We start from the raw sequence: 49,474 nt of genomic DNA, 5'->3' as shown, positions 1-49,474 counted from the left end.
GGCTTCGGCTGACTTCTGATGGTTCAGCGATTCTTTGGGGAATCGGTTACCGCATGTGTACGGCTTGTCCATCAGACCTCCCCGGGTAAAAGCATAAACTTCCTTTCCATATCCCCGCCTCATTTACTGCCTGCCCCTTTGGTCGTTGGGGTTTCGTCTTGTTATGCAGACTCACCCCAGACAGACAGCCTTTTATGAGATTTGTGTTCCTCGGGGCGGAAATTTGTCTCCGGCTTCCTTCAGATTTCAGGTCACCCTGGACACCCTTGCCTTTGACTAACGGCTACAACGACCTTCGCCGCTCGGGACTTGAACCCTAGAGTTTACACCCGTGCCGGGCACACATAAAAAAGCACAACCACAGTCGAACTGGGGTTGTGCTTCCTTTTTATACTCGTACTTTTTTTAATTGCTCCAGTACTTCCGAAGGCTCAGCACGATCTTTGTAATCTTCTTTGGTATATTCATAAACAATGGTTCCATCCTGGTCAATTACATAGGTTGCGGAAACAGGAAGTGTCCATGTTTCATCACCGTTATGCTCGTCCACTCGCAGCCCTTTTTCTTTGTAGACGTCAACAAGATAATCCGGCAGCTGATAAACGAGGTTATACTGATTGGCGGTTTCATTTCCAACATCACTTACTACATGGAACTGGAGGTCATTTTTTTCAGTGGTGGATAAAGAATGATCAGGCTCTTCAGGACTGATCGCAATTAGTTCGCCCCCACTGTCGTGAATGTCATCAAGAATCTCCTGATATGCCCGGAGTTCCATATTACAATAAGGACACCAGCCTCCACGGTAAAACGTCAATATGACAGGTCCTTCTTCCAGCTGTTTATATAATTCTATTGAATTTCCATTCGCATCAGGAAGCTTGAAATTAGGAGCTTTTTCACCTTCGGATAGACCCTTACCATCCGATGAATGCTCCAGTTCTTGAATGGCCTGCTTCATCTTATCTTGCACATCTTCAGGAGCCGTCGCTTTGAATTTCTCAATGTATTCGTTGTAGCGCTCTTTCATTTCTGCCTTCACAGGAAAAACTCCTTTATGATTAGATTCACGTCGATTTTAGCCTAGTTGATTACTTGGTTAAAGCCATCTGCTCATTCCTTCTTGTTAAAAGTAAGGCAATACCTACAGCGAGTCCTCCTGCGATCAGCTTGCCCACAATAACAGGAACAATCATATCTTTTTCAATACCTGCTACAAAAGCAAAGTGACTCCCCAGTACAAAAGCTCCACTTACCGCAAAAGCCGAATTCACTATTTTCCCCCGGCTATCCATGTGCTTCATCATAGCGAGCATGGGTAAATGATGGGCAAGGGAAGCCAGGAGGCCGGTCATAGCGGAAGCATTTAAGCCAATCTTCCGGCTCAGCCGATTCCATACCTTTTCCCCTTTTTGATTCAAAAAAGCGATTAAAGGATAAGCTCCTGCAAGGGTAACGGTAATCCTCCCTACAATAGAGACCCCTTCAGAAAGCGGGGCCATGCCTGAAATGAGGGTGAATTCCGTGAGCGTTTCAATCGTAATAGCTGCAAGCCCGGTAATAATTAAGATCTCGACTCCTTTTCCAAACCAGGCAAATACACGTATAGCCCCATTCGTAAACAACCATAAACCCAGCCCAATGAGAACAGAAAGAAGAAGCGCAGGCAATAAGTTCTGCAGCATCCATAACCATTCGTATCCTGCAATCGCTCCGCCCGCCAGACAGCCGATCGGGATTGTCACTATGCCGATGAGGATCCCTTTTGCGAAATAAGGACGGTCTTCTTTTTGAATGACGGTAAGGGCAACCGGTATAGTAAAGACGAGCGTCGGCCCCATCATAGTTCCTAAAAATGCCCATGAAAACACGGCCGCTTCATCTGTTAATGCTAAAGCTTCGGCCAGGGAATAAGCTCCCATATCAATCGCTAAAATCATAGAAGCAAACATGGAGGGATCAGCACCCATTCCTTTAAAGACTGGACCAATAACCGGTGCAGCGACTTCTGACAAGACAGGAGCAAGCGAAATGATTCCTACCATGGATAAGGCTAGCGGCCCCATCATCATAAAGGCATCATAGAAATGCTTGCCTAAAGACAAACGCTGATTAAGTACATAGTAATCCAGGGCCCCTGCCACCATAAACAAACACATAATGATTAATATAGATTCATTTATCCATAACAAATCCGCTCCCCCCTTCACAAAACTTACCTCTCACTCTTTTCGCTCTGTTCAAAGGTTTTCCCTTCCTGATTCTGTTCGTAACTTCGCAGCTCTAAAAATAAAAAAGCACTCAGAGTAAAAACTCTGAGCGCCTTACAAGAATCAGCGATTTTAGCCGATTCCACATGCTACTGAACCATTCTTCTGCAAATACTTCTGATGATGTTCTTCCGCTTCATAGAAAGTGGTGGTCTTAACAACCTCTGTTACAATCGGGCGCTTGAAGGTGCCTTTCTCATCCCACTCTTTAATTTTTTCTTCAGCAATATATTTTTGACTGGGATCATTGTAAAAAATCGCCGAGCGATACTGGTGGCCGATATCGGCACCTTGACGATTTTTTGATGTTGGATCGTGCGTTTCAAAAAAGATATTTACGAGTTCAGAGTAAGTAATGACAGTTGGATCATACTCTACTTTCACAGCTTCTGCGTGACCTGTTTTACCCGTTTTCACCTGTTCATAAGAAGGGTTCTCCAGATTCCCGCCAATATAACCTACTCGCGTAGATGTAATGCCTTCAAATTTTTCAAAGAATGCTTCTACTCCCCAGAAACACCCTGCTCCAAAAATTGCCTTCGCCATATCTCATCTTTCCTTTCCTTTTTAACGCAACTTCTATCGAGAGCCTTCACGGGTATATGACAACGTAAAGACCCCTTTTCTTATCCAAGAAAAGGGGTCGTATTATAGTCCGTACGATCCTCTCATCTCTTAGGATGTCACCATCCTACAGGAATTGGCACCGTTCTCGTCAATCTTTAGATTGATTCGATGGTTGCCGGGCATCAAAGGGCCAGTCCCTCCGCCTCTCTGGATAAGAAGTTTCCGTTATTTATTTTTAAGTTATTTCATATCTTACAACGTTTTAGCAGTGAAGTAAAGGATGATGCTTGAATTTTTTTTGAAAAAACATATTCAGCTCCCGGTCTTTTACTCTATTCAAATTATCATGAGAAAATGCCAGTCTATATTTAACTCTCCATCATTTAACAAACCCTTATTTGCCGCGCTCGCCTGAAGTATTGATCTCTTCAAACGGCTGGACGATGACAAAGCCGTCTCCATTGAATTCCATTTGGATCGATTCTCCACTTCCCCGTCCAATGAGAGTTTTAAAGCTGATATCTGTACGAAATTCCGGCTTCAAATGTCCCGACCAGGCGACCGTAGCATTTGGATCGGTAATTACTGGCTGCCCCGGGCGCACCATAATGGTAAGGGGTTCGTAATGAGAAGTGATCGCTACTTTACCTCTTCCCTGCAGTTTGACGTTGAACAAACCACCCGACATCATTCCGGCAACTTTTTTCATCAGTTGGATATCCCAGTCTACGCCTGGCTCAAAAGCAAGAAGATCGTTTCCGTTCACTGTAATCTCTTCATTATCCAGTTCCAGAATAGTGATTTTTTTGCCTTGATCAGCTAAGTATAGACTACCGCGACCGGTAGCTTTCATTAGAGAGCTTCCTTCTCCACTCATGGCCTTTTTCACGAAACGGCCTACACCGTGCTCAAGGAATCCTTCTCTTTCAAATTTAATCTGTCCATTGTACGAGATCATGGATCCTGCTTTCGCCCACACCTGGTCAGTCAAGTTCACTTCCAGGATCCGCGGGGTTTCCAACTCGAAGTATTCATTCTCTGCGTCATCCTGCTTCGTTTCTCTTATAAATTGTTCAATAGAATATTTGCTCATTCTTCTCTCCCCTTTAATCGAAAAGTTAGTTCCTAACTAGGATATTCGCTCTATTCCTATGGTACTCCTTCTTAACATCAGGGAATTTTGCTGAACTGAGGATTAAAGAGAGTCTGGAATCTACGAGTTCTTGTACCACCTAAAGTCTCTGTTGATTATTATAGATTCGCTCCCATTACTTGAAGACTCAGTTTCGAGATATTTAGGCTGAGAGGACAGTCCTTCGGGGGATGATTTCGCTTTCCGGCCCTGCACGACGCAGGGTCGTTCGACGTTGCCACAGGAGGTGGCTATCTTAGTCGAACATCCCTTATGTTAAGCTTCCTCAGGCTTCGCCTTCCGGGATCTTACCGATCATGTTCATCCCACAGGAGTCTACATCACCCCCCCTACGGACCTTGCCGAATCAGAAGCTCGAAATCCACCAAAAATGCCTGCTAAAATTAACTGGAGAGCGAAAGAGTATCTAACTTATTTAAGTATGCAATCCCTGATATATAAGGGGTTAAGGCTGATCCAGACCGATTACCTCTCTTATAGAAGGGTCCGTTCACTCCTCAATCATAGGATGGCGGAGGGAACGATGAGACTCCCGCGAGAGAAGGAGCTAGGCGAGACACCGCATGGAGTGTTAACGACTGAGGAGGCTCATGATAAAAAGGAGGATCGACTAAAATCGCCACGTCCTGTGGCAACGTCGATCGTCCCTTCGTCATGTAGGGCCGCAGGAAAGCGAGTTGTTTTCGTAGCCAGCCCCTCTCTATATGAGCAATGGGCCCAAGATATCTCGAAACTGAGTCTTCAACTAACCGGCCCTTTTGTTTAGTAATCCGCTTTATTCAACCCAAGAATAAGGCGCCGTATATGAGTGACCCAAGGATTACAAAGGCGGGGTGGAGTTTTACTTTTTCAAGTAACAAGAAACTGGCGATGATCAGGATCGTCGTTTGCAGGAGTCCTGCAGCTTCATAGGAATTCCAAAAAAACTGATAAGCCATAATCCCAAGAAGCACGGCAATTGCCGGACGGATTAAATTGGTCATCCGCTTGACCCTTGGAGAATCCTTAAATTTATATAACACGCTAAGCAGGACAATCATTAAAATAAGCGATGGAGCGACGGTTGCAAAGACACCGACGACAGCACCCAGGACACCCGCCTGCTGATACCCGATAAACCCGGCCATCTTCGTTGCAATAGGTCCGGGCAGTGCGTTTGCCATAGCAAGCATTTCACTGAATTCCGTCACACTCATCCATCCAAATCGTCCCACAACCTCATTTTCTACCAAAGGGATGGAAGCAGGACCTCCACCATAACCGATAATTCCAGGTATAAAAAAAGCAACAAATAGTTTCCAAAAGATCATGATGACTGCTCCTGACTTTTAAGATTAGACTTATCTTTAGCTTTAACAGGTTTAAGCAAAGCGTACAGTAATAACGCAAAGATAAGCAGGCCAGGGTGAATGCCGATCCATTCAATCAATAAAAGAGAACCCGCCCCGAGAGATAACGAGACGACCCAGCCCAGATTCACCTGAGCCTTTTTTAGAAAATCATAAGTCAGCTTGGCAAGCATAACCCCTACCACTGGGACAACAGCCTGTGTCATACCATTAACCCAGGCCTGATCGCGAAAACTGTTTAAGGAAGTAATCAGCACAATCATGATGACAATCGTAGGCAGAATGGTTGCTAATACAGCATTCAACATCCCTATGACCCCTGAAACTCGATAACCTATGTACCCTGCCATTTTTGTAGCAATGGGGCCTGGCAGTGAATTCCCTAATGCCAGCACATCGCCAAATTCATCGTCCGTGAGCCATTCGTATTTATCCACCACTTCCTTGTGGACCAGTGGAATGGAAGAAGGTCCTCCTCCATAACCGAGCATTCCCACACGAAAAAAGGCTATAAAGAGATTCCATTGCTGCATTCCTTCTCCTCTCCTTCCAATCCGACTCTCCTCTTCATTCAGTAAGCGGAGATCGTACCATCTGTTCTCGACTCAGTGCCGCCATATAAAACTCCTGTTTCCGGATCACGCCATATAATCTGGCCTCTCCCGAAAGCACCTGTTTCCAGCTGAACGCTGATTTCGTGGCCGCGGCGTGCCAGGGCTTCCGCGACATGCTTAGGGAAGTTCGGTTCTACCCATACCGTTTTACCTTTCATCCACTGCCAGCGTGGAGCATCAAGCACTGACTGCGGGTTTAAATGAAAATCAACCGTGTTCATAACGACCTGGACGTGACCCTGGGGCTGCATAAATCCGCCCATGACGCCAAATGGTCCGACAGGCTGATCCCCCTTCGTTAAAAAGCCAGGGATAATGGTATGATACGATCTCTTATTCCCTTCCAGAGAGTTTGCGTGCCCTTGTTCCATGGTGAAGTTATGACCACGGTTCTGAAGAGCCACGCCAGTTCCAGGCACCACTAATCCAGAACCGAATCCCATGTAGTTGCTTTGAATAAACGATACCATGTTACCTTCCCCGTCCGCGGCAGCCAGATACACGGTTCCGCCTTTCGGGGGTACGCCCGCTTCCGGCTCGCCAGCCTCTTCTGTAATAGAAGATCTGCGTGCCGCTGAATAATCTTCATCTAATAAATCATTGATTCCTACTTCCATAGAGGGGGCATCGGCGATGTACTTTTCTCCGTCTGCAAAAGCGAGTTTCATAGCTTCTATTTGCTTATGATATGTAGAATCACTTTCTTTTTCAAGTATGTCAAACCCTTTTAACATGTTCAAAGCGGAAAGCGCCACAAGTCCCTGCCCGTTCGGAGGGATTTCCCACACGTTATAACCACGGTAATTTACTGAAATTGGGTCTACCCATTCCGGTTGATAGCTGGCCAAGTCTTCTTTAGAGATAAAACCGCCGTACTGTTTAGAGAAAGCATCGATTCGATCGGCTGTTTCTCCATTATAAAAGTCTTCCGCATGGGTTTCAGCTATCTTTCTCAGTGTATGCGCATGACCTTCTGATTTCCAGATTTCACCGATTTCAGGTGCTTTGCCACCCGGAGCAAAAGTATCGAACCAGTGAGTAAACTCTTCTCCTTTTAAGGTCTCACGGAATTTCTTAGCAGCCATCCCCCAGAACTTCCCTAGTACAGGAGAAATCGGATAGCCTTCTTCCGCATATTGAATAGCTGGAGCGAATAAATCTTTAAATGGAAGCTTGCCAAAACGGCGGGATAGTTCAGCCCACGCACCGGGTGCCCCAGGAACAGTAACAGGCTCAAAGCCAAACTTCGGAATCTCTTCGTACCCTCGATTTCTTATTTCTTCCGTAGATATAGAAGCAGGTGAATGGCCACTGCCATTCAGTCCGTAAAGTTTATTTTCTGTCCATACAAGGGCAAAAGCGTCTGAACCGATTCCGTTTGAGGTAGGTTCAACGACCGTTAAAACTGCGGCGGTTGCTATGGCTGCGTCTATCGCATTTCCTCCTTTTTGCAGTATGGACAGCCCGGCTTGAGACGCTAGCGGCTGTGAGGTCGCAACCATTCCGTTTTTCGCAATGGTCGAGTTTCTTGCGTTTTCATAGGGGTGATAGAGATAGTCTAAGTGCTGCATTTAATCGTGCTCCTTTCAATAATAATGGAAAATACGTTAGACTTCGTGACAAGCGACAAAATGGTCTGGTTGAACTTCTCTCCATTCTGGTACTTCTACCCGACAGCGCTCATGTGCAAGTGGGCAGCGTGTATGAAAAGGACATCCACTTGGATAATTCGCCGGGTTAGGTAAATCTCCTTGTAGCTTTATCCTTTCCTTTTTTCTACCAGGTACAGGTCTCGGAATAGCTGAAAGAAGAGCTTGAGTATAAGGGTGTAAAGGGTTCGCAAATAGCTCTTCAGCTGGGGCAAGCTCCATTGTTGCTCCTAAATACATCACCAGTACTCGGTCACAAATATGGCGAACCACACCTAAGTCATGAGAGATAAATAAGTAAGTTAACTGATGAGAATGTTGCAGTTCTTTCAGAAGTTTAATAATTTGCGCCTGTACAGAAACGTCTAACGCAGAAACTGCTTCGTCACAGACGATTAGAGAAGGATTAAGGGAAACCGCCCGGGCAATTCCTATCCTTTGTCTTTGACCTCCACTAAATTCGTGAGGGTATCGTTCTGCATGTTCTTCTTTTAGCCCTACTTCCTTCAGCAGGTCTTTCACACGTTGAACTCTTTCCGCTTTGCTAAGTTTTGTGTGAATAATAAAAGCTTCTTCCAATGCCTCCCCTACTCTTTGACGAGGATTGAGAGAAGCATAGGGATCTTGAAAAATCATCTGCATCTCTTTTTTATATTTTTTCAACTGGCGATCTGAAAGACCTCCTATTTCTTCTCCACGAAACTTGATTGATCCTTCTGTTAAAGTATCCAAACCAAGCACTGTCCGGCCGAAAGTAGACTTTCCGCAACCCGATTCTCCTACAACGCCTAATGTCTCTCCCTCACGCACGTCTACAGAAACATTTTCAACAGCCTGAACATTTCCAACGGTTTTTTTCAAGAAACTGCTCTTCACTGGAAAATATTTTTTCACGTGACTAACTTCAAGAATAGGCTCTGTCTTTAGGCTCACTGGAGATCCCCTCCTCTTGTAACCAGCATTTTGAATACTGTTGTTGTGACACTTTGAACTGCGGCGGATCTTTCTCCACACATTTCTCCATAGCAAATGGGCATCTAGGGTGGAAACGACATCCATGAATGGTCTCGTTTAAATTGGGAAGAGAACCAGGAATCGCCTCTAATTTATGATCAGTATCATCCACATTAGGTACCGATGCAAGCAGCCCCTTCGTATAGGGATGTTTAGGACTCGAGAATATTTCATCTACTGTCCCTGTTTCTACTACATTACCGGCATACATCACCATCACTCGATCGGCTACCTCAGCCACGACCCCCATATCATGGGTAACCATTACTACACCCATCCCAAGATCCGTTTTTAAATCATCAATTAGATCAAGAATCTGTGCTTGAATAGTAACATCCAAGGCTGTAGTAGGTTCATCAGCAATTAATAAAGAAGGATTACAGGCTAGAGCTATCGCTATCAGTACACGCTGCCTCATGCCTCCGCTTAGTTCATGAGGAAACTGCTTTAACTTTTTTTCGGGGTCTGGTATACCTACCTGCTTCAACAGATCAATAGATTTGCTTCTCATTTCCTTATTACTCATTCGCCTATGAGTTTTTAAAGGCTCCATTAATTGGTAACCTATCGTAAATACAGGATTTAAAGCAGTCATAGGCTCCTGAAAAATCATCGAAATATCATTTCCACGAAGTTTTCTTAATTCCTTTTCTTTTTTCGTAGTTAATTCTTCACCCTGAAATTTAATAGATCCTTCGGAGATTTCTCCATTATTCGGAAGTAATCCTATGACTGATAAAGTGGTAATACTTTTTCCACATCCAGATTCTCCTACTATACAGAGAGTTTCACCCTCATTTACAGAAAAAGAAACCCCCCGGACAGCAGGAAGTTTACCTCCTGTTGTCCGGAATGAAGTTATTAAATCATTAACTTGTAAAAGTTGTTCCATTTGCACCCCTACTCTCTATGGACATTGTAAAGCGACCATTGACCCGTTGGATCTAGTTGAAGACCTTTTACCGATTGATCATATGCTGCTGTTACTACTCCATGATGCATAGGAATCCATATGCCGTCTTTTATAGCCAGCATGTTCGCTTCATGAAGCTTTTGTTTTCGTTCTTCTTGGTCTACCGTAGTACGAGAGGCCTCTACCAGCTTATCAAACTCACTATTGTTATAACCCATACGGTTAGAAGATCCAATATTATTAGAATGAAGGTTTGGATAAAGCAATTCACTTCCATCAGCTGTACTGTTTGACCAACCAAGGAAAGTCATTTCGAAATTACCCTCCGTTGTAGTATCCAAAAATGTGCCCCATTCCATTGTTTCAATTTCTGCATTGATTCCTACGTTGGTTAACTGAGCTTGTACAATTTCAGCCATCTTCATATAACTATCTCTGTTAGCTGCAAGCAGTGTGAGTTCTTGACCTTTGAACCCATTTTCTTCAATAATCTGCTTCGCCTTTTCAGGATCATAACTATATCCTGCATCTTTAGCTTCTTCGTTGTAACCAAACACTTTCGGCCCAATGATACTCTCATTCTTAACTCCAAGACCATTTAATTGGTTCACATAAGCTTCTCTGTCAATTGCATGAGATACTGCTTTTCTAAATTCTGGATTATTAAATGGTTCTTTATTCATATTAAAACCTAAGTAATAAACAGGCGTTCCTTCTCTTTGTTCAACATCCACATTCTCCATTGACTCAAGACGCGGCAGCTGTTCAGTCGGGATAGCATCTACAAACTGGACTTCACCCGTCTGGAGCATGGATACAGCAGTAGAATACTCTGGAACCACTTTCATTGTCACAGTATTTAGCTGAGGAGATTCTTTCCAATAATCTTCATTCTTCTTTAGAGTGACGTGATCACCTTGCTCCCATTCTTCAAAAACGAATGGACCTGTTCCTACTGGGTTTTGATTCAAGTCTCCCGATTCATCCGCTTCAGGACTTACAATGGAAGCATTTGTATGGGACAAAGCAGCTAGCAACGGACCATATGGTTCCTTTGTTTTTATAACTACTGTGTACTCATCTTGAACTTCTATGGAGTCAACGGGCTCTAAAAGTGAAGCTCTCGGTGCAGCACGCTCTTCACTTTTAAATTGATCAAAGGTATATTTCACGGCCTCTGCATTAAATGGAGTGCCATCATGAAACTTTATGTCTTCCTTTAGTTTAATCACCCATGTTTTATCATCTGGATTCTCATAAGATTCCGCTAAATGAGGTTTTATTTCCATTGTTTCTGGATCTCTTATAAACAGTGTTTCATAGACTTGTTCAATCATTGCTGAAGATACCGAGTCATTTGTATCAATCGGTGATAAACCTACTACATCAGAGGTAGTAGCATAAGTAAGTTCTTGCGCTGCTTCAGAGTCCCCTCCATTTTCAGCCCCCTCATTATTCGATGCAGAACTACTGCACCCTGCTAATACTATAACGATTAATAAAAATAAAGTTCCCCATTTAATACTGATATTCTTCATATAATAACCTCCCATTATTAATTTTCTAACTCCATGTTTGGGTCTAGAGCATCTCGCAACCCGTCTCCTACCACATTAAATGCAAAAACCACTAACATAATAGCTATGCCTGGTATGACCGTTAAGTGAGGAGAGGTAAACATGAAATCCTGTCCAGTAGCAATCATAGCTCCCCATTCGGGTGTTGGAGGCTGAGCCCCTAAACCTAGGAAGCTTAATGCAGCAGTGGATAGAATAGCTGTTGCCATCCTCATAGTTGCAAATACGATAATAGGAGCCATACAGTTAGGTAAAATATGCTTAATTAAAATTCTGGTATTACTCGCTCCTATTGATCTCATAGCTAAGATGTACTCCTGTTTTTTAACCGACAAAACACTGCCGCGTACAATCCTTGCACAGGTAGGAATGGACCATATACTGATCGCAATGACTACGTTTACTAAGCTTGTCCCAAGCATCGCTATGATCAGCATAGCTAGCAAGATTCCAGGAAACGCAAATAGCAAATCAACGAGCCTCATAATAACTCCGTCAAGCTTTCTGTAGTAGCCTGACAACAAACCTAGAGCAATTCCGCCTATTAATCCGAGAGAGACAGAAGCAATCCCCACAAGAAGAGAAATCCTGGCACCAAATACAAGCCTTGACCACACATCCCTTCCATAATTATCTGTCCCCAGCCAATGCCCTTCTGCCCCAACGCCAAGCTCCGCGTTAATTAGATCCTGTTGAACAGGATCATAGCTTGCAAACCAGGGAGCGAAGGCGGCTAAAATAAACTGAATAAATATGACAATTAATCCGAAAACGGCTAACTTGTTCTTTAATAAACGTTTTATAGTCTTAACGAAAACCTTTTCTTTTTTTTGATGTTTTGGTTTTGTGCTTATTCTTTCTTCCGCTATGGATTCCGAACTTGCCATAATCTTCACCCCCCTACTCGTAACTTATTCTTGGATCAACAAATGCGTAGACGATATCGACCACTAAGTTAACTACTACAAATAAAGTAGCTACTAATAAAACAGTGCCCTGCACAACTGGAAAATCCCTTGCAGCAATAGCATCGATCATAAGTCTGCCTACTCCATTTATAGCAAAGACCTGTTCAGTAATAATCGTTCCACCTAATAAAAAGCCAAAATTCAATCCTATAACTGTAATAACAGGAATCATGGCGTTCCTTAATGCATGTATCCAGATAACTGTGTTATTATGAACACCTTTTGCTCTAGCTGTCCGTATGTAATCTGCACGAATGACTTCTAGCATTGCTGAGCGGCTCATTCTAGCAATCATAGCAGCAGATGCTGTTCCAAGTGTTATAGCAGGCAGAATTAATTGTTTTATTCCTTCTATCGTCCAGAAAGGTGCACTCAATCCTCCTACCGGAAGCCATTGAAGCTGGACAGAAAAAACGAGAATCAGCATAGCTCCTAACCAGAAATTCGGTATAGATATCCCGGCTAATGCTATTGTAGTACTGGAAAAGTCAAACCAGGAATTTTGTTTAATGGCTGAGATAATTCCTGCAGGCACTCCAATTATCACTGCAACTATCATACTTCCAATGGCCAGATTCAGAGTTTGAGGAAACCTGGTGGCTATAGCTTCAGCGACTCCTTGATTATTCTGGAAAGAGTAACCAAGATCTCCTTGAAGAACTCCTCCAACATATTCAAAGTACTGAATTAAAACTGGCTTATTTAATCCTAGTTCTTCTCGAATAGCACTTAGATCTGATTCTGTTGCGGTGGGACCTCCAATGATAGTAGCAGGATCTCCAGGAGCCAGATGCATGCTCATAAATACTAGAAACGAAATGCCAACCAAAAGCAGAAGTAGCTGTAGAAAACGTTTAGCGATTAACCCTATCATTTATATCCTCCTCCCTCCTTGAACCGAATACACCGGATAAGTGATTTGTAAAAACAATTTAACTATTTAATGAAAAGACAAAATTTATAATCCGAAAGTTAATTAAATCATACTTTTTAATTAACAATCGTTATTTTGTATTGTTGTTGATTATAATCGAATATTCGGAAAATTAAAACCCTTTTTTCTAAAAATTTCTTCTTTTCTATATTTTCTTTAAATTTATCCAGCTATTTGAAAGCGACTCATGAACATGCTAAAATTTGCTTCACAAGATTGATAAAATCCCACAGAACCGTTCTTAGGTCTGATAAGGTGGCTTTAATATGGAGGAAGAACAAAAATTTAAAGTAGATGAGACCGATAAAAGGATTCTGGAATTGCTGATCGAAGACGGTCGTTTATCCTATGCAGAAATAGGAAAAGCACTTGACTTATCGCGTGTAGCTGTCCGATCCAGGGTCAATCAATTAATTGACTGTGGAGTTATTGAAAAATTTACCGCAGTTGTTAACAGTGAAAAAGTAGGAAAAAAAGTATCAGCATTTTTTGAAGTAGATTGTGAACCCCGTTCTTTAGTGGAAGTAGCAGAGAATTTGGCTAATAACCCCTATGTAGCCAGTTGCTATCAAATGACAGGACCTAGTACTTTACATATGCACGTTTTAGTGAAGGACTTTAAAGAACTGGAGTCTTTTATTAACAATGAGCTGTATGCGCTAGAAGGAATCACACGCGTGGAAAGTCATACTCTTCTCAGAAGATTCAAAAGCAGAAGTGGTCTTAAATTATAATAGAAGGACAAGTCCTTAGGGAACTTGTCCTTTTTGTTAGGAGAAAACAATCTCAGACACCCTTTTTAATAAATTTAATAGAGGAAAATAAGCCATTACATATGGTAGACTCGAAATATCCTATACTTGGAAAGGATGGTTACACGATGTACGGAATAGATGAAAAGAGAAATGAATTACTAGCTTTTGTTGAAGAGGTATCTGACGAGGAAGCACGCACGAAACCGGATGAAAATTCCTGGTCTATTTTAGAAGTATTGGAACATTTGTACTTAATGGAGCAAATGATTGTCCATCAGATGAATCAGGCCATTAAACAGGGGGATGAGCAGCAGGTAAATGAAAAGCCGCTTCATAAGACAACCAACCGTGATTATAAAGTGGAAGCACCTCAACCCCTGAAACCAAAAGGTGAATTTAATACGTTAGAAGATGCGAAGAAGGGTTTGGAACATACTCGTGAAGCCACTTATTTTCTAGTTCATAATAAGGATAAGGAAACGCTGCAGAACCGTGCTTTCCCTCATCCCTCTTTCGGCGACCTGAACCTCGAACAGTGGGTGGAATTTATCGGCTGGCACGAGCTTCGTCATTTAGATCAGATGAAAGAGGCAAAAGCTCATATCCAATAAAAAAATCCTCCCTGCGGCAAACCGCTCAGGGAGGATTTTCTATTACGAACGTTTTGTTGGTTTAACTTCTTCCCCATTTTTTCCACTATAGCGTAGTCCCCAGCCAGTCATGGCTGCGATAAACATAACGATGAGCAGTCCCCAGCCCTGGAACACATATGGAAAGACTTCTGTTGGACCCACGACCGGAAGGAAGTCATACTCTTCCGCAGCTCCCTGAATCGTAGCCCATGCGAGAAGCACTCCACCGCTCCACGGGAAAATGTAGCCTAATGATGAAGTCACCGTATCTAGGAAGTTGGCTCTGCGGTATGGATGGATGTTCATCTCTATGCCAAGCTTTCTGACAAATGGTGCAGCAGCAATTTCTGCAGCCGTGTTTATTGTGATAAACATATTCAAAAAAGCTACAATCCCAAATATCGAAAGTTCTGCTCGGCGCACCACATTATTAATGATACCAAGGAAGAAATTTTTAATAACTTCCATTGTGCCTGCTACCTCAAGTAAATGGGCGGCAGCCAAGATTAATAGAATAAGGATGGCCATATTAAAGTAGCCGCCAATCCCACTCATTAAGGCTCCCTCCACAACAGCATCTCCAGAATCATTTTTATAAATGTGAAGAACTTTTGTTAAAGAGACACCTGAGATAGCAATAAGTCCGATAGAAGTGACGATTCCCCATGTCAATGAGGTAAGCAAGTGATGTCCGCTCAATGCCAGATAGAGTACGAGAATGAATGGCAGGAGCATAATCAACCCGTCAGGAGCTACTTGCGCCTGCAGTTGGTTAATAACTTCTGTACTTCCTTGTTCTCCACCGCCACCAAAGATAATAAATAGAATAAGAGCCGGAATAGCAGCTGTTATAGAATATTTGAACCTTGAGCGAACAACCCCAGGAACATCTGCTTCCTGAGTAGTCGCAGATACGATGGTGGTATCAGATACCGGAGCCAGATTGTCTCCAAACACTGCACCACTTAAGATAGCGGCAAGTAATATTACGGGATCTGCTCCTAAAATAACACCTGCCGGATACATCAGTACGCCAAACGTAGCTACTGTACCATAACCTGTACCTACGGCTGTTGCGAACAGAGCCGACAACAAGAAAGTAATGGCTACAAACGCACCACCTTCTAATCCTGTCTGAAATCCAAACCAAATCAGGCCATCTACGAGTCCTCCGGCCGAAAGTAACTTCGCAAACATCCCTGCCCAAAACCAAGCGATAACAGCAATCACGCCTACGGGCTGAGCCATTCCTGAGAATAAGCTTTGAGCATAATCTGCCCACTGGGATTTACAGAAAAACAAACCAATGGCTATCCCGATAACCATACCAAGTACAAGGGATTGCTCCGTTACCAGTTCCGTTATACTCAAGGTAATCGCCCAAATAATGAAAAACACCAAAGGAATCGTTGCAGCAAATACTCCACCACGAAATTCTAACCGTCGAATGTTTTTCTCTCCTAATGCTTCATCTATGACTTCGTTGTTTTCCTGGTCAGCCACTAGACTCCCTCCTTCCTCTAATCTTAAACTTCTTATCTACTTTATCATTGAATAGCTCCTGTTAGAAACTAAAAAAATTTGCCACTTTAAAGCGAATGGGTTTTACCTTTCAAGACGCCGTAATAATTTTATTGTTATACGTCATACAATGGTGTATGATATACACTATAAAGAGAGAGCGAGGTGGCTCATTGAGTAAATTATTAAATTCCTTAATTACTGAGATGAGAAGGGGTTCTTTGACACTTGCTGTGCTCAGTCAATTAAAGGCTCCTCAGTATGGATACTCACTTGTTCAGCGCTTGGAAGCTTCGGGCATTGTTATCGATCAAAGTACCCTTTACCCTTTGCTCAGACGACTGGAAAAACAGGAATTAGTAACCAGTACGTGGGATACGACGGAAAGCCGGCCTAGAAAATATTACGTGCTGAGTGATTATGGTCAGGAGATCTTTAATGAGCTGAAAGCAGAATGGGAAAGAACTTCTTTACAACTTCATAATTTGTTACAAGGAGAGGAAAAGGATGGACTTAATTAAACCGTACGTTTACGAGGTCACTCGAAGACTCCCGGATAAGATGCAGGACGATGTTGCTCTCGAACTTCAATCAACTATTGAGGATATGCTTCCTGAGCATCCATCAGAAGAAGATGTAAGAGCTGTGTTGACGAACCTGGGCGACCCGGCTGTACTTGCCAGACGCTATAGTGATCGTCCTTCCTATTTAATTGGTCCGGCCTTATATGATCAGTATTTGAACGTCTTAAAGCTCGTTCTTCCTATTATTATGATCATTGTTGTCATCTCCGTAGTTGCTGAAAAGATTCTTTCTTTTTCTGGTGAAACAAGTATGCTTTCCATTATTCTATCTATTTTCATTCAAACCTTGTTTGCGGCAGCATCTGCCGGAATTCAATCTGTGTTTTGGATTACAGTTGTTTTTGCTATTGTCGAACGGTCCACGAAATCAGAGGAAGAACCTTTCGGAAAAGCTTGGACTCCAGATCAGTTGAAGAATAAGCCAGCCATTCCAAAGAAACGATTGATATCGAACTGGGAACTGGCAGGAGGACTTCTCTGGACTGCCGTTGGAGTAACGGTTTATCTGAATGCTTCCAGTCTTTTTGCTATATACGAGCAGGAAAATAGTGAAGGTTTAAATAAGGCCGCCACGGTATTTAACGAAGAAATCCTGGGTTCCTTTTGGCCATACATTGCTTTATTAGCAGGAAGTTCTCTTGCTTTAATTATTTATAAGTGGGTCTTAAAGCAGTGGACAATAAAACTGGCTGTTATAAATACGCTGTATAACGTGCTTTGGGTTATTCTTTTAAGCCTGATGCTCAGCCATCCGGATTTGTTTAATTCAGCCGCTGTCCAAGAGCTTGAAGGAGCTCTCCAGTCCGATTTATCGAATTTAACTCAGTGGGTCCGATTAACGGTTATAATAACCGTGGTCGTTTTTTCTGGAATAGATATATTTGAAGGATTTAAAAAGGCAAGAGAAGGAAGGAAATACAAAAAGTTAGAGGTGGAACAAGTTGATAGAACTACAGAATTTCTCAAACGAAGATTATGATCAGCTGATTGGCTGGATTCCTACAGCCGCTTTCCTAATGAAATGGGGAGGTCCCATTTTTCAATTTCCTCTAGATCACAACCAGCTCGACTCCTATACCAGTCAGCCTGATCGCATCGTATATAAAGCATGGGATTCTGAATCTAAAGAAGTGGTCGGCCACATTTCTTTAGGAAGAATCGATAATAAAAATGAATCTGCTCGAATTGGTAAAGTCCTGGTAAGTCCAGGACATCAAAACCGTGGAATCGGAGAAGAAATGATTGCCCAGGTTACAGCTATTGCTTTTGAGGATCTCAAGCTTCATAAGGTGGCCCTTGGTGTCTTCGATTTTAATCACCCGGCGATCCGCTGTTATGAAAAGGCCGGTTTTAAAAAAGATGGACTTCTTAGAGACCACCGGAAAGTAAACGGATCATTTTGGAACCTATTAGAAATGAGTCTATTGCGAACGGAGTGGGATCCGTACTTCTCGCACAAAAAAAGGGAAACTTCCTCATACTAGGAAGCTTCCCTTTTTAATTTTTCCAGCCTTCACCCTTTAAATGGATAAGACGGAAGGCCACGGACTTTTGTTTTTAATTTAAACAGTCCTCCTGCTTCCGGATACTTCTCTAAGTCCTCCTCGCTCATACCTTTTCTGGCTGTCGTAATATAGAGTTCATTCATATCCTTACCGCCAAATACACAGCATGTGACATTGACAGCCGGCACTTCGATGAATTCTACACGTTCTCCGTTTTCAGGGTCCCATCTGGAAACGCCTGCTCCACCAAAATGAGCGATCCATAGCATCCCTTCTTCATCAATGGTCATGCCATCCGGCGACCCTTGACCATCTGGAATGGTTACCACGGTTTTTGGATTGGTAATTTCCCCTGTCTCCATATTAAAGTCGTATCGCACTACTTGTTTGGTGGGCGTATCAATATGATACATATACGCATGATCAGGTGACCATGCCAGACCATTGGATATGCTGAGTCCATTCAGCTTCTCTGTAACTTCAAGATTAGTATCCAGCCTGTAGAGAGCTCCTTTGTCCTGCTCTTCCTCTAAATTCATAGTCCCTGCCCAAAACCTTCCGGCAGGATCACATTTGCCGTCATTAAACCGATTGCCTGGCAAGTGATTCTCCGGATCGGTTATAGGCTCCAGCGTTTCTGACATCCAGTTATAAAAGTAAAAGCCATTTTGGAGCGCAAGAATGACTTCGCCTTCCTCTCGCGGTTGAATGGTACCAGGATACTGCTCCAATTCTACCGTCGTATTTTCATGTTGGACGGGATCATATCGGTGAATCTTCTTCCCGACAATATCTACCCAATATAGAACTTCCTTTTCTGAGTCCCAGCTTGGACCTTCACCTAATGTTGACTTGGAATCAAGTACTAATTGTACAGACATGGAGATCCTCCTATAATTTGATTGCCACTATAATAACATTTCTTTCCTTTTTTTAACGATAAGCAAACCATTTGTAACTCATTCTTAAAAAAAATTACAGAAATAGGTCCTTCTTCCCTCCCCTCAAAAGATAACGCTTACATTACTTATATTATATACTATTACCAATTTAACCCTGTCCAAAATCCTTCCATCTACTGTCATCGTTACGGTTCGAAGTATTTGACTATGCACATTATTCTGATAACATTATGAAAACATAAGGTAACTTTCAAGTAACTATAAAATAAATGTAATTACAGGAAGGTGAAAGTGTGACTAATCAGCCAAAAACAAACGATCATACAACTCCCTTACGCCGGGACATTAGTGAACTTGGTAAAATGCTAGGTAATCTACTTGTCCATCACGGCGGAGAAGAGTTATTAAACAAAGTCGAGACCATTCGTCAATTGACAAAAGATCTTCGAAACAATCACAGTACATCTACTTATAATCAACTGAAAGAAGAAATTCAAAACCTCAAGCCTCCTATGCGATCTCAGGTGATCCGGGCTTTCTCAATTTATTTCCACCTCGTTAACATAGCTGAACAAAACCACCGTATCCGCAGACGCCGCGAGTATCAACTAAGAGAAGATCACGGAGCTCAGCCTTTCTCTCTAGAAAGCGCCGTGCTAAATCTAAAGAAAAACAATTTTTCAAAAGATGTGATTCAAAAAGTACTGGATCATCTCTCTCTTGAACTAATTATTACCGCACACCCAACAGAAGCTACCAAAAGAACCGTGTTAGAAATCCAGAAGAGAATCGCTACTATTTTGCAGAAGCTGGATAATCCTCAGCTTACTAAGAATGAAAGAGACAGCCTGCGGGACAGTCTTCAAAACGAAGTCAGTGTGCTATGGCAGACTGATGAACTGCGTGATCGTAAGCCGACTGTAATGGATGAGGTGCGAAACGGCCTCTATTACTTTGATGAAACGCTTTTCGATGTGCTTCCAGAAATTCATCAGGAACTAGAATATTGTCTCGAAGAGAATTATCCGGAAGAAGATTGGGATGTGCCTAATTTCCTTCGTTTCGGTTCCTGGATTGGAGGCGATCGTGACGGAAATCCTAACGTGACCCCTGATATTACGTGGCAGACTTTACAGAAGCAACGTAACCTTGTCCTGAACAAGTATGAAGAAGTGCTTGTAGAGTTAATGAAGCGTTTCAGTCATTCTTCTGCGCAAGTAACGGTTACAGACGAATTAATGTCCTCCATAGAGAAAGAAGAGCCACTGCTCCCTAAAGGGAAGAAATGGCGCGTAGAAAAAGAAATTTACCGCCGTAAATTTGCTATCGTTCTGGAACGTTTGCGCCAGGTCGGTCAATCAGATCTTGGCTACAATTATGCTGATGAACTGCTTGAAGATCTTTATCAGATTCAGAAAAGCGCCAAAACTCATCAGCCAGCCAGACGCGAATTGAAAAAACTGCGCAAACTGATTCGTCAGGTTGAATTATTTGGCTTCCACTTAGCAACTCTTGATATACGGAACCATAGCGGTGAACACGAATCAGCAGTGGACGAGCTGTTGCGAAAAGTAAGTATTGAAGATAATTACAGCGAACTTCCTGAAAACAAGAAAATTGAGGTTCTGCAAAACGTATTGAAGGACCCGCGTCCTATTTCATTATTAAACGAAGATTATTCAGACAGTACCCAGGAAATGCTTACCGTCTTTCAAATGATCCGTAACGCACATATTGAGTTCGGGAAGCGCTCCATTGAAGTTTACCTGATCAGTATGACGGAATCGGCAAGCGACCTGTTAGAAGTTCTCGTCCTTGCTAAAGAAGCCGGCATTTACCGCCTGCATGCTGATGGAACGGTGGAAAGCAATATCAACGTGGCTCCCCTCTTGGAAACCGTTGATGACCTCGTAGCTGGACCTGAAATTCTGAAGTCGTTATTTGAGATGGATGTCTATGCGAAACATCTTAAGCACCGAAATAATCATCAGGAAATCATGCTTGGTTATTCAGACGGCAGTAAAGATGGCGGTACATTAACAGCTAACTGGCGACTATACAAAGCCCAGCAGGAAATTCATACAATGGCCCGCGAATATAATATCGGATTGAAATTCTTCCACGGGCGCGGCGGTTCCTTGGGCCGCGGTGGCGGTCCACTAAACCGAAGCCTTCTTTCCCAGCCGGAAGAAACACTGGGTGATGGTGTGAAAATTACCGAACAAGGGGAAGTTCTTTCCTCCCGCTATTTGATAAAAGATATTGCGTACCGCAGTCTGGAGCAAGGTGCATCCACCTTACTCGAAGGGGCAGCCAATGTTTCCCAGGAATCCGAACAAGCGCACAACCGTGAAGACGCATGGGAACAGGCAATGGAAGAAATTGCTGAAATTTCCTTGAAAAAGTATCAATCCTTAGTATTTGGCGACAAAGACTTCCTGACCTACTTTAACGAAGCCACGCCATTGAAAGAAATCAGCGAGCTGAATATTGGTTCACGTCCAATGAAACGTAAAGACAGTTCCAAATTCGAAAACCTGCGTGCGATCCCATGGGTTTTCGCCTGGTCTCAGAACCGTCAGCTGATTCCTGCCTGGTATGCAGCTGGTTCTGGTCTGGCGAGCTACGCTGAAAATAATAATGATAGACTTGAACAGCTTCAGCAAATGTATATTAACTGGCCGTTCTTCCGCTCCACCATCAACAACTTACAGATGGCCCTTACCAAAGCGGATATTCAAACCGCACAAGAATATACGCAGCTAGTTAATGATCAGGAGCTTGGCGAACGAATCTTCAATAACATCGTTGACGAATACGAGCGAACAAAAGAAATTCTCCTGAAAATCTCAGGGGACGAAGAATTACTCACTCATCAGCCGACGATCAAAGAATCCGTACGTCTGCGTAACCCTTACGTCGATCCGCTGAATTTCCTTCAAGTGGAACTGATTAAAGAACTGCGTGCATCGGAAGATCAGGATGATGAACTACTAACCGAAGTTCTGCTGACCATCAGTGGTATTGCAGCTGGTCTTCGTAATACAGGCTGATTCAGAAACAATAGATCTTATAAAAAAGCTCACAGCTATGGCTGTGAGCTTTTTTTGGGTTTCTAACCCGCTAATCTTCTTTACCCGCTATGCTTTCCATATGCTGTTTAAACGATCTTATTTTTTCATCGGGCTGCAAGTTCAATTCTTTTTCTTTTTCATTCCAAGACCGCTTCGCATCCAGGGTGACACCCGTCTGCAATCCTTTAGAATCATTGATTATACCTTCCCTCTTCCCATTAGGATGCGGTGAAACCTCTGAGTGAACGTTTTGTGAATCCTTCGACATGAACACTTCCTCCTTTTTTATTAATTTGAGTGTACTCGGTTGAATTTATTCTCGTTAAGGACTATTGAAATTCACTTGGTCACATAAGGCGGATTGAATAGGACAAAAATGGGTTCACATACATATGGATTAAGAATAGGAGGAACTCTATGGAAATCCTAATAACCGCCGGATGCTCCATCTTGGCAAGCTCTTATATTACGTATAAGTGGACAATTAAGCAAAAGAAAGAGACGTATTCCCTCGCTTATTTTTTATCCAAGACGGAGCGCTCTCCTTTAAAAGAGATTATAGAAACCATCCAAAATGCTAAGAAAACCATTGATGTAGCCATATTTCTTTTTTCCAACCACAACATAACAGCTGAGCTGATTCAAGCCTCTAAACGAGGCGTAAAGGTGCGAGTGTTTACTGACCGGGAACAGGTAAAATCGTTTGAAGCACAGATTAAAAATGTTAAGGAACTCACGGAGCACGGGGTTGCCGTCCGTACCAATACCCACGATGGAACAATGCACATTAAAATGCTGATTGCTGACAAGATGCATGCTTTAGTGGGTTCTTATAACTTCACTTATAATGCCGAGCGGAAAAATGATGAAATCCTGCTGAGGGTGGATGATGAAAGAATGGGACGGCAGCTGAGTTCAGTGTTTGAACAATTTTGGCTGGACGGAGTAAACTGGCAGTTTTTTAAAGACCATCCCAAAGAAAAGATTAGTTGATACTGTATAAGCATTTTGTAAGACCTCAGTCCATCCCGTTTTCTCCTACTGGAGGGTACGTGCACCAAATATCATTAAATGATGAGACTTCCCATCCCAAAAGTTAACAGTGCAAAAGGAAAAGGTGCTTCCCTTTTATAATGGAAAGCACCTTTTTGTATAATTAATCGTTATTCAGTTTCACCTAACATACTTTCTATTTCACTCATAATTGAACCAGCTTCTTCCCAATTTCCATTGGATAACGCATTTTGATATTCATCAAATAAAGTAGAAATCTCCTGAAGTTTTTGTTCTGATTCAATTAAATCCTGAGTGTTTTCATTTCCTTCAGGCTGTTCTTCTTCGCCTTCACTCGGCTCAACGTCCGGATCGGTTCGAGCAAGAAGACTTTCGATCGCCTGATCAAATGTAGGTTCCATTACAATCTGATCCCCATAAGCCAGAATGATCTGCTTCACTTCAGGCAAGGACGTTTCGTTGGAAGATTCAATGTAGATCGGCTCAGCATACAGCACTGTATCCTGAATCGGAATAACAAGCAGATTTCCTCGAATAACTTCCGAACCGCCCTGAGACCAGAGATTCAATTGCTGAGAAATATTACTGTCCTGGTTAATTCGATTTTCAATTTGCTGCGGACCATAGACATTCTCTTGTTTAGGGAAACGGTAGACAAATGTTTCACCGTAGTTCTCCCCATCGTTTCTTACTCCCATCCAGGCAATCATATTTTGACGATTTCTTGGAGTATAAGGAGTCATAAGCACGAATTCTTCCTCATCACTCTCTGGAAGTTTCATTGTGATGTAGTATGGCTCCATTTCTATATCCTCATCAAAGTACTTTTCCGTAGGAAACTCCCAATAATCTTCCCGGTTATAAAATACTTCCAAATTTGTCATATGATATGTGCCATACATGGATGCTTGTATTTTAAACAAATCAACGGGATAACGGAAATGAGACCGAACATCGGACGGGATCTCTTCTGTAAAGAGCTCTGGAAACATCTTCTGATACGTTTGAACCAGCGGCTCATCAGCATTAACGGCGTAAAAGTTTACATCGCCTGTATAAGCGTCAATCGTTACTTTTACCGAGTTACGTACGTAGTTCTCTTCGCCTTGATGCGGTTCAGAGTAAGGGTACCGTTCGCCGGTTACATAAGCATCAAGCATCCAGGAAAGACTTCCGTCATCCCGAACAAAGATGTATGGATCTTCATCATATTGTAGAAAAGGAGCGATTTTCTCCACTCGGTCCATAATGTTACGTTCAGCAAGCAGCTGACTTTCGCCTGTTACCTGATCGGATACAAACATCCTGAAAGATCCAGCTTCCAAGCTGAACAGGAACCGATTTATACCTGATAACGGAATTCCTGTATCGGCTTCAAAGCGGGTGGACTTATTTTCCTCACCGGAAGGGTAATCAAATTCATCTACACCACTGTTCACAATTACATTTTGATAATTCTCTTCACCGAAATAGATTTGGGGACGTGTGATGTCCATGACCCCTTGTGAAGGAAGGTTTTTCAGCATGTATTCAGGCTGACCCTGAGGTGTGATTTTATTCACATCACTCATAGCTATACCGTAACCATGGGTATATCTTAAGTTTTCGTTCACCCATGTTTTAGCCTGTGACGGAAGGTCCGACGTGTTTAACTCTCTAGCTCCAAGGAAAACCTGCTGGTATTCTCCATCCACCTGGTATCTGTCGATGTCGATGTCATTGAATTCATAGTAAGTTCTGAATGTTTGCAGTTGATTATAAATATCAAGAATCGGTCTGGCATCATTGATTCTTACGTTATTAAGCGTTAGCTGATTGTTTTCGACCAACGATTGATCCAGTTTTTCATTTCCTGGATGCTGACGTTCTTCAATGCTTTCTAAGTCATACGCCGCCCTTGTAAATTTGAGGTTATGCTCAAGATAAGGAGTCTCTTTTGAGAATTCGTTCGGAGAAACGACATAGTTCTGAACGATCACTGAAGCAGCCTGGCTGAGCAGTGCAATTCCTATATAAGCAATAACAGGAATCAGCATCGCTCTGTATTTGCCTTTCATTAAAGCAGCTACTATCCAGATCGCTCCAACTACGGCTGCTCCCGCCAACACATAGGAAGCGGGTATGTTAATGACGTCATCCGTATAACTTAATCCATACACCGTACTATTTTGAAAGATGTTTACTTGATTGGTCAGCAGTGTTCCGAATGGAGCTAACACATGCTGTAAAGCTAAAAGAAGAGCAATAACTCCGAGCGTTATACCCATGTGAAGCTGAGCAAAACGACTTTTCTGGTACATTTGAAAAGCTGAATAGAAACCGATTTGCACAAGAAGTAAAAAGATTCCTAAGCCCATAAGAACATTTACTGTAAAATTAATAAATGGCAATACGAACATGTAAAAAGATATATCCATCGAGAAGTGGGGGTCGGTTACCCCGAAGGAAGAATGGTTCAAAAATTTCAGCCATAATTCCCAGCCCACTCCTTGAACAATACTGCTCCCGAACAGGCCGATCAATGCAGAAATTCCAAGACTGATCAGACGCCCCCACTTCTTATCACGGATAACGGAGGGAAGTTCAGTTCGCTCGAAATAACGCCCATATCCTTTGCGTATTAAGGAAAGCGTCACATATGTCAGTGCAAAAAACACAATAAATCCAATGATGCCCAGTAAGATCTTCGTACTGAATATAGTTGTGTACACGGATTTAAACCCAAGCGAATCCATCCATATGTAATCGGTGAGCCAGCTCAGGGAAAGCCAAAGCAGCAGCAACAGAAAAAGTAAAACCCCAATAATTTTTCCTGCTAAGCCAAGGTATTTTTTTTGTTTACCACTTGGTAGTGGTCGAATATTATTCAATTTATCCAACTTTCTCCCCCTTATCATTGACCTGTACTTGTGTTCCCCTTGTATTCCTGAATGCAAGTACAGATGCTGTTAATCTAACTATAATTGATTTGCACGCCACTGTATATCCTAGTCGGTCCTGCCTGCTTCAAAAAATAATCCGGCAGTGATGCAAAGCCCGTTACCCTTTATACGAATTAACCATTGATTTGGTTTCCTTTTTCTATTTTCAGTTGTATCTTCGTCAACCCTAACTTCCATACCTCCTTGTCTTTAAATCATCAACTATTAGGATGAACAGCCCTGATAAATCTATAGTTTACTAGATAAGTTCTCAATTGTAGAAGAGGGGATTCGTGGACTTAGGCATAGGCAGAATTGCTGATGGCAGCAATCTGAGAGAGAAAGGAACCTTCGATTTTTAAATCAATCACCTTGCTATAGGTGAAGGCCCTAATTGAACCTACGAAGGGTAACCATCCACTCATTTATTTTTGTGGAAGTTTAATTTAAAAAGTTCAAAATAAAAACCAGCCAAAAATGTGGCTGGTTTTTATTGATTCATTAATACAGTTTTCCTTGACGGTACATAATGGTGGATAATTTCATGACCGAGTGAATGTAGCAATTCTGCCTAAGCGGAAATGGGTCCCCAAAGAACTGCGGTAAGATCGTATCCATTGTATATTTCATTTTATCAAATAAACGCTCATAAACCTGGTCCTCTGTCATGAATTGCGCCTCACGTCCCTGAATCCATTCATAGTATGAAACAATGACCCCGCCGGCGTTCGCAAGAATATCCGGTACGATTAATACACCTTTGTCAGCAAGGTATCGATCAGCATCTTCGGTAATCGGACCGTTTGCGCCTTCTATTATCATGGAAGCCTGTATCCGGTCCATGTTCTCTTCGTGAATTTGATCCTCAAGGGCAGCAAGCAGTAGAACGTCACAATCCAATTCCAGCAGTTCATCACGCTCTCTGATCTCTGCTTTAACTTCATGCTCTTCCAGTTCTTCTTCCGTTGTTGGAAGTTCTCCATCTGATTCTTCAGTGAACTTGATGAGGGCAGGTATATCAAGTCCATCATTATTGTAAAGCATGACATTGTGGTCGCTGACCGCTACAATTTTGTTCTGAAGATAATCGCACTGATAAGCCTCAAGGGCTGCGACAGAACCCAAATTACCAAATCCTTGTACGGCCACGCTCAGCTTTCGATCATGATGAGTTAAAGCCGTATTTGCAAAAACGTTATCGGTTTCGGACAACCACTTTTTATTTTCATTTAAAAAGTTGTGCATCATATAACGGAATGTGAAGTAAACCCCTTTGCCGGTAGCTTCACGTCTTCCCAGTGATCCACCGTTAACTACACTCTTTCCTGTAAAACTGTTGCGGTATGGTTGACCAGGATGAATGTTTTTGAATTCACCCATCATCCAATCCATTTCTCTTTCTCCTGTGCCTACATCCGGGGCGGGAATGTCTTTATCTGGACCTAGGATATCATCAAAATACTGCACATATTTCTTACAGATCAGATTAAGCTCTCTAATATTGTACTCCTGAGGTTTGATAACCACGCCGCCTTTTCCGCCGCCAAAAGGAAGCTCATGGAGTGCATTTTTCAATGTCATCAGCTTGGCCAGATTCGACACTTCTCCTTCATTTACGGATTCGTGGAATCGAACTCCACCTTTATAAGGTCCCACTGTATCACTATGCTGGACACGGAATGCTGGAATACGAACGATCGTGTTATCATCCAGCGACACCCTCAAAAAGGATTTATGTATATGATTTGGGGTGGATAGTAAAGCTACCAGTGATTTAAAAGCCTGTTCACGTGTCTGAGCCTGGAGATCAGGCAGGAACGATTCATCTTCCATTAAAGCTTTTAGAGATTCTTCAATAATGGTCTGTTGTTTTTGCATCTTACTGATCCTCCATTCTGTACTTTTTGTCCTGCGTCTTATTTCCTTGTCTAATGCTTTCTTTCCCTAAATTAGAAGTATGAAACGTTTTATTTCCAATAAATAACTTCCTTTGAATCTTAAAAAATCTAAAACATAAAAAGTCCGATTCTCAATGGAGAATCGGACTTTTTTAAGCTATCCAAGTATGTTATAACCTGAATCTACATATACAATTTCACCTGTAACCCCTCTAGAAAGATGGCTCATCATGGCAAGCGTCATATCTCCAACTTCTTCCTTGGTTACATTTTTGCGAAGCGGCGCAGTGTCTTCAATCTTGTGGAGTATTTCATTAAATGAAGGGACTCCTTTTGCTGCAAGAGTACGGATCGCGCCCGCTGAAAGAGCGTTCACACGGATGTTATGCTTTCCTAAATCTGCGGCTAAATATTTTACAGTAGATTCGAGCGATGCTTTTGCCACTCCCATTACATTGTATCCTTCTACTACACGTTCAGCTCCGAGATAGCTCATTGCTGTTATCGCGCCACCTTCTTTCATATAAGGATGAGCTGCTTTTGCTACAGCAATTAGCGAATAGGCGCTTGTATCCTGAGCAAAGGCAAACCCGCTTCTTGAAGTATTCAGAAATTCACCTTTTAAGTCCTCCGCGTGTGCGAAAGCAATGGAGTGTACCACCCCGTGAATACAGTCTACTTTTTCTCCAATCGCCTGAAAGGCTTCCTGGATGCTTTCATCATTATTTACATCACAGGGAACGACCGCTGCCGCTGCCATTTCATTCTCATCCAGCAGCTTCTTTAGCTTTGTATAGGAACGATCTTTTCTATATGTAAAGATGAGGTTTGCCCCTGCTTTATAAAGGGACTGGGCGACACCCCAGGCCAAACTCCGGTTATTCGCTACACCCATGATCACTACATTCTTGCCTGTCATTTTTAATAAATCTTCCATAGTAACCTCCATAATAAAATTATTAATAACTGATATCATTACCATCCTACCATAATTTATATACCGCTATTCTTCTAACAATGATAAAACAAGAGGACAAACCAAACCGTTTAATGAAGGCAAGAATGTTAGAAGGCTGGCCATTCATAAGACTTGGTTAAATTATTCATTCAGCTCTATATGAACAAACCTCTCATTCATAGTCGAAAAAGAATCCCCAGTTTTTATAGAGATCGGTTGATTAAAGATAGGTCCGTCGAAAACAAATGTGTGAAATTCTCCATATTCACCGCAAGGATCCACGGATGCTGGAAGCTGTCTTAAGAAATCTTCATTGTACATATGACCCACAAGCTCTCCAGAAAGCTGATCTGTATCTACCGTCGTAATCACTGCCTTGAACCCTCGCCTTAGAAAATCATGCGCGATTTCAACAGAATTCATACCCCAGAGTGGGTAAACACCCTGCACTCCCATCCTTTTCAGTAGTTCATCACGGTAGTTCTTTATATCATCAAGGAATAGATCAGCATACACGATGGACTGAACTCCTTGTTTTTCAAACTGCTCAAACTGGTTATGGAGCTCTCTTTCATAAATTTCATTCGAAGCATGTGAAGGCAATTCTAATTCGTAGTGAGGCAGACCAATCGCTTCCGCCTGCCTAGTAAGCCAGGTTCGCTTAACTTCATGCATCGGCAGGCGGTCGCTTTCAGAAGAAACGGTGGAAAATAAACCATTCACTTTAATATTTGGGTCATTCAGCATTTTAAACAGAGCAAGGGAGCTGTCCTTACCTCCACTCCAGGAAACGATTACATTCTTCATAAATTCTCTCCTTTTTTACTTTCTTTAAGTTTAGCGGATGAAGATATTATAAAAAACCTTCTGCTCATGTAAGCAGAAGGTTTTCCTTATTTTTTACCTGTCCAGTAAGCCCCATCTTCCATATGGGCGAACGGAATATCCGTATCGACAATTCCTCTAATCTTTTCCTGATGGATGTCTTCCCCGCGCAGCCATTGATTAAAGTCAAACTCTACTGGCGGCTGGTCTCCTCCAAGTGAAAACCAGGCTTTCATTTCCTGTGGAAGGTACCCTGCCGTATGAATGGTACCGGCCCAGCTGCTGTATAGTTTGGAAAACACGCCTCTTGTAGTTCCATTCATGAACTCAAACGCTTCTTCCGCATTCTGCAAGGAACTACGGTTTGTATTGATCGCACTTTCCCGCTTCTTAGAATCAACAAGATGATTCCGATTTTCTTTGGTCAAAATTTCAAAGTGATTGGTACAAACATTCGACTGTCTCACCTCTACTCCTCTAGGTGATGCTTCTACCACGAACGTTTGATTGCTCCGGTCAAAAACGGTATAGCTGAATGAATGACGGTGTGGAATTTCTTTAAGCATACCCACCGCTTCTTCAACACTGGAGCAGGATTCGAGTATCATCCGGCCGATTGCACAGCATATAAATCCATCTCCCGGACGTTTCCGGTGCATAAAATTATAGCCGAGTACCAGTCCTTTTTCATTCATGCCGTCCATGCGTCCTGTAATTCTTTGAGTCGGTCCAATAATGGCGTAACCTTGGTCTGAAGGCTGAAAAAGAGAGTAACGTCCTTCATAGGTTTTTGGCATATAGTCATAATTTCGAATGAAATAACCTTCCCCCGTCATGATGGAACAGCCGGACCGTTTGTAGTCTACTCGATAGCCGCCAAACTCCTTCATAATACGTTCCATCGACCAGCCGAGAGCATCTCTAAGTCCAAGAAGTTCATCCCATATGCCTGGAGCAAAACGCATGATGGCTTCTTTCACCTCTTGTTCTTCTACGGTAAAACGAGGTTTTCTCACTTTCCATTGCTTTTCTCTATTTTTAACAGACCATGAATTTCTTAATAACTCACCCTGATAATAGCCAAAATTATAATGACTTCCCCGAAATTGTATAATGTCACTATGTACGTGTTTCATGCAGAATTCCTTTCTACGCTGATTTATGTAATTACCTTACCATTTTCTTCTCCCTGCCATAAAGACATTTGCACTCCATCTGACTCAAGGACTAATCTAATCTTGCTATTTTAAAAGAAGTTATTATTGATTTTAAGAAGAACCTCTTCCACCAAAAGTCCGGATTGTGAAAGACTCAGTTTCGAGATATTGTGTGGAGAAAGGGGCTCCAGGGACCGGCTCGCTTTCCACGGCCCTGCACGACGCAGGGTCGTTCGACGTTGCCACAGGACGTGGCGACCTTAGTCGATCCTCCTTTTACCATGAGCCTTCCTCGGTCGCTTCACTCCTTGTGGGGTCACGCCTAGCTCCCTCTCCCGCGGGAGTCTTCTTGTTTCCTTTGCCACCCAGCCAATACCGGGTAATACGGTCCCCTTTATAAGAGAAGTAAGCGTCCTGAATCATCCTTAAATGCTTATATAGCGGGTTTATTTATCACATTGAATACGTTAGAAATTTAACATCGCTCCCAGGTTAACGATCTTCATTTATCAGGTATCTTTGAAGAGGATTTCGAGCTCCCTATTTAGCAAGGTCCGTAGGGGGACGATGAAGACTCCTGTGGGAAGAACATGATCGGTGAGACCCCGGAAGGCGAAGCCCTGAAGAGGCTCAGCACATGCCCACGGAAAGTGAATCGTCCCCCGGAGGACCTTCCGCTCAACAAATGTCTCGGAATCGAGTCTTCAAATAATGGGAGCTTATCTGTAATAGGCTATACGGTGATTTAACAGCTCTACTATTTATTATGATATTTAAGAGTGATCTTCGCAAAATAAGAGGAACTCGTGAAACTTGTCACGAATTGCTCACTTCTTCTAGTTTTTCCGATAGAATTTTGATAATCTTAAATATAGTAAGAAAACCGTAAGCGTTTTCGACATAAATCGGTGTTGCACCTAAACGTGAGCAGCTGAGAATGAATTTAAAAAGGTGGTGTTGATGCATGAAACGGTTAGTCATATTAGGCGGCGGATACGGTGGTCTCAATATATTACATGGTCTTTTAGATGATTTACCAAAAGATGTACATATCGTTGTCGTTGACCGTAACCCCTACCATTCACTAAAAACAGAATTTTACACGATCGCGGCGGGTACTGAATCAGATCGTCATGCCCGGGTGGATTTTCCAGAACATGATCAAGTGGAGTATGTATTCGACGAGATCGAAAAAATTGATGTGGAAAACGAAAAGGTTCTAATGAAAAACTTCGCCTATGACATCGACTATGATTATCTTGTAATCGGACTTGGATGTGAGGACAACTATCACGGAATTGAAGGCGCCCGGGAGTTTACCGAAAGTGTACAATCTTTTTCCCAAGCCAGAAGTGCCGGCTACTCCATTAATAATTTGGGAGCTTACGGTAAAGTGACGATTGTCGGAGCGGGATTAAGCGGTATCGAAGTGGCTTCTGAAGTACGTGAAAGCCGTTCTGATTTAAACATTCGTTTACTCGATCGTGGTGAAACGGTACTAAAAGCATTCGACCATAAAATCCAGAAGTATGTAGAAAAATGGTTCCATGAACACGATGTGGAGGTCATTCACAACGCAAATGTGGAATACGTTGAACGAGACGGTGTATGTAATAACGGTCTTTGCTATATGAATGATGTTACGGTCTGGACAGCAGGTGTTCAGCCGAATTACCTGGTTAGAGAGCTCCCTTTTGATAAAGATGTTCAACATAAGGTTATTGTAAATGATTATTACCAAGTTCCAAGCCACCAAAATGTTTACGTGATCGGGGACTGCGCATCTGCCGAACACTCTCCAAGCGCTCAATTAGCAGGGCAGCAAGGTGAGAAAGTAGCGGAAGTCATATTGGCCTTTCTTAAAAGCCGTGTGCCGGAGCCTCCTGGCGAGGTTAAACTAAAAGGTGCCTTAGGTTCTCTTGGTAAGAATGATGGATTTGGCAACATGCTGCAAAAACCGATGACCGGAGTACTACCAAGGCTTGCTAAATCAGGAGTTCTCTGGTTAAGTAAACGCCATTAAACTAATCTCTATTTAGAAAAGCCATTTTCCGCTGAGGAAAATGGCTTTCTTTATTAAACGCGTACTGGATCCAGCAGGCTCCCTAAATACTTAGCAAGCTCAAGCATTCCGTATACGCCGGCTTTTTCTTCTGCATCGGAATTATAATTCGTATTCGTGTTCACATCGTAAGCGTATAAGTTACCTTCTTGATCTTGAATAGCTTCGATAGCGGCCACTTGGACATTATTAGACTGCAGAAAAGCTTCGAAGTCGTCAATAATCGCAGGGCGGTAATTGTCGAGAATTTCAAATTTTGCTTTTTCCTGTGATTTCTCTGCATCGGTCGGGCAGAATTGGTCCTCAATCGAGCACGCATCAGCCGGGCACAATTCAAAACCTTCGGATGTGTCCACTTTCACTCCATAGAGAAACTTCCCGTTCACGAACTCATGACGTACGATGTATGGCTCAGGTGCCTCAATATATTGTTGAATTAATTTGATTCCATCAACAGGCTCTTCAAACCCAGGACCTTCAACATACTCCTGAAGTGCTTCTTTAGAATGAAACAGCTGCACACCCTGTCCCTTACCAGCGCGGTTATGCTTTGTGATAAATGAATTCATTCCGAGCTTATCTGCCGCTTGTAAAATATTCTCTTTTCCAACCGCGGAGATGGTTTTTGGAGTGCGGATCCCTTGTTGGTTAAGTGCCATGTATTGATTCACTTTACTTATTTCAAGGTTCAGCGCTGATGTTCCATTTACGACCGTTCTACCATGGCGTTCCAGCCAGGAAAGGACCGCCCCTGTAAATTCAGGAGCATAGCGGTGGTTTCTCGTATGAGAGGATGCACTGATCCGATTATAGAAAATGCCTTCCGGCGGCTCTTCTGTTAAATCTAATGTACCTTGATCCAGATGCCATAATTCAAATGGCAGCTCTAATTCTTCCAAACGTTCGGTTAAGTGATCGGTCCACTCATCGTTCTCGTGGAGCACATAAATTTTGCTCATAAAAAGGAACTTCCTTTCTGTAATAGCGATTTCTTTTATTTTAACATAAAAAACCTATCTGTTTACTAGGAATAGGCTTAGGATACTTGCTTAATCTACTACGTTATGGCAAAGTTAATAGTATAACGTTGTTCATCAAATTGAATAGTTTGAATGTAGGGGGACCAGTGTAGCTGGTTGAGATTGTATCCTTTTATGATACTGACCCTTAGAACCTGAACTGGTTGATACCAGCGTAGGAAACATAAGTAGCCGATATTTCTGATCGATTACTATATATGCACCCTAGGTATGGTACCAGGGTGCTTTTTTGTATGGATTAAGCTCTGGTTTTACCTTCGCCGATTCTCCCTATTTTCTATTAATCTCTTTGATGAACATATAATATGGAGGGAATCAATTGAAAAAATTAATCACCATCTTAACAGTCGCTTTGTTAGTAACGGCGTGCTCATCCAATGACGGCAACAGCGAAGAAGCTGCAGCGAAGCAAGAGGAAACGAATTCGGTTCAACTGGTACTTGATTGGACTCCTAATACCAATCATACAGGTATCTATGTGGCTCAGGCGGAAGGTTTTTTTAAGGAGCAAGGGCTGGATGTAGAAATTATGCTTCCAGGTGAAGCGGGTGCCGATCAGCTCGTCGCCTCCCAAAAAGCCGACTTTGGCATCAGTGCTCAAGAAACACTGACAGAAGCTCGTATTCAGGACATTCCTGTGGTATCGATTGGAGCTATTATTCAGCATAATACCTCAGGTTTTGCGTCACCCAAAGACAAAAATATTACCTCTCCCGCTGATTACGAAGGAAAGACGTACGGAGGCTGGGGAGCTCCAGTTGAAGAAGCGGTTCTCTCTTCTCTTATGCAGAAAGAAAATGCTGACGTATCTGAGGTTGAAATTGTAAATATGGGAAATACGGACTTTTTCACGGCCGTGGAAAGGGACATCGATTTTGCCTGGATTTATTACGGATGGACAGGTGTGGAAGCAGAACTTCGCGGGCAAGAGCTTAATATGCAATACCTAACGGACTACTCTGAGAAACTGGATTATTATACACCTGTATTAACGACGAGCGAATCGATGATAAATGAGAACCCCGAAACCGTACAAGCCTTTATGGCTGCTGTCTCAAAAGGATACGAATATGCAATTGAAAAGCCCGAACAGGCGGCTGAGATTCTCATTGAAGCTGTGCCGGACCTCGATCCTGAGTTAGTAAAAGCCAGTCAAGAATGGCTGTCGCCTAAATATAAGGAAGATGCAGATCAGTGGGGTGTCCAAAATGAACAAGTCTGGAGCAACTATGCTGAATGGATGTACAACCACGACTTGCTAGAGGAAAAGCTGAATGCTGAAGAGGCATTTACGAATGAATTTTTACCAGAATAAAGGAGGAAATTGTGTTGTCTAATTCACTTGTCAGTATTCAAATCATACCAAAAACAAAGAAGAACGAGGATGTTATCCCTTATGTGGATCATGCGATTTCACTCATTGAAAATTCCGGACTGAAATACGAGGTCCATCCTCTGGAAACAACGATCGAAGGAGATCTTTCCAAAATTTTTTCTTTAATTGAGCAAATGAATGAAGCTATGGTTGAAAAAGGGTGCAGCAACGTTATTTCGCAAATTAAGGTTCTATATCAGCCATCAGGAGCTTCGATGGATGATTTAACATCGAAATATCGAATATGACTCAAAGATTCATCAGAGGATGGAGACCTGTTGCGGTTCTCCTCCTTTTCATTCTTTTATGGGAGCTCTGCAGCAGGTGGTTTGATATACCAGAATGGCTTTTACCACCGCCAAGCTTAATTTTGGAAACTGGAATTAGCAGCTGGGCAGATTATGCTCCCCACCTCTTTTCGACCATTCGTTTAACTTTTCTCGGTTTTATGATTGGGGCTTGCTTCGGGCTGTTACTCGCGGTCTTGCTTCACCTGCTTCCATCAGTAAGAGAGGCATTGTATCCTTTGCTGATCTTGTCCCAAAACATCCCGATTATCGTTCTTGCCCCCTTGCTTGTTATATGGTTTGGATTTGGGGCTTTACCTAAATTAATTATTATCGTACTTGTCTGCTTTTTTCCTATAGCTATAGCAGCCATGGATGGCCTGCGTCAGACCAACCCTGAATGGATGCATTATATGAAAATGTCTGGGGCTACGAAGGGGCAGATTTTCAGGAAGCTGGAATGGCCAAACGCCCTCCCCTCCATTTTTTCAGGGGTAAAAATATCAGCCGCTTATAGTGTCATGGGGGCTGTAATTTCAGAATGGCTGGGAGCGAATAAAGGTATAGGAGTGTATATGACACTCGCTTCTTCCTCTTTTCGCACAGATCGGGTTTTTGTTGCCATATTTTTGATTATGGGGTTAAGCCTGCTTTTTTTCCTTCTTATTAATTTACTGGAAAAAAGAATGACAAGCTGGCAAAGAAAAGGAGGTGGTGTTCATGAATAAACTAGTCGTCGATCAGCTCACAAAATCATTTGATTCCTCTATTATTCTTCAAAATGTGAGCTTCTCCATTCAAGATGGAGAATTCGTTTCCATTCTGGGCCCTTCCGGAAGCGGAAAAAGCACGCTGTTTCATTTAATCGGCGGTCTCTATCGGCCTGATTCAGGGGAAATTTACATCAATGGGGAGCGGACTACGGGTGAAAAAGGCAGAATTAGTTATATGCCGCAGAGTCCCTCTCTCCTTCCCTGGCGCACTATTCTTGAGAACGTCGTCCTTAGCAGCGAGATTATTGAGCAACCAAATAAATCGGAGGCTCTAAATATGATTCAACAGGCAGGACTTGAAGGCTATGAACATGCCTACCCGGCACAATTATCAGGAGGGATGAAGCAAAGGGCTTCTTTCATAAGAAGCTTACTCAGTCCACAATCCTTAATCTGTTTAGATGAGCCTTTCTCCGCTTTAGATGAGTTCACCAGGATGGACATGCAGGAATGGCTTTTGTCTATTTGGACGGAACATAGGCGGTCTATTCTATTTGTTACCCATAACATCGAGGAAGCTATATTTCTATCAGACCGGGTGATTGTATTATCAGACCGGCCGGCAAAGGTCCAGAGAGAGTTCACCATACCATTTGCCAGACCTCGGCACTCTTCTCTTATGCTTACCCGTGAATTCTTAAAATGGAAGAAAGAAATCTTTGAAGAATTGAAGGTATTGGTATGACTGATTCTATCATAGACTCGCACATTCATTTTGATCTATATAATAAGAAAAATCGCTTGAAGATCCTTGAAGACACAGATTTATCGTCCATGATTACTGTATCCAGTGATCTCAAATCGGGAATCATGAATCTGAATCTCGCTCAGGATGATCAAAGAATTAAACCGGCACTTGGTTACCATCCAGAGCAGCCGCTTCCTTCTGAAGAAGAAATTCAAAAGATTACTGTTCTGGCTCGAAGGTATAAACACAGAATTGCAGCAATTGGAGAAGTCGGACTCCCCTATTATTTAAGAAAAGAAGATCCGTCTATAGACTTGGGTCCTTATGTAACATTGCTTGAATACTTTATTAAGCTTGCTGCAGAGCTTGACAAACCTATTGTTTTGCATGCTATCTACGAAGACGCCGATCTAGTTTGCGGGCTGTTACAAAAACATGGAATAAGAAATGCCCACTTCCACTGGTTTAAAGGCAGTTCCACTACAATACAGTCCTTGATTAAGAATCACTATTATATATCGGTTACTCCAGATTGTGTCTACAAGTCTAAGTCTATGAATTTGATCGAAGCTTATCCACTAAATCGGATTATGGTTGAAACGGATGGCCCCTGGCCGTTTGAAGGACCGTTCAAGGGCAAACTCACTCATCCTGGAATGATACACGACTCGATCTCCAAAATCAGTGAAATTAAAAGACTTCCTATTCAGACGGTGTATAGTACAATTTATCAAAATACTACAAGGTTCTTCCGGCTCTAACATCCGCCCTTCTACAATAAAAGCAGTACCGTTAAAGTGGGTCCAACAATGGTGAACGCTTTAACGGCACTGCTTTTCATAATTACTAGTTTATTCTGTCGTGTTTCCTTCTGCAGGAATAGGATGATTTCGATATATTTCAGCCAGATGAGTAGTATTGTATCCCAGCTTTGTGACTTGGCTTTTCGTGAAGTCATTTTGTATGCCTTCTGCTTCCATATAAGATGGTCCTGGACCTGCTTCTCCTACCCAGTAGGCATCTACGTTTGGCGGGATGGTAAACCCAAGAGCAGCAAGCCTGTACAGAACGCTTTCAGCCACTTTCTTCGCCCCGTCTTCATTTCCGGTAATGACCATACCCGCTACTTTGTTATAGAAAATAGGCTGACCTTTTTCATTGGTCTCACCACCGCTGCCATTCAACCGTTCAATTAACGTGGTGGCAATGCTGCTTTGCTGTCCCAGCCAAATAGGAGATCCAACGATTAAAATATCGGATGCTTTTATCTTTTCTAATACTTGCGGCCATTCATCTCCGCCACCTAAGTCTGCACTGATACCTGGTGGTATATGGTAGTCTGCCAAGCGAAGAGATTCATATTCTACCTCTTTTTTATCGTAAATTTTCTCTACTTCTTCCCAAAGTGCCTGCGTATTGGATGGTTCTTCAGATTTCTTTAATGAAGTGTTGATGAACAAAGCTTTTAATTTACTCATGATTATTCCTCCTTCATTCTTATCTCTACTACACATTCCCACTTCCATTTTATAACAAACCTTGTGTGAGGCTCTGTAAGAACGGGTAATAATTAAGAAATAGATAAAGTAAGGAGGTCAACTCATGAGTCCGTTGAACTTAAACGAACAAGTTCCTGATTTCACCCTGCCTGGTGTTTCCGGAAAAAACTTTTCATTTAAAGGTTTCCTTAATGAAAACGGAGAAGACTGGCACTTGCTGATTTATTTTAGGGGCTCCTGGTGCCCGGCCTGCGTAGAAGAGTTGAAAGAACTAGAAGAAAGTCGCGATTATTTCGATAAACATCAGGTGCGCCTTACGACCATATCGGCAGATCATAGGGACAGTCTTAAGAATATGGTAAAAAAACACGACCTTACCTTCCCAGTTTTAGCCGACCAGGAACTGGATTTTCTAGAGAAATACGGTATTCACTATCATGATGAAAACAGTCCTTATGAAGACCATGGAACCCATGGAGAGCCTGCCTATTTTTTAACCGATGAAGATGGAAGACTTCTTTATCAACAGCGCCAGACGAGTCCTTTCGGCCGCCCTCATCCGAAGGAACTCCGTAAAATTATCCAGTATATTAGAAAAAATCTTAAGTAAAAATAATCCATACAAAAAGCCGTTCCATGCTAATCAGGAACGGCTTTTTGCTTCTCTTTTTAAATTATCCCGCTTTTTTAGCGACCACTTTTTCATTTATCGTTTGTTTTTGTTTCACTAATTGTCTAATGAACCATAAGGCCACGGCCGTCCATATTACCGCACCAATAATCATGGAAGTTGAGTAAGCCAGACCAAAACCTTCCGGTGCATAGAAAATGTAGGAACCCACTACGGCCGTCATGAATAAGGCAGGCACACTGCAGATCCAATGAAATTTATGGTTCTTGAGCAAATACATAGCCCCCGTCCACAGCATAACAGTGGCTACTACCTGGTTAGACCATCCTACATAACGCCAAAGAAAGCTGTAATCCATCTGAGTTAATAAGAAAGCTGGAACAGCTACAGGAATGGCGAATAGTACGGTTACCCATTTTCCATTCAGCTCTTTGTTAAGAAGAGGTTTCACCGCATCTGCAAGCATCATCCGTGAAGAGCGCAGCGCGGTATCCCCCGTAGTAATAGGCAGAATAATCACACCAAGTACGGCAAGAACCCCTCCAAAGGTACCAAGTGTTGTACTGCTGATTTCGTTTACGACACCGGCTGGTCCGCCTGCATCCAGCGCAGCTTGCAGAGCACCTGTACTTCCGAAAAACGTCATTCCAGCGGCAGCCCAAATTAGAGCTATAATTCCTTCAGCAATCATTGCGCCGAAGAAAACTTTACGTCCTTCGCTTTCTTTTTTCAACGTACGAGCGAGGATCGGGCTTTGTGTACTATGGAATCCTGAGATCGCGCCGCAGGAAATTGTGACCATCAGCATAGGCCAAACCGGCAGCTCTTGAGGGTGCAGGTTGCTTAGCGTAAGGTTGGGAATAGATTGGTCGAAAAAGAAAATCCCAATCCCTATAGAGACAGCCATAAAGATTAAAACAGCACCAAAGATCGGATATACTTTTCCAATAACTTTATTTACAGGCAGCAAGGTGGCTACCAAAAAATAAGCGAAGATAATAATAATCGATGTTAAGAATCCAAGAGGCGTTACCTCGGCCATTAACTGGGCTGGTCCTGCCGTAAAGGCTGCAGCGACGAGCACCATAAGAGCAATGGAAAGTAAATTAATGACCGTTTTGACCGGCTTGCCTAAATATTTACCGACCAATTCCGGATATTGAGCGCCTTTATGGCGAAGGGAAAGCATCCCAGAGAAATAATCGTGTACAGCCCCTGCAAATATAGATCCTACAACAATCCATATAAATGCCACAGGGCCGTATAAAGCTCCTAATACAGCGCCAAAAATCGGGCCTAGCCCGGCAATATTAAGCAGCTGGATCAAGCTCGCTTTCCACCAACTCATAGGCATGAAATCGAAGCTATCATTTTTGGTATAAGCAGGCGTTTCCTGCTGATCATTAATACCAAAAATTCGCTCCACCACCTTCGCGTAAACAGTGTAACCAACAATAAGTAATAAAATGGAAGCGATAAATGTGACCATCGCTGAGCCTCCTTTCAAAAATGAATATAAAGAGTATTCTAGCGAGACCACCAAGGAAAGACAACCCAAATTCCGAAAATTTATTTTTTTCTCCTTTTTTTCTTACTCCTAAAGCGTTTACATTGCTGACCGCCCATCTTATAGGGAATTAATGGGGATTTTTCCACTTGAATCACAAGCTAGTGTTCTTACTATCCATCTATTAAGAAAGCTTCCAATCATGGAAATATTTTCGCTCCTTAAGCCTCAATATTTAAAAATATTGCAAAGAATCCATTGAAAAAGTCCTGGCGTTTCAAACCAGCCCTCTTCGACATAGAATAACGGACCCAATTTATCTCGAAATTGAGTCTTAAAGTATCGGAAGCTTTTTTGTAAAATCAACACGGATATTTAACAGAGTCTTTTTTAAAAAATGAACCCTCTGATTCTTCCGGATTTGCTCATAAAAAAATCCTTTCCAAGATGGAAAGGATGGTCCATAAATTTAAAAACTGCCACTTCAATGGAAAATGGTTAAGTTTCCCGCAGTCGATTATACGACCATTGAAGTGGCATTAACCTAAACCTACCACAGCTTATTCAGTACATCAAGCTGGCAGCATAAGAAAAGGTCCCTAGTTTTGATTGGATGGAAGACTTCGTTTATACTTCCCGAATTTATTTAATAGATCATCCAGCTCTTGAGAAATTTGAACAAGTTCTTCGTCGGTAGGATTCTGATTATATATATCATACATCCGAATTCTAAGTTCCTCAATCTGCTTCTCTAAGCGTGCTTTGTAATCCAAGCTTCCACTCCTTTCTGGAATTATTTTTCCCCCGGGCCTTCCCCTTAAACTTCTTCTTGTACGATTCATGTTAAAAGTGATTACGATAAAACCTCTGAAAACGAAGTTAAAAACATGTCGATTATTGCCCAGGGAATATAGAGATCTATTTCTGATTTTTTTCATCTCGTGTTAGGATAGATTCATCTTTATAGTATAGGAGTGACTTTTATGTTTAAGCCCATTCAGACAGAACATGCACCTGCCGCTATCGGTCCGTATTCCCAGGCTAGTGATCTCGGTAATTTAGTATTTATTTCAGGACAGATCCCGCTTGACCCTGTTTCTATGGAGTTTGTATCAGACGACGTTCAGGGACAGACTCATCAGGTAATGAAAAATATTGGAGCGATCCTGGAAGAAGCTGGACTGTCCTATAAAAATTTAGTCAAGATGAATATTTATCTGGATTCAATGGATGACTTTGTAACGGTAAATGATATTTATGCAAGTTATTTAAGCGAGCCTTACCCGGCACGTGCTGCCGTCGAAGTAAGCCGTCTACCTAAAGGTGCCAAAGTAGAAATTGAAGCCATTGCCTCCCGTCACTAAAGAAAAAGCAGAGCTCTGGAAGCTCTGCTTTTTTTAATCCTCATCTTTTACATCAGGGTCTTCTGGAATAGGTTCATTTAAATAATCTTGAATCATTTCCCTGTATTTCTCCATCTGTTCAACATGAGTACTAAATTGATTTTTATTAACAAGGTACTGTTCACCATCATAAACGGCTCGGATTTTATGCACTCTGATCATCTTTAGCACATATTCCTCCGGTAAATCTAAAAATTCGGCTGTTTCTGTTAAGGTTAAATACACTTTTACACCTTCTTTTCTCAACTTTTATTATAAAGTATCAAATGATAATTCATAACCCTCTACCCCACTTTTTAAAAAATGGCTTCGCTAATGAATTAGTCTCTTCAATTCCAAACGATGTGGCGGCCCTGGACGTACTTACCATTTTACAGCCTATGTTTTGCAGAGCCTAGGTAAATTGAGGCATTTTAGAAGCTGGCTCTGGAGCTTGCCTTCTAGAGCCAGCTTTTATCCATTAGCAGGGATGACCCATTGCCATATATTAGATTATTAATTCCTCACCCTTTTTAGTTTCTATATTACAATAATAGGGAAACTCTTATTTGAATCTAGAAAAATTATTAAGTGAGGTGTTCAATCATGAGTTCTACTGCATCTTCTAATACACAGAAAGCCAGAGATGCTAAAGAAGAAATTAAGCCGTGGATCAGACGACTGGCACGATTCGGTTATATGGCTAAAGGTGTTGTATATGCCCTTGTAGGAATCCTTGCCTTTATGGCTGCTATCGGCGTGGGCGGAAAGACAACAGGTACCTCAGGCATGCTGAAATCGTTAGCAGGTGTACCTTCAGGCAATATCATTTTATGGATTATTGGAATTGGACTTATATGTTATATTGGCTGGGTTTTTATAAAGGCTATCAAAGACCCTACAAATGAAGGCAAAGGTGCCAAAGGAATCATTTCCAGAGTCGGTTATATGGTGAGCGGTGTCGTATATGGAGCTCTTGCCCTGAAAGCAATTAACATTGCTTCTAGTGCTGGAAGCAGCAGCGGAGGCGGAGGTTCAAAGCAGACAATGTCGGCCAAACTGTTGGCCCAGCCGTTTGGAGCTTGGATTATAGGAGCTATTGGAGTCATTATAATTGGATATGGTCTTTATGAATTCATTGGCGGGGCCACTCAGAAGTTCCTGAAGAAATTCAGAACTGGCGAAATGGATCACCACGAATATAAAGTGGCTAAAAACTCAGGTACCGCAGGACTGATCGCTCGCGGATCTGTTTTAGGTCTCATTGGTTATTTCTTCGTCCAGACTGCTCTTACTTCCGATGCAAGTCAGGCAAAGGGTCTTGACGGCGCCCTTTCTGAAGTAGCTTCGAATCCGTTTGGTCAATGGATACTGGGTGTAGTCGCAGCAGGATTAATTCTTTATGGAGTTTACCAGATTATTCGAGGACGCTACGAGCATATGAGCTTTGGTAAAAGAAAATAAACATTAAAAAAAGCCTTCCCATCTTGTATGGGAAGGCTTTTTTGATATATTGCCGCGAATGTACCGACGACCACATTCGTCGTTTAGCTTTAAAGCTCATACTTCGTCTTACGCAAACAGCTCATCGCATGAATACTATACCACTGATTACCTAATATTACAATAGCCGTGCTTAAGAACCGCCTCCTATGCTATACTAAACAAATTAATACATGGTTCAGGAGGCTCTCATGCTAACATTTGAAGAAAAAGTATCCATCATTGAAGAATTTGATGAATTGGACAAAAAAGAAGTATCTTTAGGACGTTTAAATTATCATTTCGAAGAAAGTAAATATGATAAAAAAATTGTGGTCTATCGTCTGCATCCTAATGGAAATGGCTTTGTATATACGGGAGAATTAGAAGATTACCCGACAGATCAAAAAGGTATGACCAATATTAAAGATTATGAAGCGGAGGACTTAAGAGCCATTATTCGGCAATCGATTGAGTCCCTCGCGATGACTCAGGCAGAGAAGAACCCGGTCATGGAAGAATGGTTAAATCAGCACGATCAAGCTCTCGTTCTTATGAGAGAAGAGGACGGATATAACGTATACGCAGAAGAACAGCTTGAAGGGACCTTCAACTCCTACGAAGAAGCCATCAACTTTTTGGAGCAAGAAGGATTCAGCCGCCTGTAAGATGGGTATCTGAAACTGAGGGAATATGTGCCAGCCGAATCGCATTTCTGTTTTCTTGGGCATACACTAACTTACATTCAGTTAGGAAACCCGAAAAATGGAGGCGTAGATGAATAATTACATGTATAACCAGAACCAGTGGCGGTTAGACGGCCGTAATTTTGTCGCAGCTTATGCTCATGGAGATGTTAATGGTGACAAGGTCCAGGATCACATCTACTTGATGGGACAAAAGTTAGAAGGCAATCCTTATGTTACCGACATTACTTTAGTGATACAGGACGGGTTTTCCAACCAGTTTTACTACATCCCCCTCCCAACCAGTCAGGGTTACCAGCCCACGATTTTCCTTGGTGATTTCACAGGTAATGGAATAGACGATATCTTACTAAGAATAAACTCTGGCGGAAGCGGAGGATTTGGTTACTTCTACCTCTATTCCTTCGTGAATAATCAATTTATGCTGCTGTTTGATTACGAGAGGTTTAATGAATGGTATGAGTATACAGTTACCTACAAAGATCAATACCGAGTAGAAATTGTCAATCAAACGCTTCAGCTATCTTATCTAATCGACCTCAGTAATCGTGATTCAGAATATCTAGCAGAAATCTATAACGAGAACGGAACACTAAAACAGCCTTTGAACGGATGGGTTTCGGGGTTAAATCAACTCTACCCCATTGATTTTGATGGCAATGGTGTCTATGAACTCTATGCTTTGCAGCGAGTCGCCGGCAGGTATAACGCGGACCAGCTCGGACTGATTCAGACACCTTTAGCCTTCAAAAATGGAAGTTTTACACCGTTTCTTAATAATCAGTATGCCGCTGTCCCAGGTGTGAAAGGGGGATAAACTCCCCTTTTTTTGCAGCATTATGAGTTACTTACTTTAATTACAAATGGGAGGATACCTACATGGCAAATTTGAATGAAAAAATGGCCGACTACTTCAAAGAACATCAAACTGTACTCGTCAACGAACTTTTACCCCACACCCTTGATCAACTTGGGATTGATTATACTGAGAAAGACCTAAATTACCACTTTGATATGCTTCGCCGGCTGTTAGACCGTGTAGCCAAAAGTTTATTGAGAACTGATGAAGAGACAACGGCTGCGGAAATCGGTTATGACTCCGAAAATTACTTCTATCAAAAAGGTGTTCTACTAAAACAAACCATCGATGTTCTCAGTGTTTTCCGTCTTTCTTTACTTAAACATATGCGCAAAACTGACTTGGTCAATGTGGGAAAGGTAGAGGAAGGATTTGTAGTTTCCGAACAAATTGTCTACGCCTTTGATGCAGCGATTCGGGCAACTACTGATAATTATAATAAAACAAAAGAAAAAGAACATGCCGAAATGGAAAAGCATTTAAATGCCATCTCTACCCCTGTGGTTCTGATCAACCATCATCAAGCCGTCCTCCCACTTGTAGGAGAGTTCTCACAAGACAGGTTCGAGGTAGTCATGGATCAAACGTTACATAAAGTTAAAGAACACAGTCTCCATGTCCTTTTCATCGATTTTTCAGGTATTGCAGACTTCGATACGATCTTTATTAATGATCTGTTTAATTTAACCCGAACAATCGAACTCCTTGGGACACGAACGGTTTTAACAGGCATTCGAACGGAAATGGCGATGGCTGCCATTAAGGCAGGAATGAATTTTGATCAGTTGGAAACTTACAGCGATCTGCGTCAGGCACTTGAATCAATAAACCAGGAAGATTAAGGGAATTCTGAAAAGTAAGGAGGGGAAATTATGTTAAAAGTGGCTCTGCTGAGTAAATGGCATGTACACGCTGACGATTATGCGGCCCAGGCTCAAGAAAATCCTAATATCACAATCTCATCCGTATGGGATGAGGATCCCGCGAGAGGTAAAGAGTGGGCAGAGGAATTGGAAGTTCCTTTTGTCCAGAACCTTACAACTCTTCTTTCTGATCCAGGCATTGATGCGGTGATTATCACATCCCCCACAAACCAGCATAAGAACCTGATTTTAGCGGCTGCTAAGCATGGAAAGCACATATTCACAGAGAAAGTATTAGCTTTCACAATAGCAGACTGTGAACAAATCTTCTCCGCAGTAGACGCTGCAGGCGTTGAGCTGATGGTCTCCCTCCCTCGTTTGACCGATAACTATTTTGTCTACGCAGAGCAAGCCTTGAATCAGGGGCTGCTTGGTCAATTAACGATGGTAAGATGCCGTGCTGCTCACAATGGAGCTGTCCCAACTGAAACCTCTCCTACAGGCTGGCTTCCTGATGCTTTCTTTAATCCCACTCAATGCGGAGGCGGGGCTATGATTGACCTTGGTGCCCATCCTATCTATCTCGCCAATCGATTATTAGGTACACCTTCCGCGGTCACCGGACGTCTGCAGCAAGTAACAGACCGGGGAGTGGATGATCAGTCAGTATCTGTAGTTGAATATTCTAATCAGGCTATGGCTGTTCTCGAGACAAGTTTTGTTTCTTCAAAAAGCCCGTTCCAACTGGAGTTATATGGAACTGAAGGCACGCTTATGGTTGAAAACAGAGAAATCCGAATTAAGAGCACAAAACTGGATACAGAAGAATGGACAACCCCTGCCACAGTCCCTGCCCTCCCACTTCCTATCCATCAATGGGCAGCAGCGATTGGAGAAAGAACCACCCCTTCCATAACTAGAACTGATGCGTGGAATTTAACTCTAATAAACCAGGGAGCAGCTTTATCACAAAAAAGAAACAGACGGGTCGATTTGCAACAGTTGACTCTTTCATAAAGATAGATCATCTGTCTCATATTAACCGGTATATGAGGCAGAGCTTGATCTATTTTTTATATATCACGCACAAGAGTCATTAATTTTCGCTGTTGATTTCTGTACCATTCAATCGTAGATTCCCCCGTATAAACAAACCAGTTTTTCTGAAAGAAGTGTAAACTTCTTTCATTGTCATCGAAGACTTCCACATACACCTTATTTACGTTCCTTTGTTGTTTGATTTCTTCTAAGAATAGATTCAAAGCCTTGGTTCCTACCCCCTGATTTCTCTGAGAAGCTAATACTATTCCAAGGTAATTTCTATCTCCATCAAAGAAAAGCTCTATTTTCCCAAGAAGTATCCCATTGACTTCCACCGCTCTCAACAAACATTGTGGTTTCTCTCCACGAAAGTATTTTGCAAAAGAATTCAAAAAATGTTCATACGTTCTCGGATGTTCAATCCCTGCGTTCTTCTGAATCTCTTTATCAAGTTCCCATAAATACATAGACTGCAAATGGGATTTTTGGATGTTCACGATTTTGACGGCTTCCAGCAATTCAGCTACCTCCTCAATATGGAGCACAAGCTATTTTTCTAAATGTAACACGATACTTTCCCTTCATCTACCAATCTTTAAACGACTAACCAATGGTTTGATCAGACGAGCGTTAGGGAAGCGATAAATATACTTATATAATATTAAGGCAGAATTTAAGCATTTACAAATATCACTACATACGAGGTGACGACATGAAAAACGTAACGACAGTATTCTGGAGCGCATTGGCTATATGCGCACTGGTAGTGGGATGGGGTTCCGTAGCTCCAGGCAATTTGGAGAAGGTGACAACCGAGACAACTACCTTTATTGCTAACCGGTTCGGCTGGTATTATCTATTAATTGTTATGGTTATTTTTCTATTTTGTGTCTACTTAACTTTCTCTAAAATTGGACACCTGAAATTAGGAAAGAAGAATGAAAAACCCGAGTTCCCTCTCCCCACCTGGTTCGCTATGCTTTTTAGTGCAGGAATGGGCATGGGGCTGGTGTTCTGGACAACTTCAGAACCTATTGCCCACGCCTTTAAAAGTGCACCAGAAGCTGAAGTGGGTTCAGATGAAGCCATAAAGGAAGCATTGCAATACTCTTTTTTCCATTGGGGCATTAGTGCCTGGGCTGTTTATGGTTTGGTAGCACTTGTGCTAGCCTATTTTAAATTCCATAAAGGGTTTCCCGGCCTCGTAAGCGCTACTCTTATTCCCTTGCTTGGTGAAAAAAGTATGAAAGGCATCTTGGGTAAAACCATTGATACGTTAGCAGTAGTAGCTACAGTGTTCGGCGTGGCTGCTACGCTTGGTTTTGGTACCGCTCAAATTAATCAAGGGCTTTCCTTTTTATTTAATGTACCTGCGAACTTTACTGTTCAGTTGAGTATCCTTACGATCTCCACCGCCTTATTTATTTTCTCTGCCTGGAGCGGAATCAGTAAAGGCATTAAATACTTAAGTAACACCAACATGGTTCTTGCGGTAGCTTTATTAATATTATTATTTATAGTGGGACCAACTCAGTATATTTTGAATATGTTCACCAATACTCTTGGCAGTTATATTACCAATTTCGTTTCAATGAGTTTCAATGTGGCCCCTCTCAATGAAGGAAACCGCACGTGGATTAATAGCTGGACCATCTTTTACTGGGCCTGGTGGATCTCATGGTCACCGTTTGTGGGCATCTTTATTGCAAGAATCTCGCGCGGACGCACTATTCGTGAGTTTATGGCAGGAGTGCTGCTGGTACCTTCCCTGATCTGTTTTGTTTTCTTTACTGTTTTCGGCGTTTCGGCGCTTAACCTGGAACAGTATGGTATAGCAACAATATCGGATTATTCACTGGAAACAGCTACTTTTGCCGTTTTACAAGAGTATCCTTTAGGTGTCCTTATGTCTTTTATTACGATCTTCGTTATCGCCATTTTCTTTATAACATCAGCAGATTCGGCTACATTTGTGTTAGGGATGTTATCTACTTCAGGAGCACTTAACCCTTCAGGAATGGTTAAAATCACCTGGGGACTGGCTCTTTCCGGCATGGCTGCTATCATTATTTATTTCGGAGGGACACAGGGACTGCAAAATATGTTAATCATAGCCGCCCTCCCATTCTCTATTGTTCTGCTCATGATGGGGGCCTCCTTCTTTAAAGCAGCCCGTCAGGAAACAGCCGCTGAAAAGAAAAAAACTTCATCTAAAAAAATGAGTGCAACTTCTTAGGCGTAGTCATTTTCTCTCCCAGGTAAGCAAACCTAAGCTTACCTGGGATTTTTTATGTTCTATTTTCCAGTTATCTAGGTTAAGCGAGTTGTTTATTTTTTAAATGAGACTTATTAAACCATAGGGCCGGTTAATTGAAGACTCAGTTTCGAGATAAATTGGGTCCGTTACTCTATGTGGAAGAGGGCTGGTGGGGAAATAACTCGCTTTCCTATGGCCCTACACGACGTAGGGTCGATCGACGTTGCCACAGGACGTGGCGATCTTAGTCGATCCTCCTTTTACCAT

Annotated in this window: 47 protein-coding genes and 2 riboswitches; of the genes, 21 read left to right on the top strand and 26 right to left on the bottom strand. The window is 42.3% G+C overall.

Annotation, left to right across the window (positions count from 1 at the left end):
* Window positions 1-388: 388 nt before the first annotated feature.
* The 12 genes from BMZ06_RS14710 to nikB all read right to left on the bottom strand — a co-directional run bounded on the left by BMZ06_RS14710 (window position 389) and on the right by nikB (window position 12,948).
* Window positions 389-1,042 carry a peroxiredoxin-like family protein gene (locus BMZ06_RS14710; RefSeq protein ID WP_089753042.1) on the bottom strand — a complete coding sequence of 218 codons (654 nt, stop codon included), beginning with the start codon at window positions 1,040-1,042 and terminating at the stop codon, window positions 389-391.
* A gap of 49 nt (window positions 1,043-1,091) precedes the next feature.
* Window positions 1,092-2,192, bottom strand: coding sequence for an ethanolamine utilization protein EutH (eutH, locus tag BMZ06_RS14705; RefSeq protein ID WP_089753039.1), 1,101 nt, complete (start codon window positions 2,190-2,192; stop codon window positions 1,092-1,094).
* Between the two features lie 150 nt (window positions 2,193-2,342).
* On the bottom strand, window positions 2,343-2,816 hold the full coding sequence (msrA, locus tag BMZ06_RS14700; RefSeq protein WP_089753036.1) for a peptide-methionine (S)-S-oxide reductase MsrA: 474 nt from the start codon (window positions 2,814-2,816) through the stop codon (window positions 2,343-2,345).
* A gap of 119 nt (window positions 2,817-2,935) precedes the next feature.
* Window positions 2,936-3,055, bottom strand: a riboswitch (SAM riboswitch).
* 176 nt (window positions 3,056-3,231) lie between these two features.
* Window positions 3,232-3,930, bottom strand: a complete 699-nt coding sequence (locus BMZ06_RS14695) for an AIM24 family protein (RefSeq protein WP_089753034.1) — start codon at window positions 3,928-3,930, stop codon at window positions 3,232-3,234.
* A gap of 839 nt (window positions 3,931-4,769) precedes the next feature.
* Window positions 4,770-5,300, bottom strand: a complete 531-nt coding sequence (locus tag BMZ06_RS14685) for a chromate transporter (protein WP_089753031.1) — start codon at window positions 5,298-5,300, stop codon at window positions 4,770-4,772.
* Window positions 5,297-5,872, bottom strand: a complete 576-nt coding sequence (locus BMZ06_RS14680) for a chromate transporter (RefSeq protein ID WP_089753029.1) — start codon at window positions 5,870-5,872, stop codon at window positions 5,297-5,299. The genes BMZ06_RS14685 and BMZ06_RS14680 overlap by 4 nt, the downstream gene beginning before the upstream one ends.
* Before the next feature lie 38 nt (window positions 5,873-5,910).
* Window positions 5,911-7,524, bottom strand: coding sequence for a gamma-glutamyltransferase family protein (locus tag BMZ06_RS14675; protein ID WP_089753027.1), 1,614 nt, complete (start codon window positions 7,522-7,524; stop codon window positions 5,911-5,913).
* 36 nt (window positions 7,525-7,560) lie between these two features.
* A complete protein-coding gene (locus BMZ06_RS14670) occupies window positions 7,561-8,535 on the bottom strand; it encodes an ABC transporter ATP-binding protein (RefSeq protein ID WP_245756024.1) in 975 nt (324 codons plus the stop codon).
* Window positions 8,507-9,508, bottom strand: coding sequence for an ABC transporter ATP-binding protein (locus BMZ06_RS14665; protein ID WP_245756023.1), 1,002 nt, complete (start codon window positions 9,506-9,508; stop codon window positions 8,507-8,509). The genes BMZ06_RS14670 and BMZ06_RS14665 overlap by 29 nt, the downstream gene beginning before the upstream one ends.
* Before the next feature lie 8 nt (window positions 9,509-9,516).
* The gene (locus tag BMZ06_RS14660; RefSeq protein WP_089753023.1) at window positions 9,517-11,067 is read right to left on the bottom strand and encodes a glutathione ABC transporter substrate-binding protein; all 1,551 of its coding nucleotides are present in this window, start codon (window positions 11,065-11,067) and stop codon (window positions 9,517-9,519) included.
* Window positions 11,068-11,084: 17 nt separating this feature from the next.
* A complete protein-coding gene (locus BMZ06_RS14655) occupies window positions 11,085-11,993 on the bottom strand; it encodes an ABC transporter permease (RefSeq protein ID WP_089753020.1) in 909 nt (302 codons plus the stop codon).
* Between the two features lie 13 nt (window positions 11,994-12,006).
* Window positions 12,007-12,948 (bottom strand): nickel ABC transporter permease, encoded by a 942-nt coding sequence (nikB, locus tag BMZ06_RS14650; RefSeq protein ID WP_089753018.1) that lies wholly within the window; start codon window positions 12,946-12,948, stop codon window positions 12,007-12,009.
* A 326-nt stretch (window positions 12,949-13,274) separates the two neighbouring features.
* On the opposite strand from nikB, the gene BMZ06_RS14645 reads away from it, so the two are divergent.
* Together BMZ06_RS14645 and BMZ06_RS14640 are read left to right on the top strand one after the other, a co-directional pair.
* Window positions 13,275-13,742 carry an Lrp/AsnC family transcriptional regulator gene (locus tag BMZ06_RS14645; protein ID WP_089753016.1) on the top strand — a complete coding sequence of 156 codons (468 nt, stop codon included), beginning with the start codon at window positions 13,275-13,277 and terminating at the stop codon, window positions 13,740-13,742.
* A 146-nt stretch (window positions 13,743-13,888) separates the two neighbouring features.
* Entirely contained in the window at window positions 13,889-14,374 is a 486-nt protein-coding gene (locus BMZ06_RS14640) for a DinB family protein (protein ID WP_089753014.1), read from the top strand.
* 42 nt (window positions 14,375-14,416) lie between these two features.
* On the opposite strand, the gene BMZ06_RS14635 is transcribed toward BMZ06_RS14640, so the two are convergent.
* Window positions 14,417-15,898, bottom strand: coding sequence for a Na+/H+ antiporter NhaC family protein (locus BMZ06_RS14635; RefSeq protein WP_089753011.1), 1,482 nt, complete (start codon window positions 15,896-15,898; stop codon window positions 14,417-14,419).
* Window positions 15,899-16,089: 191 nt separating this feature from the next.
* On the opposite strand from BMZ06_RS14635, the gene BMZ06_RS14630 reads away from it, so the two are divergent.
* From BMZ06_RS14630 to BMZ06_RS14620, 3 genes are read left to right on the top strand one after another with little or no spacing between them, the layout of a single operon-like run.
* Window positions 16,090-16,437: a PadR family transcriptional regulator gene (locus BMZ06_RS14630; protein WP_089753009.1), complete on the top strand. Its 348-nt coding sequence runs from the start codon at window positions 16,090-16,092 to the stop codon at window positions 16,435-16,437.
* On the top strand, window positions 16,424-17,479 hold the full coding sequence (locus BMZ06_RS14625; protein ID WP_089753007.1) for an HAAS signaling domain-containing protein: 1,056 nt from the start codon (window positions 16,424-16,426) through the stop codon (window positions 17,477-17,479). The genes BMZ06_RS14630 and BMZ06_RS14625 overlap by 14 nt, the downstream gene beginning before the upstream one ends.
* Complete coding sequence (locus BMZ06_RS14620) at window positions 17,442-17,984, top strand: GNAT family N-acetyltransferase (RefSeq protein WP_089753005.1); 543 nt, start codon at window positions 17,442-17,444, stop codon at window positions 17,982-17,984. Before BMZ06_RS14625 ends, BMZ06_RS14620 begins: the two co-directional genes overlap by 38 nt.
* A 29-nt stretch (window positions 17,985-18,013) precedes the next feature.
* Here BMZ06_RS14620 and BMZ06_RS14615 read toward each other — a convergent pair whose 3' ends face one another.
* A complete protein-coding gene (locus tag BMZ06_RS14615; protein WP_089753003.1) occupies window positions 18,014-18,886 on the bottom strand; it encodes an SMP-30/gluconolactonase/LRE family protein in 873 nt (290 codons plus the stop codon).
* A gap of 314 nt (window positions 18,887-19,200) precedes the next feature.
* Between BMZ06_RS14615 and ppc the strand changes: the two genes are divergently transcribed.
* Window positions 19,201-21,960, top strand: a complete 2,760-nt coding sequence (gene ppc / locus BMZ06_RS14610; RefSeq protein WP_089753001.1) for a phosphoenolpyruvate carboxylase — start codon at window positions 19,201-19,203, stop codon at window positions 21,958-21,960.
* A gap of 70 nt (window positions 21,961-22,030) precedes the next feature.
* Here the strand turns inward: ppc and BMZ06_RS14605 are convergent, their stop codons facing one another.
* On the bottom strand, window positions 22,031-22,249 hold the full coding sequence (locus BMZ06_RS14605; protein WP_089752998.1) for a hypothetical protein: 219 nt from the start codon (window positions 22,247-22,249) through the stop codon (window positions 22,031-22,033).
* Between the two features lie 149 nt (window positions 22,250-22,398).
* On the opposite strand from BMZ06_RS14605, the gene BMZ06_RS14600 reads away from it, so the two are divergent.
* Window positions 22,399-22,974 carry a phospholipase D-like domain-containing protein gene (locus BMZ06_RS14600; RefSeq protein WP_089752996.1) on the top strand — a complete coding sequence of 192 codons (576 nt, stop codon included), beginning with the start codon at window positions 22,399-22,401 and terminating at the stop codon, window positions 22,972-22,974.
* Between the two features lie 170 nt (window positions 22,975-23,144).
* Here the strand turns inward: BMZ06_RS14600 and BMZ06_RS14595 are convergent, their stop codons facing one another.
* The 5 genes from BMZ06_RS14595 to BMZ06_RS14575 all read right to left on the bottom strand — a co-directional run bounded on the left by BMZ06_RS14595 (window position 23,145) and on the right by BMZ06_RS14575 (window position 30,733).
* Window positions 23,145-25,874: a UPF0182 family membrane protein gene (locus BMZ06_RS14595; RefSeq protein WP_089752994.1), complete on the bottom strand. Its 2,730-nt coding sequence runs from the start codon at window positions 25,872-25,874 to the stop codon at window positions 23,145-23,147.
* Window positions 25,875-26,417: 543 nt separating this feature from the next.
* Entirely contained in the window at window positions 26,418-27,794 is a 1,377-nt protein-coding gene (locus tag BMZ06_RS14590) for a Glu/Leu/Phe/Val family dehydrogenase (RefSeq protein WP_089752992.1), read from the bottom strand.
* A gap of 177 nt (window positions 27,795-27,971) precedes the next feature.
* Complete coding sequence (gene fabI, locus BMZ06_RS14585) at window positions 27,972-28,751, bottom strand: enoyl-ACP reductase FabI (RefSeq protein WP_089752990.1); 780 nt, start codon at window positions 28,749-28,751, stop codon at window positions 27,972-27,974.
* Window positions 28,752-28,913: 162 nt separating this feature from the next.
* Window positions 28,914-29,579, bottom strand: coding sequence for a Dph6-related ATP pyrophosphatase (locus BMZ06_RS14580; protein ID WP_089752988.1), 666 nt, complete (start codon window positions 29,577-29,579; stop codon window positions 28,914-28,916).
* Window positions 29,580-29,665: 86 nt separating this feature from the next.
* Window positions 29,666-30,733: a C45 family autoproteolytic acyltransferase/hydrolase gene (locus BMZ06_RS14575; protein WP_089752986.1), complete on the bottom strand. Its 1,068-nt coding sequence runs from the start codon at window positions 30,731-30,733 to the stop codon at window positions 29,666-29,668.
* 985 nt (window positions 30,734-31,718) lie between these two features.
* Here BMZ06_RS14575 and BMZ06_RS14570 point away from each other — a divergent pair.
* Window positions 31,719-32,777 carry an NAD(P)/FAD-dependent oxidoreductase gene (locus tag BMZ06_RS14570; RefSeq protein ID WP_089752984.1) on the top strand — a complete coding sequence of 353 codons (1,059 nt, stop codon included), beginning with the start codon at window positions 31,719-31,721 and terminating at the stop codon, window positions 32,775-32,777.
* 53 nt (window positions 32,778-32,830) lie between these two features.
* Here the strand turns inward: BMZ06_RS14570 and BMZ06_RS14565 are convergent, their stop codons facing one another.
* On the bottom strand, window positions 32,831-33,775 hold the full coding sequence (locus BMZ06_RS14565) for an ATP-grasp domain-containing protein (protein ID WP_089752982.1): 945 nt from the start codon (window positions 33,773-33,775) through the stop codon (window positions 32,831-32,833).
* A gap of 147 nt (window positions 33,776-33,922) precedes the next feature.
* Window positions 33,923-34,034: riboswitch (TPP riboswitch) on the top strand.
* A 141-nt stretch (window positions 34,035-34,175) separates the two neighbouring features.
* Here BMZ06_RS14565 and BMZ06_RS14560 point away from each other — a divergent pair.
* The 5 genes from BMZ06_RS14560 to BMZ06_RS14540 are packed head-to-tail and all read left to right on the top strand — an operon-like array spanning window position 34,176 to window position 37,740.
* Window positions 34,176-35,171, top strand: coding sequence for an ABC transporter substrate-binding protein (locus BMZ06_RS14560; RefSeq protein ID WP_089752980.1), 996 nt, complete (start codon window positions 34,176-34,178; stop codon window positions 35,169-35,171).
* A gap of 14 nt (window positions 35,172-35,185) precedes the next feature.
* The gene (locus BMZ06_RS14555) at window positions 35,186-35,479 is read left to right on the top strand and encodes a thiamine-binding protein (RefSeq protein ID WP_089752978.1); all 294 of its coding nucleotides are present in this window, start codon (window positions 35,186-35,188) and stop codon (window positions 35,477-35,479) included.
* Window positions 35,476-36,246 carry an ABC transporter permease gene (locus BMZ06_RS14550; protein ID WP_089752976.1) on the top strand — a complete coding sequence of 257 codons (771 nt, stop codon included), beginning with the start codon at window positions 35,476-35,478 and terminating at the stop codon, window positions 36,244-36,246. The genes BMZ06_RS14555 and BMZ06_RS14550 overlap by 4 nt, the downstream gene beginning before the upstream one ends.
* Entirely contained in the window at window positions 36,239-36,976 is a 738-nt protein-coding gene (locus BMZ06_RS14545; protein ID WP_089752974.1) for an ABC transporter ATP-binding protein, read from the top strand. Before BMZ06_RS14550 ends, BMZ06_RS14545 begins: the two co-directional genes overlap by 8 nt.
* Entirely contained in the window at window positions 36,973-37,740 is a 768-nt protein-coding gene (locus BMZ06_RS14540) for a TatD family hydrolase (protein WP_089752973.1), read from the top strand. The genes BMZ06_RS14545 and BMZ06_RS14540 overlap by 4 nt, the downstream gene beginning before the upstream one ends.
* Before the next feature lie 90 nt (window positions 37,741-37,830).
* Here BMZ06_RS14540 and BMZ06_RS14535 read toward each other — a convergent pair whose 3' ends face one another.
* Window positions 37,831-38,457 (bottom strand): flavodoxin family protein, encoded by a 627-nt coding sequence (locus BMZ06_RS14535; protein ID WP_139205837.1) that lies wholly within the window; start codon window positions 38,455-38,457, stop codon window positions 37,831-37,833.
* A 124-nt stretch (window positions 38,458-38,581) separates the two neighbouring features.
* Between BMZ06_RS14535 and BMZ06_RS14530 the strand changes: the two genes are divergently transcribed.
* Window positions 38,582-39,088, top strand: a complete 507-nt coding sequence (locus BMZ06_RS14530) for a peroxiredoxin family protein (RefSeq protein ID WP_089752971.1) — start codon at window positions 38,582-38,584, stop codon at window positions 39,086-39,088.
* 64 nt (window positions 39,089-39,152) lie between these two features.
* Here BMZ06_RS14530 and BMZ06_RS14525 read toward each other — a convergent pair whose 3' ends face one another.
* Together BMZ06_RS14525 and BMZ06_RS14520 are read right to left on the bottom strand one after the other, a co-directional pair.
* Window positions 39,153-40,598, bottom strand: coding sequence for a carbon starvation CstA family protein (locus tag BMZ06_RS14525; RefSeq protein WP_089752969.1), 1,446 nt, complete (start codon window positions 40,596-40,598; stop codon window positions 39,153-39,155).
* Window positions 40,599-41,215: 617 nt separating this feature from the next.
* Window positions 41,216-41,389, bottom strand: coding sequence for an aspartyl-phosphate phosphatase Spo0E family protein (locus BMZ06_RS14520; RefSeq protein WP_089752968.1), 174 nt, complete (start codon window positions 41,387-41,389; stop codon window positions 41,216-41,218).
* 210 nt (window positions 41,390-41,599) lie between these two features.
* Here BMZ06_RS14520 and BMZ06_RS14515 point away from each other — a divergent pair, with 210 nt between their 5' ends.
* A complete protein-coding gene (locus BMZ06_RS14515; protein ID WP_089752966.1) occupies window positions 41,600-41,980 on the top strand; it encodes a RidA family protein in 381 nt (126 codons plus the stop codon).
* A 33-nt stretch (window positions 41,981-42,013) separates the two neighbouring features.
* Here the strand turns inward: BMZ06_RS14515 and BMZ06_RS14510 are convergent, their stop codons facing one another.
* Window positions 42,014-42,244 carry an excisionase family DNA-binding protein gene (locus tag BMZ06_RS14510; RefSeq protein WP_089752964.1) on the bottom strand — a complete coding sequence of 77 codons (231 nt, stop codon included), beginning with the start codon at window positions 42,242-42,244 and terminating at the stop codon, window positions 42,014-42,016.
* Window positions 42,245-42,604: 360 nt separating this feature from the next.
* On the opposite strand from BMZ06_RS14510, the gene BMZ06_RS14505 reads away from it, so the two are divergent.
* The 5 genes from BMZ06_RS14505 (at window position 42,605) to BMZ06_RS14485 (ending at window position 46,926) form a co-directional block, all read left to right on the top strand.
* Window positions 42,605-43,462, top strand: coding sequence for a DUF1206 domain-containing protein (locus BMZ06_RS14505; protein ID WP_089752962.1), 858 nt, complete (start codon window positions 42,605-42,607; stop codon window positions 43,460-43,462).
* 230 nt (window positions 43,463-43,692) lie between these two features.
* The gene (locus tag BMZ06_RS14500; RefSeq protein ID WP_089752960.1) at window positions 43,693-44,148 is read left to right on the top strand and encodes a hypothetical protein; all 456 of its coding nucleotides are present in this window, start codon (window positions 43,693-43,695) and stop codon (window positions 44,146-44,148) included.
* A gap of 109 nt (window positions 44,149-44,257) precedes the next feature.
* A complete protein-coding gene (locus tag BMZ06_RS14495; RefSeq protein WP_089752958.1) occupies window positions 44,258-45,004 on the top strand; it encodes a spore coat protein in 747 nt (248 codons plus the stop codon).
* Window positions 45,005-45,066: 62 nt separating this feature from the next.
* On the top strand, window positions 45,067-45,888 hold the full coding sequence (locus BMZ06_RS14490; protein ID WP_089752956.1) for an STAS domain-containing protein: 822 nt from the start codon (window positions 45,067-45,069) through the stop codon (window positions 45,886-45,888).
* 30 nt (window positions 45,889-45,918) lie between these two features.
* The gene (locus BMZ06_RS14485; protein ID WP_089752954.1) at window positions 45,919-46,926 is read left to right on the top strand and encodes a Gfo/Idh/MocA family protein; all 1,008 of its coding nucleotides are present in this window, start codon (window positions 45,919-45,921) and stop codon (window positions 46,924-46,926) included.
* Window positions 46,927-46,982: 56 nt separating this feature from the next.
* On the opposite strand, the gene BMZ06_RS14480 is transcribed toward BMZ06_RS14485, so the two are convergent.
* On the bottom strand, window positions 46,983-47,468 hold the full coding sequence (locus tag BMZ06_RS14480) for a GNAT family N-acetyltransferase (protein ID WP_089752952.1): 486 nt from the start codon (window positions 47,466-47,468) through the stop codon (window positions 46,983-46,985).
* A 194-nt stretch (window positions 47,469-47,662) separates the two neighbouring features.
* Here BMZ06_RS14480 and BMZ06_RS14475 point away from each other — a divergent pair, with 194 nt between their 5' ends.
* Window positions 47,663-49,186, top strand: coding sequence for a BCCT family transporter (locus tag BMZ06_RS14475; protein WP_089752950.1), 1,524 nt, complete (start codon window positions 47,663-47,665; stop codon window positions 49,184-49,186).
* Window positions 49,187-49,474 lie beyond the last annotated feature (288 nt).

The sequence above is a fragment of the Halobacillus alkaliphilus genome (genome assembly GCF_900113125.1).
Classification (GTDB): Bacteria; Bacillota; Bacilli; order Bacillales; family Halobacillaceae; genus Halobacillus; species Halobacillus alkaliphilus.
This window is presented reverse-complemented; position numbering and strand designations above follow the sequence as displayed.

Excerpts from the sequence above, each read along its gene's own strand:
- msrA (WP_089753036.1), bottom strand. The coding sequence starts at position 2,816 with ATGGCGAAGGCAATTTTTGGAGCAGGGTGTTTCTGGGGAGTAGAAGCA.
- BMZ06_RS14695 (WP_089753034.1), bottom strand. The coding sequence starts at position 3,930 with ATGAGCAAATATTCTATTGAACAATTTATAAGAGAAACGAAGCAGGAT.
- BMZ06_RS14685 (WP_089753031.1), bottom strand. The coding sequence starts at position 5,300 with ATGATCTTTTGGAAACTATTTGTTGCTTTTTTTATACCTGGAATTATC.
- BMZ06_RS14680 (WP_089753029.1), bottom strand. The coding sequence starts at position 5,872 with ATGCAGCAATGGAATCTCTTTATAGCCTTTTTTCGTGTGGGAATGCTC.
- BMZ06_RS14675 (WP_089753027.1), bottom strand. The coding sequence starts at position 7,524 with ATGCAGCACTTAGACTATCTCTATCACCCCTATGAAAACGCAAGAAAC.
- BMZ06_RS14665 (WP_245756023.1), bottom strand. The coding sequence starts at position 9,508 with ATGGAACAACTTTTACAAGTTAATGATTTAATAACTTCATTCCGGACA.
- BMZ06_RS14660 (WP_089753023.1), bottom strand. The coding sequence starts at position 11,067 with ATGAAGAATATCAGTATTAAATGGGGAACTTTATTTTTATTAATCGTT.
- BMZ06_RS14655 (WP_089753020.1), bottom strand. The coding sequence starts at position 11,993 with ATGGCAAGTTCGGAATCCATAGCGGAAGAAAGAATAAGCACAAAACCA.
- nikB (WP_089753018.1), bottom strand. The coding sequence starts at position 12,948 with ATGATAGGGTTAATCGCTAAACGTTTTCTACAGCTACTTCTGCTTTTG.
- BMZ06_RS14645 (WP_089753016.1), top strand. The coding sequence starts at position 13,275 with ATGGAGGAAGAACAAAAATTTAAAGTAGATGAGACCGATAAAAGGATT.
- BMZ06_RS14640 (WP_089753014.1), top strand. The coding sequence starts at position 13,889 with ATGTACGGAATAGATGAAAAGAGAAATGAATTACTAGCTTTTGTTGAA.
- BMZ06_RS14625 (WP_089753007.1), top strand. The coding sequence starts at position 16,424 with ATGGACTTAATTAAACCGTACGTTTACGAGGTCACTCGAAGACTCCCG.
- BMZ06_RS14615 (WP_089753003.1), bottom strand. The coding sequence starts at position 18,886 with ATGTCTGTACAATTAGTACTTGATTCCAAGTCAACATTAGGTGAAGGT.
- BMZ06_RS14605 (WP_089752998.1), bottom strand. The coding sequence starts at position 22,249 with ATGTCGAAGGATTCACAAAACGTTCACTCAGAGGTTTCACCGCATCCT.
- BMZ06_RS14600 (WP_089752996.1), top strand. The coding sequence starts at position 22,399 with ATGGAAATCCTAATAACCGCCGGATGCTCCATCTTGGCAAGCTCTTAT.
- BMZ06_RS14590 (WP_089752992.1), bottom strand. The coding sequence starts at position 27,794 with ATGCAAAAACAACAGACCATTATTGAAGAATCTCTAAAAGCTTTAATG.
- fabI (WP_089752990.1), bottom strand. The coding sequence starts at position 28,751 with ATGGAAGATTTATTAAAAATGACAGGCAAGAATGTAGTGATCATGGGT.
- BMZ06_RS14580 (WP_089752988.1), bottom strand. The coding sequence starts at position 29,579 with ATGAAGAATGTAATCGTTTCCTGGAGTGGAGGTAAGGACAGCTCCCTT.
- BMZ06_RS14575 (WP_089752986.1), bottom strand. The coding sequence starts at position 30,733 with ATGAAACACGTACATAGTGACATTATACAATTTCGGGGAAGTCATTAT.
- BMZ06_RS14570 (WP_089752984.1), top strand. The coding sequence starts at position 31,719 with ATGAAACGGTTAGTCATATTAGGCGGCGGATACGGTGGTCTCAATATA.
- BMZ06_RS14565 (WP_089752982.1), bottom strand. The coding sequence starts at position 33,775 with ATGAGCAAAATTTATGTGCTCCACGAGAACGATGAGTGGACCGATCAC.
- BMZ06_RS14550 (WP_089752976.1), top strand. The coding sequence starts at position 35,476 with ATGACTCAAAGATTCATCAGAGGATGGAGACCTGTTGCGGTTCTCCTC.
- BMZ06_RS14545 (WP_089752974.1), top strand. The coding sequence starts at position 36,239 with ATGAATAAACTAGTCGTCGATCAGCTCACAAAATCATTTGATTCCTCT.
- BMZ06_RS14540 (WP_089752973.1), top strand. The coding sequence starts at position 36,973 with ATGACTGATTCTATCATAGACTCGCACATTCATTTTGATCTATATAAT.
- BMZ06_RS14535 (WP_139205837.1), bottom strand. The coding sequence starts at position 38,457 with ATGAGTAAATTAAAAGCTTTGTTCATCAACACTTCATTAAAGAAATCT.
- BMZ06_RS14530 (WP_089752971.1), top strand. The coding sequence starts at position 38,582 with ATGAGTCCGTTGAACTTAAACGAACAAGTTCCTGATTTCACCCTGCCT.
- BMZ06_RS14525 (WP_089752969.1), bottom strand. The coding sequence starts at position 40,598 with ATGGTCACATTTATCGCTTCCATTTTATTACTTATTGTTGGTTACACT.
- BMZ06_RS14515 (WP_089752966.1), top strand. The coding sequence starts at position 41,600 with ATGTTTAAGCCCATTCAGACAGAACATGCACCTGCCGCTATCGGTCCG.
- BMZ06_RS14505 (WP_089752962.1), top strand. The coding sequence starts at position 42,605 with ATGAGTTCTACTGCATCTTCTAATACACAGAAAGCCAGAGATGCTAAA.
- BMZ06_RS14500 (WP_089752960.1), top strand. The coding sequence starts at position 43,693 with ATGCTAACATTTGAAGAAAAAGTATCCATCATTGAAGAATTTGATGAA.
- BMZ06_RS14495 (WP_089752958.1), top strand. The coding sequence starts at position 44,258 with ATGAATAATTACATGTATAACCAGAACCAGTGGCGGTTAGACGGCCGT.
- BMZ06_RS14490 (WP_089752956.1), top strand. The coding sequence starts at position 45,067 with ATGGCAAATTTGAATGAAAAAATGGCCGACTACTTCAAAGAACATCAA.
- BMZ06_RS14485 (WP_089752954.1), top strand. The coding sequence starts at position 45,919 with ATGTTAAAAGTGGCTCTGCTGAGTAAATGGCATGTACACGCTGACGAT.
- BMZ06_RS14475 (WP_089752950.1), top strand. The coding sequence starts at position 47,663 with ATGAAAAACGTAACGACAGTATTCTGGAGCGCATTGGCTATATGCGCA.